The sequence below is a fragment of the Pseudomonas sp. Fl5BN2 genome (assembly GCF_009908205.1).
In the GTDB taxonomy this organism is placed as follows: Bacteria; Pseudomonadota; Gammaproteobacteria; order Pseudomonadales; family Pseudomonadaceae; genus Aquipseudomonas.
This window is the reverse complement of record NZ_JAAARL010000032.1, coordinates 1-54,495: the sequence shown is the minus strand read 5'-3', so window position 1 is coordinate 54,495 and position 54,495 is coordinate 1. Positions and strand designations below refer to the sequence as shown.

Genomic DNA, 54,495 nt, shown 5'->3' with positions numbered 1-54,495 from the left:
ATCCCGGCGTTGCTGATCAGGATGTCGACCTGGCCGAAACTCGCCAGAGCCTCATCGAAAAGGCGTTGGGTGGTCTGCGACTGACCGATGTCGCCGGCCACCAGCCGCAGGTTCGACGGATTGCCCAGGCGTGCGGCGGCTTGCTCCAGGCGTGCCAGGCTGCGCCCGTTGCCGAGCACATTGTCGCCACGCTTGAGATAGGCCTCGGCAATGGCGAAGCCCAGGCCGCTGGAGGCACCGGTGACGATGACGGTACGAGGTGTGTTCATGTGCTTGCTCCCGTTGATCGAGCCGGTGGCCCGTGATGTGGAGCGACTTTAAATAACAATCAATGATTGAAAAATAAGGCGCACAGCACTTCAATTGATACCCAATGTAATTAATGAGCACGCCATGAGCCGGCACTTCGACGATCTTCAACTGGGCAGCATCGAGCTGTTCTGCCTGGCCGCGGAAACCGCCAGCTTTACCGCTGCGGCCGCCGCGGCCGGGGTCACGCCGGCCGCGGTCAGCCGGGCCATCGGCCGCCTGGAGGAACGGCTCGGCGTACGCCTGTTCGTGCGTACCACCCGGCAGATGCGTCTCAGCGAGGCCGGCCGTGCCTACTACCAGGAATGTCGCCAGGCCCTGACCCAACTGGTGGAGGCCGAGCGCCAGGTCAGCGGCAACCAGAGCGTGGCCTCCGGCCTGTTGCGCATCAGCCTGCCGACGCCCTACGCCTATTTCCGCCTGATGCCCTGGCTGCCGCTGTTCCACCAGCACTATCCCCAGGTGCAGATCGACCTGCACGTGAGCAACCGCAATATCGATTTCGCCGAAGACGGCTACGACCTGGCGATTCGCGGTCGCGAAGCAGCGGATTCCAACCTGATTGCCCGGCGCCTGGAAGACGCCGAACTGGTGGTGGTGGCGACCCCCGACTACCTGAAACGCGTCGGCGTCCCGGACAACCTCGAGGCCCTGGCTGGGCACCAGTGCATCCAGTTCGCGCTGCCCAGCACCGGACGCAAGGTGCCCTGGGCCTTCCGGGTGAATGGCAAGCCAGTGGAGCTGGACACCTGCGGCAGCTTCACCTGCCTTGAAGATTTCCTGGCCACCGTGATGCTGGCCAAAAGCGGCGCCGGGTTGATGCAGGCTTATCGTTTCAGTGTGCAGAAGGAGCTGGACCGCGGCGAACTGGTGGAGGTGCTGCAGGCCTTCGGCGGCCGCACGCGGCCGTTCATCCTGCTCTACCCCGAGGCTCGACATGTGCCGCAGCGGGTGCGGGTGTTCATCGACTTTCTGTTGCAGCAGAGCCAGGGGACTTCTCGAGCACTGCAACCGCCTGCTTGAGCGGACCGTTCAAGCCACAGAGTCATTGCCCCTGCGGCTTGATACTTCAGCGAGACAACCTCAGCCCTCCAGTACCAGCAGGAACTGGCTGTAGCGATCGATGGCGTCCTTGGACAACTGCAGTCCGGTATCGCCCATGCGGGACATCCACTTGCCGTTGTCACCGCGCAGGGAAATCTGCCCGCTGGCGTTGTCGATGGCGTAGGTGAACTGGCAGTACTGATCGATGCTGTCCTTGGACAGCTCAAGCCCCGTCGCGCCCATCCGCGACATGAACTTGCCGGTGTCGCCCTGCAGTGCGAGTTTCTTGTCGCCGCCGATCTGTATCAGCACCACCTTGAACTTGCTGTACTGATCGATGGCCCCCTTGGAGAGTTCGAGGCCGGTGGCGCCCATCCGCGACATGTAGTTGCCCGAATCGCCGCGCAGCGAGATGACACTGCCGTTGTCGATATTGCGTTGTGGTATGACGATCATGATTGGCACTCCTTGTTGATTGGCTGTGTTCCTGGCTCCTGCGGGAGCTGCGGCGACCACCCGCCGGGCCTCCCGCAGGAAGGCTCGACGGCGCTGGACTGCCTGCCGCAGGCGCAGTGTAGTCAAGCCATTGGCCGCTCTCAGGACGTGGCAAAGACAACAGGACCAACGGTTGAGGTGGTGGTGGCGGGCTCAGATCAAAGCGCTATTCAAGGCCGAAAACAGGCCACTCTCGGCGATTAAAACCGGGGGCTTTCGAGCCTGCACAGGGTCGGCCATCGGGTGCCGGAACAGCATCCCGGGCGCAAGACCCGGGGCCGTTCGAAGGAAGGGGGTGACGCGACTCTTTCAGTCCTGCTTGTGACCCATGTACAGGTCGAAATTCTCGACATAGTCGGTGAGGTTCTCTTCCAGCATCAGGCGAAACTCCTCGACGAAATACTCCACCGCCTGCTGCTTGGCCGCGGCCAGCTCCTCGACATTGCGGCAACCGCAAGCGCTGACCCAGGCACTGAAGCGCGCGTTGGCGTACATCAGTGAGGCACTGGCCTTGCCCCGGCTGCTGTCGGCGATATGGGTGTTTGCCAATTCGATGATGGCGTCGGCACGGTTGTAGAAATCCTGATCCGTTTCATTGGCCACGGAGCGTTCCTCTTGCTGGCTGGGAAAATAAAGCGCCGGAGTATAAGAGGTTTGCGCCCGCAAGGCCGATGGTTTTCCACCAGCCGCCCGCAAGGCTCTCAGGCGGGGCTGCTAGATGCCAGCGGCAGGGCCCGTAGGTACTGCGCCAACAGCACTTCGCTGGGATGATGCGCGCGCACCACGCTGTTTTCCGCGGCTTGCAATGCTCGTTGCAGGTGGACTTCGCCCTGTTGCCGGTCACCCTGCAGGAAAGCCCGCAGGGCCTCGCAGCGCGGGCGCAGCCAAGGGGCAAACCAGTCAAGATCGCGGTCCGTCCAGTCGCCCCACAGGCAACTGGCATCCTGTTGCAGGCAGGCACGGGCAAAACCCAGCTCGATGCGCAGCAAAGTGATCAGGGTGCTCATCCCGGTCAGTGACTGCGCATGGGTTTGCAGCACCGCCTCCAGCTCCTGCTCCAGTTGCAGCGCCGCCTGCCAGTCACCCTGGTTCAACCGCGCAGCGAAGCGATAGTCGATGGCGAGCAAAGGCTGGGGCATCGGGCCTTGGGCCAGCAGGGCAATGTCGGCGGCCGGCAGCTGCTCGCCGGGTACCCCGGCCACGGTCAGCCCGAGCAGGCGCATCGGCGCCAGTTCATCACTCTGCTCGTTGCGCTGGCGCCACCAGGCAATCAGCAATGCCCCGTCACTGGCATGCCCACTCAGGGTCGGCAGCAGATTGGCCAAGCCCATGCTCAGGTTGACCACGGCAAACGCCAGGGCCACGGCAGCTACCAGGCCAGGGGTAAGCGCTACGAGCGCCAGGCACGCCAGGCTCACCAACAGATTGAGCAAGGGGCCCATCGCGACCATCCACAGCATCTGCCGGCGCATCGAACACAGGGGATTGATCACGGACAGCACCAAACCGCCCAGCCGGCGGCCCTTGAGCTGCGGCGACCAGCGCGCTTGCCAGCCTCGACGCTGTACCTGGACCTCCACGGCCGCGACCCGCATCAGCAGCACCGGCATCGCATTGAGCCTGGCGCCCAGGTAGTGGCCGCCTTCATGCACCACCACAGCCGCTATCACCAACCCAAAGGCCAGGATCATCGACAGAAATGGCTCCAGATCGGAGCGCAGGTGCAGGCCCAGAATCAGCGCCGCGCCCAACCAGCCCGCCAGGCCCAGGACCGCCTGCAAGCCGCGTATCAGGGTGTTCAGGGCGCCGAGCCCCTTGTTGCTGTGCATCACGGCCTTCCTTGGATGTACGACTGTTGGTGCGGGCGCGCAGACTGCCAGTTTCCACCCTTCTCGTTCAACCCGCTGGAGCAGATAAAGCTGTCGAGCCGCAGGTTCCGAGGAGCCCAGCGCTCAGCCCAGTGGCCGGCATTCGACCTGCAATAGCTTGTCGCCAAGGGACTGGCAGTCGATGCGCACCGGCAGGAAAGCCTCGATCACCGCGATATTGCTTTGCAGGTGCTCGGTCATGCGCACGGTGGTGAAGCGGCCTCCGCCGGCCAGGGCCATGGGCAACAGCAATTGGTCGGCCAGGTGCTCCGCCACCGCGGCATCGGAATCCAACCAGTCACGGGCCTGATCGATGGCCAGGTCCGCGACTTTCTCGGCCCGCAGGCTGTTCTGCCCGAAAGCGCTGAACAGCTCGGTCAGGTGCTCGAAGACAAACTCCAGCAGCAAGACATTGCCCGGGCCGTATTGCTCGTCCAACTGCACCGGGCTCAGGTGTTCCCAGGGCAGGTCCAGGCGGTTGCCGACCCGGCGCAACTCGCGTTCCGCCACATGCTCGGGCAGACCGGCACTGAGGGCCCAGGCCCGGCGTCCGAGCAGCGCACCGCGCTGCTCAAGGTGCAGAGGCTGCAGGGTCGAGGGCTGGATAAACGCCTCCAGCTCGCCGCCGCCGGCCGGGACGAATCCATGACGCAACAGTTGCAGCTCCACCCGCCCACCCATGCGCCGCAACTGCGGCAGCCAGGCCTGCTGGAGAAAGTCCACCGGTGGCGCCAGCGGGTTGTGGGTGCCGCCGCTGATACTGACGCGGCTCGGTTCAGGCGCGTGCAGCAAAGCCGGCAGCAAGGTCTGCAACACCAGGGTGCAGCTGCCGGCGGTACCGATGGCGAAGCGGTAGTCACCGCCACGAATCGGCCCCGGCTCGAAGGTCAGGGCCTGGGAGCCGAGCTCGACTCCCGAGGTGCTGGCGCCGCAGACCTCGGCCGCTGCCTGCACCGCCGTCAGGTGCTGACGCATCAGCCCCGGGCGGCTGCGCTTGGCCCGTATGTTGACGATCCGCAGGGTCTTGCCGGTGAGCATCGACAGGCTCAGGGCGCTGCGCAGTACCTGGCCGCCGCCGATGGCGCCGTCCAGTTCGATTACATCCTGTTTCATCACATTCCTTAGGCGTAGTGGTGGACGGTTGCTCTCAAGTAGTCGTCCAGCACCGCGTTGTCTTGATGGGTGCGCGCAAGCTTCGGCACCGGGAGTTCCAGCTCGGCGGCGATAAAGGCGTGCAGCGCCTGGCGCCGCGGTCCGTAAGCGGACTCGTCGGCACTGCGCTTGAGCGCCAGCAACTCATCCACTTCATCCAGCAGTGGCTGATCGTCGACCGTGCTCAGTAGATCAGCGAAGGTCATCGGCGGTCGGCCGCGACCTTGATCGATCCAGCGCACCGCCAATAAAGGTCGGAGCACGTAGAAGTATTTCTTGAGCCGCACGCTCTCGCCTTGCAGGTAACCGCGAAAGTTCTTCTTGGCCATCGACAGATAATGATTACGCGCCGCCGGCGGGCTGTAGAACGCTTGCGCCAACTCCCGCAGCCGCGCGGCCGCCGCGGGTTCACTGCGATACACCAGGGGTGAATCCAGCCATTCCAGCAGGGTCGGGTTGGACTTGCGCAACAGCCCGAGGGTCTTGCGCAACTCCCAGCCGCTGATGTCCAGTTCATCGTCCAGCGGGCGTTCGATCACGTCGCGCGCGGCATCCACCTGGATGAACCACTCGGGTTTTTCCACATAGACAAAGCGCACATCGTAGTCACTGTCGGTGGAGGCAAAGCCCCAGGCGCGGCTGCCCGACTCGCAGGCATACAGCACCGTTACATTGCGTTCGCGCTCGATGCGCGCCAATTCTTCCAGCACCCGTTCGCGCATGGCGCGACTCAGGGGGTGACGCTCTACCGCTTCCATTGTCAATATCCTGTTCAATCCGTGGCACTGGCCATCAATACCGCAAGAGTCCGGCGCTCGGGGTTCCAGATGCTCAAGCACCAGACGCCCCACCACTCCAGGCCCTCATCAAAATAATCGCTCCAGGGCGGTATTTCCGGGCCCACGCGGGCCTCGGTCACCCACTCCAGTTCCAGATTGCTCACCCAGTCGATCACCACCGGCCCGGCCTCGGGCTCCAGCCCCAGCAGCGCCAGCCATTGCTGGAAGATCGCCTCGGGGCACTCACCCTTCTCGGCAAACTGCGTGCCGTAAGGCGGATCGCTGAAGGCCGGGTACAACGCCAGGGAGTCGCCCGCAGGCTTGATCAGGGTCAACTGGCGAATTTGCTCGGCATCCAGTTCCCGGGGCTGGGCCCGCTCCACCTCCCAGCGCATCGGCTCACCGTCGCCGATATCGGCATGACACGGGTCTTCGCGCATTCGCCGTAAGGCATCGCGGCGCTCTTGCTGCAACTGCCGGTACAACACGCTCAGTGCCTGGCGATGCAGCTCGAGGTCCACACTGGCCTGTGGGGCCACGGCCAGCACGACGAATTCGAAGACGCAGAACGCCTCTTTCATCTGCCGGCGCAAGGCCTGACCCTGTTCATTCTCGATCGGTACCAGCAGGGCTGATTGCATGACAAATCTCTCCTTGCGTCACAACAGGCGCGTCAACGAGCCTGCAGGTAATTCACCGGTTTCTTCCAGGGCTTTCACCCGTTGCACCAAGGCCTCGCGCAGCGGCTTGGGGGTCACCGGATCGAACATTCCGTAGCGCGAATCGCACCAGCTCCCCAGGGCATCGCGCCAATAAGCGCGCTCATCCGTCGCCTGCCCCAGGCGCCACAGCAGGTATTCCAGTTGCCGCCAACTGGGCTTGAGGGCCAGCAGGGCCCAGCGCCGCGCCTTCGGCAGGTCATGCCAGTGCAGGTCCAGGCGCTGTTCCAGGGCTTCGTCGAACACCGCCCAGGACTGCTGGCGCAACAGGCCCAGGGCGCAGTCGAAGACCTTGTCCGAGGGGTCGTCCAGGGCCGTCAATTGCTCGGCCATGCCGCGCTCGCCAAGGCTTTGCAGGGCCAGCAGACGCACCTTGGGCGCCGGCGACAGCAGTGCCTGTCGCACCATGGCATCGCCCGCTGACTCCTGCAGTTCGTTGATCAGGCTGAGCAAGCCCAGCCAGCCACGCTTGTTCCGCGGTGCCGGTTGCTGCAACCGATCCAGCAGCACTTGCCGCGGGTCCAGCTGGTGACGCGGCGCTGCCCAATGGGCCAGGCAGCGCAAGGCTCCCGAAGGGTCGAGCAAGGCCTGGCGCAGATACTCCCGAGGGTCGGCCAGCAACGGCAACAGCAGCCGCAGGGCCTTGACCCGGACACTGGCGCCGCCATGGCGCATCACCTCTTCCAGCAACGGCAGCGACTGCTCTGGCGCCAGTTCCCCACAGGCATCCACGGCCATCTGCCGAACGCTGACCTCAGGGTGCCGCAAGGCCAGGGTCAGCAACGCCGCCCGGTCGGCCACACCTTCCAGCAACAGCTCGAAGACAAAGCGCGCGGCCTTGCCCCGACACGTGCCAAAGGCGCCTTCAACCTCAGCGCTCACCTGGGCCATCTGCAGCACCGAGCGGGCCCGTGCCAGGGTTGTGCCGTGGTCCGCCCGCTGCTTGCTCGCCAGGGCCAGCAGCGGCGCCAGGGTCTGCAACAGCAGCCCGGCATGTTCCGGCGCCAGGTAGGCCTCGACCGCCGCGGCCGCCTCCTGACGCACCTGGGGCACCCAGTCGTTGAGGCGTTCCAGCAAGGCCGCCAGGGCCTCGGCCGAAGGCTGCGCGGCCAGGCCGCGCACGGCGGCCTGACGCACGAAACCGTTGCCAAAGCGGCTCAGTTCCAGCCAGGCGCGGTGCCTGTCCAATGCTTCCATCACCTCCCGCACGCGGCGGGCTTCGTAGTCGCTCAGCTGGTAGTGCCAGCTGAGCGGGACCGGTATCAAGGCTTCCATGTCGTCCATTGTTCTACCCCTTTACGCACACCACCTGACGCAAGGTGTGCAGCACTTCCACCAGCTCGCGCTGGGCGTGCATGACTTGGTCGATGTCCTTGTAGGCCATCGGGATTTCATCGATCACTGCTTCATCCTTGCGGCATTCCACATGGGCCGTGGCGCGGATCTGGTCGGCCAGGGTAAAGGTGTTCTTGGCCTTGGTCCGGCTCATCACCCGCCCTGCGCCGTGGCTGCAGGAGCAGAACGCCTCTTCGTTACCCAACCCGCGAACGATGAAGCTCTTGGCCCCCATCGACCCCGGGATGATCCCCAGCTCGCCCTTCTTCGCCGACACCGCGCCCTTGCGGGTCACCAGCACCTCTTCACCGAAGTGGCGCTCTTTCTGCACGTAGTTGTGGTGGCAGTTCACCGCCTCCAGCGCCACTTCGAACGGCTTGCTGATCACCTTGCGGGTGGCCTGGATCACCAGTTGCATCATCAGCTCGCGGTTGTGCCGGGCAAAATCCTGGGCCCAGGCTACGGCTTCGACGTAATCATCGAAGTGCTGGCTGCCTTCCTCGAAGTAGGCCAGGTCACGGTCCGGCAGGTTGGCCAGGTGCTGACGCATATCCGCCTGGGCCAGGTGAATGAACAGGTTGCCGATGGCGTTACCTACGCCACGGGACCCGCTGTGCAGCATAAACCAGACCCGGTTGGCTTCATCCAGGCAGACCTCGATGAAGTGGTTCCCGCCACCCAGGGTTCCCAGGTGCTGGCGATTGTTGCTGTTGGCCAGCGCCGGGTACTTATCGGTGATCGCCTTGAACCGTGGCTGCAAGGCCGCCCAGGCCAGGTCGGTCTGCTGCGGTACATCGCCCCAGGCGCCCTTATCGCGACCGCTACGGGGTGAAGTACGACCATGGGGCACCGCCTGCTCGATGGCGCTGCGCAACCCGGCCAGGTTATCCGGCAGGTCCGAGGCGGTCAGCGAAGTGCGTGCGGCAATCATCCCGCAGCCGATATCCACCCCCACCGCCGCCGGAATGATCGCGCCCACGGTGGGGATCACGCTGCCGATGGTCGAACCCTTACCCAGGTGCACATCGGGCATCACTGCCAGGTGCTTGAAGATGAACGGCATCTTCGCGGTGTTCATCAATTGCTGGCGGGCTTCGCTTTCCACGGGTACGCCCTGGGTCCACATCTTGATCGGCTTGCCGTTGGCCACTTCCAGCAGTTGGTAGGTCTTGTGTTCCATATGCTTGACTCTTCTTCCTGTGGCCGGCGATCCGGCCTGATTCTGTTCCATACAGGTGCCTGGGGCGCCTGAGGTTATACGGTATGCCGGAGCGCTGTCCGGCATTCTACGGCGACAAAAAGTGGTGAAACATGCAGCGCGCTCTGCCACTGAGCTAGCCCCTTGCGGTTGGCGGGAATCGAACCCGCGACCACGCTGTCCTGTAGTTCCACCGGCATTCGCCGGGTCAATCAGTAATGGTTGCAGGCCAGGCCCGCGGGCAGCGACAAGGGAACAGGCACATTTGCTCTACCGACTGAGCTACAGCCTGGCGGCTGGCGGGGTTCGAACCCGCGACACGATGTAGTACCTGTGGCATTCGCTGCCAACCCGCTGACGCGGGGTAAAACGCTGCGACGACAAGGGTCGATGAAACAGTGCGTTCGTGTTCTGACCGTTGAACCACAGTGCCGCTTTCCAGCACCGGCGGGAGTCGAACCCGCACCTCGAACCTGAGATGTAGTTCCATCAGCATTCGTCGCAAAAACCGCTGAACAAAAAAGCTGGCACGACAAGAGGAGTGACTGATAGCCGGAATCGAACCGGCATAACCATGATGTACAGCCACTGGCATTCGTGCCCTCACGGGCCCTGACAAAATCTGCTGAGACGTCTTTGGATGTAGTCACAGCGGCATTCAGGGCCAATGATCAAGAAATCTTTGGCGTGCGCCGGGTCAGCGGCGCACGGTTTATCTCATTTATTGCCGATCAGGGCGCCAGCGCCTCGATCGCCTTCACCCAGTGCTGCGCACCGTAGTGGCCCGCGGTGAACTGCTCGATCACATCGAACACCGCGTCACTGAACCCCCCGACGTTGAGGATGTCCTCGCGGTCCGGCGCCTGGGTACTGGCCCCGGGCTGCATATCGATGCACACCAGCCGCGCCTGCGGGTTGATGGCCTTGATCCGCTCCCACTGACGCAGGGTTTCAGTCGCCCCATGGCGCCGCGCATCGATCCACGACTCGTTGTCCGAGACCAGGATCAAGGTGTCCACCTTGGCCCGGGTCATGGCCAGTTGCGCCAGGGGCGCCGAGCAGTTGGTGCCGCCACCACCGATGGCCGCCAGCTTCTGCGCATTGCTCATCACGCTGTCCCGAGGGTTGAGGCGGATATTCACCACCCCCCGCTCGAACGGCATGACCCGCGCCTCTGGCTGCTTGCGCAACACCGCTGCCGCCACCAGTGCCGCCACATCGATGCAACGCACCGCCGTGGTGGCGCCCTGGCGATAACCGGTGACCGGGCTGTGCATCGACCCCGAGACATCCGGGCACACCACCACCGCGCCTTGCAGCGTCGGCACGTTGGCCAGCGACAGCTCCAAGGCATCCTGCAACGCCTCGCGGACCTGCTGCGGCACCTCCTCTCCCGCCATGCGGTACGCCGCCAGCAACTGGTACGGGTAGACCCGGGCCTTGGCCACTTCGGCAGCATCCGCCAGCCGCGCCGCCACATACTCGGTGCAACCCGGCACCTGGAACGCGCCATGGCGGGCCAGGGTGTTGAGGTTCATGCGCAGCCCCTGCCAGCCCATGTTGCGCGCCTGCTCTGCCCATTGCTCGCGGCTCAGGGTTTCGTTGCCGAGCAACTGGAACGGCACCTGTGGCACTTGGCTGGTCGCACCGCTGCGAAAAGCCAGCAAGGCGCGGGTCAGCTCCGGCAGCGCCTGCACATCCACCGGCTTGCCGATCAACCAGGCAAAGAAGGCTTCGCGCCAGGCATCGCTTGGCTTGGGGTGAACCATCTTCACCACGTCCGCCAACGAGGGCTGGTTACCCACCGAGGCCTGCAACAACTGACGCTCGGTGGCGTTGTTCAACCAGTTCTGCACCAGGCGCTTGGGCTGCGAACCCAGGGACTTGCGGCCGGTCACCCCGCTGCGCAGGATCTGCACGAAGTTGCGCAGCATCTTGCCGTTGTCCACGACTTGGGCGAACAGCTCCGGCACCAGGGCCGAGCGTTGCGCCGTCAGCGCCGCCAGCAACAGCGCCGGCATGTCTTTCATATGGCCTTGCTGCCGAGCGTAACGGGCCGCCTGGGCGACAAAGCGGCTGTCGAGCTCGCTGACCAATTGCAGCACCGCATCCAGCTGACCTTCAGGCGAGGTGTAGAAGGTCGAGTTCAGGCAACCGGTCACGGCCAGCTGGGCCAGGCGGTGCTTGGCGTTGTAGGCATAAGCCGGCGCCTTGGAAGCATTCAGCGTGTCGCTGGCTGAAGCACTTGCCTGTTGGGTATTGAACAGCTGGATGTTGGCCATCTTGGCGTCTCGCTCTGTTGTCTTGTTCGTTGCCAGATACATTGCAGACGCTGTGCCAGGTTTTGTTTTTAGCTAAATATATTTTTCAACTTATTGATTTTAAAGGTTTTTAATTTTTAATCGGCTTTTAGAAAACCAACAGCGCGACAAACACTTCGATAATTTTATATCCTTGCTTATCGCTATTTATCTTCAGGTATAAACATGTCGAGCAAGCCCACGGTCGCCATCGGTTTTGTCGGTGCCACCCTCGATCGCGTCGGCAAGGGCGCCAACCGCTGGAGCCACTGGCGGCCCAGCGTCGGCCTGTGCCAGCAGCAGGACGTGCTGATCCACCGGCTGGAGCTGATCCACGGCATCGATGCCCGGGACATCAGCCTGGCCGGGCGCATCGCCGATGACGTGCGCCAGGTGTCGCCGGAGACCGAGGTGCGCCTGCACCCCATGGGCCTGAACAACCCCTGGGATTTCGAGGAGGTGTACGGCGCCCTGCACGACTTCACCAGCGCCTACCCGTTCGACACCGAGCGCGAGGACTACCTGGTACACATCACCACCGGCACCCACGTGGCGCAGATCTGCTGGTTCCTGCTGACCGAGGCACGCTACCTGCCGGCGCGGCTGATCCAGACTTCGCCGGCGCGGCGCCGTGACCCGGGGGAACACGCCACCGGCACCCATGCAATGATCGACCTCGACCTGTCGCGCTACGACCGCATCGCCTCGCGCTTCGCCCACAAGCGCCTGGAAGGCCTGGCCTTCCTCAAGTCGGGGATCGCCACCCGCAACCCGGCCTTCAACCGCTCCATCGAGCAGATCGAGCGCGTGGCCGTACGCTCCAAGGCGCCGATGCTGCTGATCGGCCCCACCGGCGCCGGCAAGTCGTTCCTGGCGCGGCGCATCTATGAACTCAAACGCAGCCGGCATCAGGTACAGGGGCGCTTTGTCGAGGTCAACTGCGCCACCCTGCGCGGCGACGGCGCCATGTCGGCGTTGTTCGGCCATATCAAGGGCGCCTTCACCGGCGCGCAGAATGCCCGGGACGGCCTGTTGCGGGCAGCGGACGGCGGCATGCTGTTCCTCGACGAGATCGGCGAGCTGGGACTGGACGAACAGGCAATGCTGCTCAAGGCCGTCGAGGAGAAACGCTTCTTCCCCATGGGCTCGGACAAGGAAGTGGACAGCGATTTCCTGATCATCGCCGGCACCCACCGCGACCTGCGCGGGCGGGTCGCCCAGGGCCTGTTCCGCGAAGACCTGTATGCCCGGATCAACCTCTGGACCTTCGACCTGCCGGGGCTCGCCGGGCGCCGTGAAGACATCGAGCCGAACATCGATTTCGAGCTGGAGCGCCATGCCCGCGAGCAAGGGCAACTGGTGCGTTTCAACCTGGAAGCCCGACGTCGTTACCTGGCCTTTGCCAGCTCCGGCGAAGCGGCGTGGCTGGGCAACTTTCGCGAACTGTCGGCGTCCATCACCCGCATGGCGACCCTGGCCGACAGCGGGCGCATCGACCAGGCCCAGGCCGAGGAAGAGATCCAGCGCCTGCGCCACGCCTGGGGCCTGGAGAACGAAGAGGACGAACTGCAGGCACTACTGGGCGACGAGGTGGAACTGGACCTGTTCGACCGCCTGCAGCTCAAGTCGGTGATTGCCGAATGCCGTCGCGCCGACAGCCTGTCGGATGCCGGGCGCCGGCTGTTCGGCGTGTCACGCCTGGGCAAGGCCAACCCCAACGACGCCGACCGCCTGCGCAAATACCTGGCGCGTTTCGGCCTGGACTGGAAGCAGATCACCCCCGGCGACTAATCCCGCGGTGCCGGCACCGCGAACACCCCGCTGGCCCGCGCCACCTCACGTTCGCCGACCCGCAGCAGCACCGTGGCAAAGGCCATCTGCCGACCGCGCTTGGCATGCTCCAGGCGCACCTCGATCCAATCCCCTACCTGCACCGCACCCAGGTAGTCGAGGGTCATGCTGGCAGTGATCAAGGGCAGCGGCGGATCGCTGGAAAACGCCATGGCATACCCCATGCCGATGTCCGCCAGGGTGGCGATGATGCCGCCATGCACCGTGCCCCGGCCGTTGGCATGCCGGGTGTCGGCACGCAGACCGAGGCACAGCTCGCGGCCACTGCCGCGACCATAGACCGGGCCGATCAGCTCCAGCAGCGGACTGCTGCGGGGCAAGGGACTGAAACCCTGGGGGATAGTCGCTTCACTCATGGTGTTTTCCTTGAAAAAGGTAGTCCGATGGGTAGTCACCAACGCCAGCCTCCAGAGCCCTCCAGCCAGCAGCTCGCAATGAGGCAACTAAACAGTGTCGGTCAAAACGTAGGGTTGCGGTTGATACACCAACAGGTCACCAGGCTGGCAGCTTAGATGGCGACAAATCGCTTCAAGGGTGCTGAGGCGCACCCCCTTGACCTTGCCTTGCTTCAACAAGGACAGATTTTGTTCGTTGATGCCAATCGCTGCTGCAAGGTCTTTTGATTTCACCTTTCGCTTCGCCAGCATCACATCCAACTCAATAATGATTGTCATGAAGTGACCTTACACAAAAGTTTGATTTTCAGAGTCGACTTCACTCGCATGCACCAAGATCCGGGCTATCACAGCAATGCATCCGGCAAGGAAAAGAGCGACGAAATCGGCAGGCGTGAAGCTGACGGTAAAAATATGCTCGCCGGGTGGCGCATGCAGGGTGACCAGAATGCTCAGTAGCGGCGTGCATATAAAACCTGAAACCACCCAAAGCACGACCCCGCGCCCCACTTTCCCCAAATGAACGGCAGCGCTACTGGAAAAATACTCGCCACGGGCATATCCCTGAAACAGGCGACGAAGGTGATTCAAGCCACTGGCCAAGGCAACCAAAGGCACACTGGAGACCAGAATCGCCCCTAATACTTGCCACCATGCAAGCATTTCAATTTTTACCGCAAGCTGGTTGAGCATCATTCCGCTTAGTGAAAATCCCACCCCCAATCCATCGCTTGACCCCAGTATCGGAAAGACCCACAGCGCGGCATTGAAAACCAGCATGCACGTAATGAACACCAGCGTTAGAACAGCCATACGCTGGCTAAATTGAGCGAGAGGGTTAAGGGACATCGGCTTGCCTCATGAATGATTGAGGCGCAGACAATACAAATAAAATTATCGTGTAGCAATAATTTTTATACGCAAATCACTAATTAATTTCTTATTAAGCCAATCTTCGTTGCAGAGCAACCTTAGACAGGGACGACGACCTTGTTGGCTGTGTTCATCAGCTGTGGGCCAGCCCTATCGGCTGGGTGACGATGCGCCTAAGCCGATTACGAACGGCCGCATCGCTGCGAGCGATCTTGCGCAACGAAGTGCCTGGGCAGTATTTGGCTTTCATGCACCACAACAAGATCGTAGCCACTCCGAGAAGAGCGCTAAGATGCGCGCCTGCGCCCTAGTCGCAGTTTCAAGCATTCAAGGAGCCCCCATGCAACATCAGGACGATCACCCTTCCATCCCACGCCGACTGGCCTTTGCCCTGCTGGGCGCCCTGGCCCTCAGCGCCTGCTCTCCCAGTGATCACAACAGCTCCGCGGTGGCCCTCGGTGGTGCCCAGGGCAAGGCCGGCGCCCTGCTGGCCTACGAGCATGAACTGCGCCTGTCGCTGCCGGCCGCACAGATCGGCCCGCGCCTGGAGCAAACCCGCGAAGCCTGTGAAAGCGCCAAGTTCGGCGCCTGCAACATCCTGCGCCTGGAACAGGGCCCCTACAGCGCCCAGGTGATCCTGCGCATTGCCCCCGAAGGGGTCGAGCCCATCGTCGGCCTGGCATCCGAAGGCGCCCAGGTCGGTGAACGCATCACCAGCGCCGAAGACCTGGCCGACGCCGTGGCCGATGTGCAGCGCCAGCAGCAACGGCTCAAGGGCCAGCAACAACGCCTGGATGAACTGGCGGCACGCAAGGACATCAGCGTCAGCGACCTGATTGCCCTGAGCAAGGAGCAGGCGGGAATCGAGAACGACCTGCAAGCCCTGGCCCAGACGGCTGCCGGACACCAGCGCCGCCTGGACACCAACCGCCTGACCCTGAACTTCCTGCCCAGTGACGGCGCAGAACGCGGTTCAAGCCTCAAGCGCGCCTTCAGCGACCTGCCGAACAACCTGGCCGACGGCACTGCCGCAGCCCTGGAGAAAGGCAGCCATGCCCTGCCCTTCTTGATCATGGCCTTCCCCCTGGCGCTGCTGTGGGTCTGGCTGTGGCGCAAGTTCGTGCGTCGCCCTGCGCCACGCAATCACTGACACCGGGCATGCCGGTGCCCTGCCTCTTGGGAGTGGACAAGGGCACTGGCAAACACCGTTCAGCCGGCCTGACGCTCAGCCTCGGCACGCCGTTTCAGGTACATGCGTGTAGCCACGGCTGGCGCGTCGCTGGCCACGGAGATTTCATAATGATGCTCATCCTGAGCATCCAGCGCGGCCTCCAGCGCCCCTAGCCCCTCGACATCCTCATTGAACGCCGCGAACAGCTGCTCATGCATGAACTGCCCCAGGGCCTGGTCGTGCCGGGCAAAGTCGCGCCCGTGGACAATGAAGTAGTGCAGGCTGCCGGTGGTTTCCGGGGTGAGGATATGCGCCGTGCGGATATTGAACTGTTCACGCTGCGCGGCCGGCAAGGCACTGTCGTAGAAGCTCACACTGACCTGGTGCAGGCCGGGCGAGAGGAACTCCGACGTGGCGATCCGCGCCGCCGTGGCGCATTGCCCAAGCCCTGTGGTCTGGCCCCATACCGGCGCCAGGGTGGTCGGCACCACCTCACGGATCAGGCGGTAATGCCCTTCCTTGAGATCGAGCTTGTAAGGCGCACTGGCATAGTCGGGAGTGCCAATGGTGTTGGCATGCAGGAAACTCAGGTGGGTCAGGTCCATGAGGTTTTCGTGCAAGCTGACATAGTTGCCCGGGTGGTGGAAATAACCACTGGTGCAGGCCCACTCCGCGGCGTCGATCCAGGCCAGCGGCGGAATCTGCGTGGTGTCGGCCCGTTCGGCGTCGCCCAGCCAGATCCACAGCAATGGCCCCTGGCTCAGCAACGGGTAGCGACGCACGCCGATACCGCGCGGGCAGGTCTTTTGCGACGGCACCTCGACCAGATCACCGGCCGCGTCATAACGAAAGCCGTGGTAGCCACAGACAATGCTGTCACCGTCCAGCTGACTGCGTGACAGTGGAAACGAACGGTGGGCGCAGCGATCCTCCAGCGCCACCGCGTCACCGGCCAGGGTGCGGAACAGCACCACCCGGCGATCCAGCAGGCGCCGAGCCAGCAAGTGGCGACCGACCTCATGAGTGAACGCCGCGACGTACCACTCGTTGTAGATAAAGGGCGTATCGCGATTGGCCATCGGCTCGTTGGCCTTGCGCGCATGGGTGATCAATTGCGGGGTAGGCAGGGACATGGCAGCTTCCTCTTCAAAGGACGGGTGGCAACGCGGCGGCTCACAGGTCCAGCTCCAGCGTGGCACTTGAAGTACGCGAGACGCAGACCATCAGGCTGCGGCCCGCGGCCTTTTCGGCATCGGAAAGAATCAGATCACGGTGCTCCGGCACCCCGGCGCACACGGTGGTTTCGCAGCTGCCGCAGATACCCGAGCGGCAGGCAAACGGCACCTGAATGCCGTGCGCCTCCAGGGTCTCGAGAATGCTCTGCGACGGCGGCACCCACAGGCTCAGACCCTGGCGCCGCAGCACCAGGTTGAACCCCTGCTCCCCTGCCACGCTCACTGGCGCAGCGCTGAAGCGTTCGAAATGCAGGCGTTCAGTCAAGGCCCCTGCCTGCGCCTGCAGCGCGTCGAGCAAAGAGGCAGGTCCGCAGCCATAGAGGTGCTCGCCGTCGCGCAAGGAGTTCAACAGTTGGCCGGGGTCCAGGCGTCCCCCGGGCTCATCGCTGAAGTGCCAGCTCACCCGCTCGCTGGCCAGTTCGCGCAGGACTTCATAAAACGCTGCGCGATGCTGATTGCGCGCGCAGTAGATCAGCCGCCAGTCCCTGCCTTGGGCCTGGCACCAGCGCGCCATGGAAAGGATCGGCGTAATGCCAATGCCAGCGGCCAGCAGACAGTAACGCTCAAGGTCCTGATCCAGCGCGAAACCATTACGTGGCGCACTGCAGGCCAGGGTGTCGCCTACCCGCAGTTGCTGGTGCAGATACCGCGAACCGCCTCGGGTATCCGGCGCCAGGCCGACCGCAAGCACATAGCGGTGACGCTCGGCTGGATCGTTGAGCAGCGAATAGTGACGCAGGCCGTGACCGTCCAGGAGGATTTCCAGATGGGCGCCAGCGGTAAAAGGCGGCAATGGCCGACCGTCGATGGCTGCCAACTCGATCTGCATCACGTCCCTGGCTTGAGCCGAGTACCCGGTGACGCGCAGGCGTAAAGGATGAAGGTTCATGGCAGTCCTGATCAGCGGGATAGGCGCCAGATTACGATCGCCTGCCACAAACCACTGTCCCCCACGAGGTGGACAGGCCACGGGATCGACTGCACACTGCCAGACACTCGTTAACAGGTTAACCATTGGTTGATCTTCCAGACCCAGAACAACAATAACCAGCCGTGATGCCATGATCAGCCCAAGCCCCCAGCAGGCTTCAGCCTTGCCAATGGAACTCGAGCATTTCAGCCAACTGGCCTGCACCCTGGGAACCCAGGCGTTTCCCAGCGCGCTGCTGAGCTGCCTCAGCCAATGGGCCAACTGCCAACATTTCTCCTTGCTGCGCATCAGCGACAACCGGGCGCAATTGCTCCTGGCCGGCACTCGGCACCACGACGCCGGCCTGGTGATGCGCTGTGGGCAGGCGTATGTCGAGCGCTACCATCGTCACGACCCATTGTTCGAATCACTTCGGCAGATGCCCGGGCAAATGGGCCATCTACGGGCCCAGGACATCCGCTTCACCCCTTACAGGGAAAGCATCTATCTACGCCACGGTATCAGCGAACGGCTGTCCAGCCTGTACCTCGACGAGCAAGACCGGCCAACCCTGTTCAACCTCTACCGGCACCATGACCAGGGCACTTTCAGCGATCACGAACTGCACATGTGCGAAGCCCTCAACCCCGCCCTGCTGCAATTGCTACGCAGCCACCTGGCCCTGAGCGAGCAGCTGCGAACCCGGGACCAGCGACACCGACTGCTCGCACACTGCCCCGGCCTGACGCCCCAGGAGATCGAGATCTGCACCCGCCTGCTGCTGGGCATGACGCATGCAGGTATCGCCGCCGACCTGGGGCTCAAGGAAAGCACGGTAAAGACCTATCGCAACCGGGCTTTCGAACGGCTCGGGATCAACTTTCGCAGCCAGCTGTTTGCCCTGTTCCTCGGCGGCTGACTGCGCCAGGCCAGTGGCGTAGAGCCAGGCCTGCTCATTGCCGCGGCATGAGCCAGAGGCCCTGGGCTTCCAGCGCCAGCAGCAGGCGTTCCAGGCCGATGCCGAAGCCGGCGCCCTGGCGATAAGCCCCCGCCCCCACCACTTGCTGCTGCGCCCCCAGGCTCGGACACCGCACCTCGAAACCTTCGCCATTGAGGTAATAGGTCAGACCGCGCTTGACCCCAAGATTGAGCTCATAGGCCAAGCCCAGAGAATCCAGAAAACCCACGCACAATGCGCGAGCGGACTCCAGCGCCTGCTCGGGATCGGGGCCGAGTATCTCCAGGCCCAATTGGGTGAATTCACGGTAGCGGCCCGCTTGCGGACGCTCGTAGCGGTAGCAGCGCGCCACGTAGAAAAAGCTCGCCTGCCGGCGCCCGGCCAGCAGTGCGTCGGCGCTTTCCTGAAACAGCGCCGTAGCTTCCGGAATCAGGCAGCAAGGGCGGCCGGCCTTGTCGTTGAAGGCCCACATCTGGCCAATCACTTCGCTGCCGCCGGCCTTGTCGATAAACGTGTCCAGGCCCCACAGCGCCGGGACTATGACTTCTTCAGCAGCCGCTTCGATGAAGCCAGCTCCGAAACCTTCCTTCAAGGATACGCAGGGCAGCGGCTTGTTCGCCGGTGATCATTCGGGTGCCACGGAGCATGGTCATGGGTATTTCCTCTGGGTATTTGACAGGCAATAAAAAAGGCGCCCTGCAGGGCGCCTTGGTGGTATCTCAACGGTCAGTGATTGCGGGAGCGGATCACTGACGGCTCGATGCGCATACGCGACCACGGCCCCTGGGATGAGGTCCGGTGATGATGGAGACGAGTACGGCAGCGGGAAAAAATCATCGCGCATCCTGACATGCCGTCGCGATCACTGACAAGCCCGGCGGCTCGCCGCGCCGAGCGGATCCACCCTGGCGCTCTCAACGCCATGCGGCAACAGCGCCTGGGCGAGGTGTTGCATGGGTTCTCAGAAACGCACCGGTAATCGAGCCGGATGCCTCCAGCATCGCCAGCGGCGTGCCTTCGAAGATCACTGCTCCGCCCTTGTGACCGGCACCCGGGCCCATTTCAATCAACCAGTCGGCATGGGCGATAACGTCCAGATTGTGTTCGACGACAATCACCGTATGACCCTTGTGCGTCAGCTCATCGAACAAGCCCAGCAGCCGGTCGACATCAGCCCTGTGCAGCCCGGTGGTGGGCTCGTCGAAAAGGTACAGGCTGCCATCGCCTTCCAGGCGCGAGGCCAGCTTCAGGCGCTGGCGCTCGCCCCCTGAAAGCGTGCTCAGGCGCTGCCCGAGAGCGACATAACCCAACCCCACCCGCACCAGGCGCCTCAAGAAGTCGATGATCTCGGTCTGCCCGATAAAGAACGCCATGGCCTCGGTCACGCAAACCCCCAGAACCTGCGCAATGTTCAGCCCCTGCCAAGTGACCGCACGCGCCGCTTGGCTGAAGCCGGTGCTGGCGCATGCCTCGCAGGGCGTCTCGACGCTGTCCATGAACGCCAGGTCGGTGTAGATCAAGCCCAGCCCTTTGCATGCCGGGCAGGCGCCCTGTGCATTGTTGCTGAACAAGCTGACGGGTTGGCCGCTGGTGCGGGCAAACAGCGCTCGAACGGCATCGAGCGCGCCGATGTAGCTCACCACTGACGAACGCCGAGTGCCACCCAGCGCGCCCTGGTCGATCAACACCGCGTCAGGGTAGTTGCGCGGCAGCAGACGGTTGACCAACGTGCTCTTGCCGGACCCGGCGACGCCGGTGACCACCGTCAACACCCCGGTGGGAATGGCCACACTGACGTTGTGCAGGTTGTGCAAAGACAGATCGCGCAACTGCAACTGGCCCGTCGCGGGCCGTGGCTCACAGTTGATGGTCGACACCCGCGACAAGCAGCGCCCCGTGAGGGTATCGGCCTGGCACAGCCCGGGGTAATCGCCCTGATACACCACCCGCCCGCCCTCGACGCCCGCACCCGGCCCGATGTCCACCACATGATCGGCAATCGCAATCACATCGGGGTCATGTTCGACCACCAGCACCGTATTGCCCTTGTCACGCAAGCCGCGCAACAGCGTGTTGAGTTGATGAACATCGCGCGGATGCAAGCCTACGCTGGGCTCATCGAAGATGTAGGCCATGTCGGTCAGGCTGCTGCCCAGGTGACGCACCATCTTCACCCGTTGCGACTCACCGCCTGACAGGCTCGCGGTTTCACGCGCCAGGCTGAGGTAATCCAGGCCGATGGCCGCCATCTGCTGCAGACGCTCGACGATGGCCAGCACCACCGTGGCAACGGGCGCGAGGCGAATGCCGAGAATGAATGACAGCAAGTCGCAGACCTCCATCGCACTGCAATCGGCAATCGACCGACCGTCGATCCGGCACGACAGGATTGTCGGATTCAGCCGGGCACCCCGGCAGTCCGGGCAGGCTTGCCGGGACATCACCCGCGCCAGCCCTTCTCGTTCGACCCGGGTCAAGCGACTGGGCTCACGATCCAGGTAGGCCCGGCGAAACCGCGGTACCACCCCCTGAAATCGCGCAGTCTCCGGCCACCCGGGCAATGGGCTGCCGAGCGCCAGATCGTCGGCGTAGAGCAAGGTTTGCCATTGCTCGTCGCTGTACTCCATCAGCGGCTGGTCGCAATCGAAAAGGCCGGACAAGGCATAGCGTTTCCAGCGGTAGGTGCCGGGGGCAAAGGTCGGAAAATCGATAGCCCCCTGATTCAACGACTTGCGGCGATCGAACAACTGCTCAAAGTCGAAGCGGTCGACCCTGCCCAAGCCCTGGCAGGTCGGGCACATGCCTTGCGGATGATTGAACGAGAAGACATTGGCATAACCGACGAAGGGCTGGCCCGCCCGGGCAAACAACAGCCGCAGCAAGGGCTGGATGTCGGTGACCGTGCCCACCGTCGAACGCGCATTGCCGCCCAGCGGCTTCTGGTCGACCACGATGGAGGCCGGCAGGTTGCGCAACGCATCGGCCTGCGGACGGCCGTAATGCGGCAGTCGATGGCGGACGAAGGCGCTGTGGCTTTCGTTGAGCTGGCGCTGCGACTCGGCGGCCAGGGTGTCAAACAGCAGGGATGATTTGCCCGAACCTGAGACCCCGGTAAACACCACAATGCACTGCTTGGGAATGCGCAAGCTGACACCTTGCAGGTTGTTTTCCCGCGCACCGACAATCTCCATATCCCGGTAACCCGCGTTGTTCCGGCTCATGGCCGGACCGCCTGGCCCTGCTCGCCCTGGGTTTCAAGCGCGCTGCAAGCCTTCTCGCACAACTCGGTGAAAATCGCCTGTTCGCCTTGGGTCAGTGCCGCCAGGACGCGCTGCGCGGCATCGTGTCGACCGCTGGCGGCACGCGCCAGGAAATCCCGGCCCGAATCGGTCAACAGCGTCAGCTGTTCACGACGATCGCCTCCCCCCTGTGCCTGGGTCACCAGCCCCAGGTCTTTAAGGACCCGCAAGGCTTTGGAGACCCCAGTGCGGGCCACGCCCAGGCGCTCGCCCAACTGCGACGGTGTCATGCGCCCTTGCAGGCGCAGCAGTTCGAGAATGTCGTACTGGCTCCAGCTCACCGCTTCAGGGGTGTAGCGTGCGCGTCGGGCCACCAGAACGCATTGCAATCTGGACAAGGCGTTTTCCAGCGGACCCGGTTCATCGAGGGGTGTCGGGGCAGTCATGGCAGAACGATCTCCCTGAATATGGCTGCATGATGGAAAGCAGATTCCACGTATTCAGGCAAAAAACTAGCAAATTGATTTCCATTTGGAAATCAATTTAACCACCCTGCGTCAGAACGACACTCTGGGGCAGGCCAACACCGCCCCACCCCACCTGTCGTAGCGATGCTCGGCAGGGATGATGCTCCATCGCCGTTTCAAGGCTGCGTGCCCGGATTACGTGCCATGCAGCGCTGATAGCGCTCGTCCACCCGCTTGGCGAACCAGGCCGTGGTCAATTGGCGGGTGATCTTCGGGCTCTTGAGTTCGATGCCGGGCAATTGCTCGCGTGGTACGGATTTGCCCGCCGCCCGGTCGGCCAGGGCGAACACCTGCCGGTACAGGTCCGTGTTTTCGAATTCAGGGCTGTCGCCCTTCTCCAGTTGCTCGCGAATGCTCGGGTTGCGCAGGCCCATCTGCTTGCCCAGGGTGCGCACCGCCAGCTCGGTGCTGCCGGGCAGGATCGAGTCGTAGCGGATCAGGTCGCCATCCAGTGCCAGCTTGATCCCGCTGACCCGGCTCACGGCACTCTGGAACGCCGCATTGCGGCTGGCGTACCAGCCGGCGTTGAAATCGGCGAAGCGATACAGCGGCTGCGGGTAGCTCACCGGGTAGCCGAGCAAATGGGCAATGCCGAAATACATCCCGCCACGGCGGCTGAAGACTTCATGGCGGATCGAGCCCTGGACCGGGTACGGATAATCCCCGGCGTGCTTCTCGGCAAACGCGATGCTGACCTGCATCGGCCCACCGGTGTGCACCGGATTGAAGCCGCCGAACAGGGTCTGGCCCATCGGCACCCGGCCGATGAAGTCGTCGAAGATCGCACTCAACTCCTTCTCGGTGCGGGCCTTGGCCAGACGCTGGCTGTAGGACTGGCCATCGCTGGCATGTACCTGCAAGGCGGCGCTCACCAGCAGCGCCGGCACATGCACCTTGGCCGCTCGACGGTCGATTTCCTCACGGGCGATGCGTCCCAGCCCCGGCACCACCGGGTCGACCTGGAAGCTCGACTCCTGCTCGGCCACCGCCAGCACCGCGCACAGATTGCTCGGGCTCGGCGCAAGCCCCTGGGCGCTGAACGCCACCTGGATATCCCGGGCCCAGCCCTGGCGGTCGGCCACCTGGGAGGGCAGCAGACGCAGGATTCGCGCCTGGGCCTGGTCCGGACTCAGCGCCGGTGGCTGGCTGCCCTGCTGGCTGGCGCAACCGGCCAGCAGCAACAGGCCCGAGAGACTGATGATAAGACGGCAGGAAATCATGATTCTCCGCAAGATGGTGGGGGGAGCAAGACCGGTAGCAGTAAAGCATCGACACTCAGGTTTCGACCGGAGATTGGCGACGCTGTTCCGTTGCGGCGGCAGCTGCGAGCGGCCGGACCAATACGGCGACCTCAAGGCCGATGGCGGCCTGGCAACAAGACCGGGAATCAACAGCCCGGGTAGCGACTACCGGGTCTTAAGCACGCCAAGATCGGTGTGGCTGGGCCTTTCTTGAAGCCGGGCTAGAATCCAACTATTCCACGGGCGCATCAGGGTGTACTTTGGTGACCCCGACCTTGGTGAGGCGTCCAGACCTGGATCAGGCTCGACGCTACCCCCGCAATGGAGTGATGCCCGGATGTTGACCCTGGACTTTCTGATCACCAGCCTGATCGTCGTGCTGATTCCCGGCAGCGGCGTGATCCTGACCATTTCCACCGCTCTGGTGGCCGGCAAGCGCGCCAGTCTGTTCACCGCCATCGGCTGTACCGCGGGGATTGTCCCGCACCTGCTGGCCTCGATCCTTGGCCTGTCGGCGATCCTGCACACCAGTGCGGTGGCGTTCCAGGGCCTGAAGTTCGCCGGGGTCGCCTACCTGCTGTACCTGGCCTACGCCACCTGGCGCGACCGCTCGGCCTTCGCCGTCGACAGCAACGCGGTCAGCCACGGCGCCGGCGCGCTGATGCTCAAGGCCTGCCTGCTGAACATTCTCAACCCCAAGCTGACGATCTTCTTCCTGGCCTTCCTGCCACAGTTCATCGCCCATGACGGCAGCGACCCGATCCCGCAGATGCTCCTGCTCAGCGGCGTATTCATGGCCATGACCTTCTTCGTGTTCGTGCTCTACGGCCTGCTGGCCAACCTGTTCCGCACTGCGGTGATCGAGTCGCCCAAGGTGCAGAACTGGTTGCGCCGCAGCTTTGCCGCAAGCTTCGCGGGATTGGGCCTGAACCTGGCCTTCGCCCAACGCTGACCCCGCGGCAGCCGCCGCCCGCAGCCAGATACATGACGTTGATCTCCTACCGAGGGCAAACACATGAACTGCAGCGACGTACTGATCATCGGCGCCGGCCCCACCGGCCTGGTGCTGGCGCTGTGGCTGCGCAAACAAGGGGTCAAGGTGCGGATCATCGACAAGACCGCCGGCCCCGGCACCACCTCCAGGGCCTTGGCGGTGCAAGCCCGGACCCTCGAACTGTATCGCCAGCTGGACCTGACCCAGGCCATTGTCGAGCGCGGCCACCATGTGCCGGCGGTGAATCTCTGGGTCAAGGGCGAGCGCGCCGCGCAACTGCCCTTCAATGCCATTGGCGAGGGCCTGACGCCCTACCCCTTCCTGCAGATCTTTCCCCAGGACGAACACGAGCAACTGCTGGTCGAACGCCTGGAGCAACTGGGCACCCGGGTGGAACGCAATACCGAGCTGCTGGCCTTCACCGACCATGGCAACCTGGTCAGCGCCCGGCTGCGTGGCCCAAGCGGGCGCGAGGAACAGTGCCAGGCGTTTTACCTGGCCGGTTGCGACGGCGCCCGCTCGACCGTGCGCAAGACCCTGGGCACCGGCTTTCCCGGGGGCACCTATCAGCAGGTGTTCTACGTCGCCGACGTCGACGCCAGCGGCCCAGCCCTGGATGGCCAGCTGCACGTGGACCTGGACGAGGCGGACTTCCTCGCGGTCTTTCCGCTGGCCCACAGCGGCCGCGCACGGCTGATCGGCACGGTGCGCGACGAACGTGCCGAGCATCCGGAAAACCTGCGTTTCGAGGATGTCAGCCAGCGCGCCATGCGCCAGCTCAAGGTTGAAGTCAGCCAGGTCAACTGGTTCTCGGCCTACCGCGTGCATCACCGGGTCGCCGAGCATTTTCGCCAGGGCCGGGTATTCCTGCTGGGGGATGCGGCCCACGTGCACAGCCCTGCCGGCGGCCAGGGCATGAACACCGGGATCGGCGACGCCATCAACCTGGCCTGGAAACTCACCGCGGTGCTGGCGCGCAAGGCCGAGGACAGCCTGCTGGACAGCTACGCCAGCGAACGCATGGAGTTTGCCCGGCGCCTGGTCTCCACCACCGACCGGGTATTCAGCTTCGCCACCGCCGAAGGCCCGGTGGCCTATCTGCTGCGCACGCGCCTGGCGCCGCTGCTGATTCCGAAGATCACCGCCTTCGACAGCGCCCGGGAATTCCTCTTTCGCACGGTGTCGCAGATCACCCTCAACTACCGTGGCATGCCCCTCAGCGGCGGCAGCGCCGGGCACGTGCATGGTGGCGACCGCCTGCCCTGGGTGCATGAGGGCGAGCACGACAATTTTGCCAGCCTCGATCACCTGGGCTGGCAGGTGCATGTGTACGGCGTCACCAGCGACGCCGTGCGTGACTGGTGCAGCCAGCACCAAGTGCCGTTGCGGATCTTCGACTGGCGCCCGGCCCATGGCGAGGCCGGGCTGGTGCGCAACGCTTTCTACCTGCTGCGCCCGGACACCTATGTGGCCCTGGCCGAACGCTCGGCCGACCCCAGGGTGCTGCAGCGCTACTTCACCGAGCGCGACCTGCGGCCCTGATCAAGCCTCCCGGAAGCGATGTCGGGGACTGCCGGGTCACCACCGCACAACCACGAACAGTGCCGGCGTCATTCAGCGGGCCGCGGGTGTCGACCTGGGCGCGGTAGTTGCCCCAACTGCCGGCGGACCTAGACAGCTCGGTGTGGGGCGTGGTCGCGCTTGCCCCCCGGGGAGTAGAAGTACTTGCCGCCCATGGGCGAGTCGCAGGCGGTGACGCCCGGGGTCTTTTCCATCACCTGTTCGATGGTGTTGAGGTTCTGGTCATCGAGCATCTTGCGGGTGATCACGGTCACCGACTGCGGGGTTTCCTTGAGCGAGTGCTGGCCCTTGCCAAGGGTCACCGCACCGGTAGTGTAGGACCCGGAATACTCGGTGCTGGCGCACAGCGCCTGGCCCTACGTCATGCCCAGTGCCACCAGGCCGCTGTCTTGAGGTACAGGCCGCCAGAGCTCCCCAGAGCCCGACCTTGATTGCCTGCGCCAACCTCGACTTGTGTACATCAGCCACGCGTTGCCTTCCCCGCTCTCGAAAATGCATCCACTGGGGGATGAGCCGCACCAGGCTGGGCAAAAGTGCAAAGGCCGAGAAAAGTTTTTCCGCTGTCGAGGTCAGCCCAGGCGGCGGTCAGAAACCCGCACCCAATAGCGCGTGTAACGGTTGATGCGCTGCGCGAAACCGCTTTCCAGCGCGGCCAGGGCGCGGTCGATATCGTCGCAGGGAAAAGCCCCGGAGACCTTCTGCCCGGCAATCCGCGGATCGCACTGCAGCACCCGCACAAAGGTGTTCCGGGCGAGGTCCGCGGCATCGAAAGTATTGCCCAGGCGCCGCCGCAGCCAGCCTTGCTGGCCAGCCATGGTGAGCGCAATACAGGTCGCTGACGGCGCAGCGCAGAGATAAATCGTCGGCGGGCATGACAGCAAGGATTCATATTTGATAATGAATCGCGTTGTCATGTAGGAACGAAAGTCTTGGCAATAGCCACGAACGCCGGATGGCGCTCGTGGAATCCGGTACCGGGGCTCAGATCCCGGCCAGGGCCAGGTCCATGGCGAAGTAGGTGAAGATCAGGTCGGCGCCGGCGCGCTTGATCGAACCCAGGCTTTCACGCACCACCCGCTGCTCGTCGATGGCGCCGGCCTGGGCGCCGAACTTGATCATCGCGTACTCGCCGCTGACCTGATACGCCGCCACCGGCAGGCGCGAGGCCTCGCGGATATCGCGGATGATGTCGAGGTAAGCCCCGGCTGGCTTGACCATCAGCGAATCGGCGCCTTCCTGCTCGTCGAGCAACGACTCGCGCACCGCTTCGCGGCGGTTCATCGGGTTCATCTGGTAGCTCTTGCGGTCGCCCTTCAAGGCACTGCCGCCAGCTTCACGGAACGGGCCATAAAGCGCCGAAGCGAACTTGGTGGAATAGGCCATGATCGGCGTCTGGGTGAACCCGGCCGCATCCAGGGCCTTGCGGATGGCCTGGACCTGACCGTCCATGGCCGCCGATGGCGCGATCACATCGGCGCCGGCGTGGGCCGCAGCCACCGCCTGCTTGCCGAGATTGATCAGGGTCTGGTCGTTGTCCACTTCATGGCCATGCATCACGCCACAGTGGCCGTGTGCGGTGTATTCGCAGAAACAGGTGTCGGACATCACGATCATCTCCGGCACGGCGTCCTTGGCGATGCGTGACATGCGCGACACCAGGCCCTGTTCCTTCCAGGTATCGCTGCCGTCGCTGTCCAGGTGGTGGGACACACCGAAGGTCATCACCGACTTGATCCCGGCCCGGGCGTAGCGCTCGATCTCGCCGGCCAGCTTCGACTCGGGAATGCGCATCACCCCTGGCATGCTCTTGATCGGCACGAAATCGTCGATTTCCTCCTCGACAAAAATCGGCAGCACCAGGTCGTTGAGGGTGAACTCGGTTTCCTGGAACAGGCTGCGCAATTGTTCGGAGCGACGCAGGCGACGAGGACGGGCTTCGGGGAACTGGCTGGACATGATTTTTCCTAAAGGCTGAACGCGGGAGACCACGGACAAGGTCGAAAAAAGGTGGAAAGCTTATGCCCCTGGCCGCCGTGGTACAAACCCGCGAAGCTCAAGAGAGCCTTGCCGATCGGTTAACAATCGCCGAAAAGCCCCGTGTTTGCGCGGTTTGAGCCGTTCGACCGGGCGGGCCTGCGACCATCTGACGCAAGAGGAGCAGCGGCACGTGTTGAGCGGCAAGCGGCAAGTCAAAGCCCTGCGGCTGATAATCTTGCAGCCGCTCTGCGCAAGGGCTCGGCGCTGGGCCGGCTCGGCGCACTACTCCGCTTCATTGCCCTGCAGATTGAGGGTGTAGTCCTTGAGAGGCGTCTTGAAGTAGGCAATGCCTTCGTCGTTGACCTTGCCCCTGAGCACTATTTTCTTAATCGTGTCGGCAATTTCATCAGCGTCATTTTCGCCACGGATAGTCGCCTCGATGCATTCGCCAGGCCGGAAGCCCACCGTTCGAACAATCAGATTGAGGTCGACATAATGGTCAGCCTCGCGCCCCACAACGCGACGATTCTCCAGGCCCTGGGTCCAATATATTTCAACCACTTTGCCGGGTGACGGCTTGACCGGCAGGTTGCACGTGGCATCCACGGCTACTGCCTGATCGCCTGGCGTGGCCGCTACGCTCGCAGATGCTGCGGATTCGCGGTCCGGCGTCTTTCCAGGCAAGGTCGCGGGGCTGGGTTGCTGTTTGACAGGCGCGGTTTGTGCGATGCAAAGCAGTGGATCGAAAGCCAGCAAGCCAACCAGACCCGCCCGCAACATGAAGCCCTTCCACTTTCCCCGCACAGGCGACAGTGCTTCTGGCGGCTGATGGTTTGCTGGCCAGTGCGACTGGGCCAAGGCGATCGAGCCCTTCCAGGACCCGCCCTGAACCCTGCCGGCCAGGAGCGGTGCGTGCTTGTGCTTGCCTGTGCCTGCAAAATCGCCAGGGTTCAGCGGGATCATGGCTGTCTCGGATCAGTGGACGAGGGTGTATCCCCGCGCGGTTGATGAGTGGTTTGGAGATGCCTCAGACGTCCCTCAATGCAGGTTCGCGCCGAGCCGCCGATCCAGACGTCGTCGCCGACCTGTTCCACTTCTATCCGCCCTGCCCGGCCCATGCTCAGGCCCTGGCTGACGCTGTAGCGAGCCGGCGCCAGACCGGCGCCCAGCAGCCATTGGGCGATGCCGGCATTCAGGCTGCCGGTGGCGGGGTCTTCGGGCATGCCGTCGCCGGCGATAAAGGCCCGCACTTCGAACTGCGCGTCGGTGGCGTCGCGCACTGGATCGCAGGGGGCAATGACCCCTACCGCCAGACCGGTGAGTTGCGGGTAGTCCGGTTGCAGGTCGAGTACCTGCCGGCGTTCGGCGAGCATTACCGCCAGCCAGCCGGCGCCGTTGTCGACCCATTGGGCGGCGATTATGTCGCCAGCGGCCAGGCCCAACCCCAGGCGCACTTGTTCCAGCAGGTCGGGCTCTACCGGGCCAGCGCGCAGCAGAGGCGGTGCCAGGAAGGCCAGTTGATCGCCCTGGCGACGAATGCGCACCAGGCCCACTTCGCACTCCTGGATGATTTCATCGCCCCGGGGCACGCCGCCGGATTCCAGCCAGGCATGGCAACTGCCCAGGGTCGGGTGGCCAGCGAAGGGCAGCTCCTGGGTGGTGGTGAAGATCCGTAGGCGGTAGTCGGCGCGGGGATCCTGGGGTTTGAGGAGGAAGGTGGTCTCGCTGAGGTTGGTCCAGCTGGCGAAGGTTGCCATCTGTTCATCGGCAAGTTCGTCGGCGCCGAATACTACGGCCACGGGGTTGCCCTTGAAAGGCTTGGCGCTGAAGACATCGACCTGTTTGAAGTCCAGGGAGTTCATGGTTTGTCCTGTCGGGGGGCGGATAGAGCGGGCTGGCGCACCAGCGCGTAGCGGTCATAAAACCTGAGGTCCAGGTCTCGCTGAAGGAATGGGGTTGTGGCCATTGGGGGGGCGTACCCCCCGATCGCTCAAGAAGCCTTGGGAATCTCCAACCCACGAATCACCGCCGGCCGCGCTACAAACTTCGCCAATACCCGCTGCACCTCAGGGAAGCTATCAATCCCCACCAACTCACCTGCCTCATAAAACCCGATCAAATTGCGAATCCACGGAAAGGTCGCAATATCGGCAATGGTATAGCGCTCACCCATGATCCATTCCCGCCCCTGCAGATGCTTGTCCAGCACCCCCAGCAGCCGCTTGGCTTCGTTCACATAGCGCTCCAGGGGCCGCTTGTCTTCATACTCCCTGCCTGCGAATTTATTGAAGAACCCGACCTGACCGAACATCGGCCCGATACCGCCCATCTGGAACATCAGCCACTGAATGGTTTCATAACGGGCCGCCGACTCCTGGGCCAGCAGTTGCCCGCTCTTGTCCGCCAGATAGATCAGGATCGCCCCCGATTCGAACAACGCCAGCGGTTGGTCGCCCGGGCCATGAGGATCGAGAATCGCCGGGATCTTGTTGTTCGGGCTCACCGAAAGAAACGCCGGGGTCATCTGATCCTGAGTCTCGAAACTCACCCGATGCGCCTCATAAGGCAGGCCGATCTCTTCGAGCATGATCGACACCTTGACCCCGTTGGGGGTCGGCAACGAGTACAGCTGAATCCAATCAGGGAACTGCGCAGGCCATTTCTGGGTGACGGCAAAGGCGGAAAGATCGGTCATGACAGGCTTCCAGTGACAGTCAAAGGGGCTGCGTTTCTCGCAAGCAACGCGTCGGGGATTATCCGTCGGGTTTTCTTAAATCGGCAACATGCAGCGGTTAGTCTGAGCACGCATCGAACCAAACGCCGTTCAGGGACTCAGAGGCATTGCCTTCGCAGGCGGTGATGACAGGGAAAATAACGGTTTGTCAGCCCTCACCCTTGCGCTGAAGAATCCCAGCCATGACTCTGTCCAGCCGCCTCAAGAACCGTAACTACCTGCTGCTCCCGGCCCTGTTGCTGGGCAGTGGGCTGTGCCTGTCCCTGGAATCCAGCGTCAGCCGCGCGCAGCCGGCGGACGGCACCCAGACCCTGGTGTTCCTGCGCCACGCGGAAAAACCTGCCGGCGGCCTGGGCCAGCTCAACTGCCAGGGCCTGAACCGGGCCATCGACCTGGCTTCGCTGCTGCCGGAAAAATTCGGCAAGGCGCACTACGTGTTCGCCGCCGACCCGACGCGCAATGTCGAGGAAGGTGAACTGGACAATTCCTACAGCTATATCCGCCCGCTGATGACCATCAGCCCCAGCGCCATCAAGCTCGGCCTGCCGGTGAATATCGACTTCGCCGCCAACGACACCAGCGACCTGGCGGACGAGCTGCTGCATGACCGCTACCACAACTCGATCATCTACACCGCCTGGTCCCACGGCTACCTGCCGGAGTTGATCAACAAGGTCGCCGAAGAGGCGGTCGGCGAGACGCGCCCGATCACCGAAGACTGGGCGTCCAACGACTACGACTCGCTGTTTGTACTGACCCTGACCTGGCGCAATGGCAAGGCCAGCCTGCACAGTCAGAGCTACAAGCAGGGCCTGGACAACGGCGAGCAGAGCTGCCCGAGCTGAGCAAGCACCCGCGAAACCTTGGCTCGCCCTCAGCCAAGCGCCTGACCACGATTATCGGTTCAGCGCGTCAAGCGTCGCTGCGCTAAAATCCGCGCTTATTGTCTTTGCGCGGAATCCCCTTCATGTCCAATCTCGCCTCCACCCGCCCGGCCCAGGGCTGGTCGCTCTGGTGGAAACCCCTGCTGTTCCTGCTGATCGCCGGCATCGGCCTGTACTACGTGAAGTGGTCGCCCTACTACCTCAAGGCCTTTGTCGCCGCGGACAACCACAGCATCGGTGCGTCGATTCTCAACGATCAGCAAAGCTCGCCCTGGAGCGCCGCCCTGGCCTACTCCCAGGTGTACTTCATGGCGATCTGGAAAGCGGCGGTGCTGGCGGTGATCCTCGGTTCCCTGCTGCAAGTGCTGATCCCTCGCGACTGGCTGCTGCGGCTGTTCGGCCGCGCCGGTTTCGGCTCGACCCTGCGCGGCGGCCTGTTCGCCCTGCCAGGCATGATGTGTTCCTGCTGCGCCGCGCCAGTGGCCGCCGGCCTGCGCCGGCAGAATGTTTCCGTGGGCGCGGCCCTGGCCTTCTGGATCGCCAACCCGGTGCTCAACCCCGCAACCCTGGTGTTCATGGGTTTTGTCCTCGGCTGGGGGTTTTCCGCCCTGCGCCTGGTGGCGGGCATTGTCCTGGTGCTCGGTGTATCGCTGATCGCGCAGCGGATTGCCGGCCCGGAAAAACTCCCGGAAGCCGCGGTCGACGCCGTGGTCGAAGCCAGCAACGTCGACCAGCAGCCGTTCCTGGTCCGCTGGGGCAAGACCCTGTGGCAGCTGTTCTGGAGCACCATCCCGATCTACATCGTGGCCGTACTGATCCTCGGCGCGGCGCGGGTCTGGCTGTTCCCGCACATCGACGGCGCGATGGGCAACAGCCTGCTGTGGCTAGTCCCCCTGGCGATTGCCGGGACCCTGTTCGTGATCCCCACCGCTGCCGAAATCCCCATCGTCCAGACCATGATGACCCTCGGCCTGGGCACCGGCCCGGCGGTGGCGCTGCTGATGACCCTGCCGAGCATCAGCCTGCCGTCGCTGCTGATGCTGCGTAAGGACTTCAACGCCCGAGTGCTGATCACCGTCGCCGTGCTGACCATGTTGGTCGGGATCATCTGCGGCCTGATTGGCGCGGTGTTGCTGTAGAAACCTGGTTGGCGAAGCTTGTAAGTGACTCACATTGACACCCCCTGAAGCATGCGACTACATTTAGTCGCAAAAAAAAGAGGGTGCCGTGTCCAAGAACGATAAGCTTCTCGCCAAGTTACTCAACGACCGGGGAACCTTTTCCTGGCAGGAACTGGTCACTCTGCTAAAGCGCCTGGGCTACACGCCGTTGGAGGGCTCGGGCAGCCGGGTAAAATTCGACAATGGCGATCCAGGCGCAATGATCAACTTGCACAAGCCGCACCCCGGTAATGAGCTGAAGGCCTACATACGCCGCCAAGTGATCGAGCAACTGAAATCGGGAGGTCTCATACCGTGAACAACCTACTGCAGCACAAGGGCTATTACGGCTCTATCGAAGTCAGTACCGAGGACAATTGCCTCTTTGGCAAACTTCAGTTCATACGGGCCCTGGTTAGCTATGAAGGGCAGACCGTGGCTGAACTCGAAGCGGCCTTCAAAGAGGCAGTAGACGACTATCTGGATACCTGTGAGCAATCGGGTACTGCCCCCGAAATCCCTTGCAAAGGCTCGTTCAACGTTCGGGTAGGTCACGACCTTCATCTAGCGGCTGCAGTGGCCGCCACCCGGCAGAATGTATCGTTGAACGATCTGACCCGTCAGGCCCTGAACGAATACCTGCAACATCACGGCTGATTGTTGTCTCATGGAGGCCAAGGCGCTCATTGAATGCTGGCCTCAAATGGAAATTTCCACACGCCCCGCCGCATCGTCTTGAAACACATTGGTCAGAGAATGCCATTCCCGAAACCAGAGTTTTCGCTTTGTTTTGTAAGGGTTGTCCGAGAGAATCGCCAACGCCTTTGAGCGGCTTGTGCCCTTGGTTTTCGTCAGGCAGTCTCCCTGGGCCGCTGCACCATCAGCGGCTCGGATGTGGAAGTCCGGACATGAAGAACGTGCAACTTGCCTCATAGGAACACCTGTATTTCTCAATACGGGTGACCTCGCTCTATGGCAGCTGTACGTGGGGCACTCTCGAGTGCGCCGGATCCTTCAGTCCCGGTCTTCCACACCTACGTACAGCTGCCACCCTCTCAATGTGGAAGTGAGTTCTGGCAGTTCTTTAACGACTGGAGGACCCAACTCATGAAAAAGCTCGTCCCCGATCCACCCCGCCCGCTACGCGACCCCGAACTGGATCGCGCCAACGCCAGCCTGCTCAGCGCTCTGCAACCTACCCAGCCACGCCCGTTCGGCCTGCGCGACGCCCAGGGCAATACCCTGTTCGCCGTGCAACCCGGGGTCAACGCCGAAGACGCCCTGCTGCACGTGGCCTTGCTGTTCAAGTGCGCCGAAGAGGTCTCCGATGAAGTCACCGAACGCGCCAGCGGCATCGAGCGTGGCCTGATCGGGTCGATGGTGCATTCCGTGGAAATGGCCCGGGCCGTGGTCGAAGCCCTGCTCGACCGCCGACGCCCGGCACGCTGACGGCACCCGGAACCGCACGCTCACGTCCGCTGAGCGCGCGGTTCACTAATGACTACCGAGATTGCGGCGGGCGATTGCGCAGGTAATCGAGCACCGCCGCATGATCGCCGATGAACTCGATCCGCGCGCCCTTGCTCTCGCGCTGGAAGGCATACATCGGGTCGTAGTACTCACCGAGCAAGCCTTCGATCCAGGCCCGATGCAGTTCCACATCGCCGCTGCGGGCCTGCTCGGCCAGGGCGGCTTCCATCAGCAGGAACAGCCGTTGATGCCGCTCGCCCCCCAAGCGCTTGTGGATCCGGTTGAGGCTCTCCAGCAACCGCTCGGCAAACTGGGCGAAACCCTGCTCGCCGTGCAGTTCGACAAATTCCGCGCTGAGGTTGACCACGTAGTCGCCGAGGATGCGCTGCACCCGACTCTCAAGGCTGTCTTCCAGCCAGACCATGGGGAAACCCTGCATGCCCTGGTGCAACGACAACGGCAAGGCGCAGCTGCCGATCATGCGGTTCTCGTCTTCGAGGACGAAGCTCTGCAGCCCGCGATCGCGCTTCTTCAGCAGGTCCACCGCCAGGCGGTTTTCAAAATCGATATTGCTCGGCTGCCCGGTAGCGCGACGGCCAAAGCTGGAACCGCGATGGTTGGCGTGGCCTTCCAGATCCACGGCGTGCTCCAGCTGCCCCAGCACCTCGGTCTTGCCGGTGCCGGTCATGCCCCCCAGCAGCACGAAATCGCACTGCTGCAAGGCCTGCTCGATGGTCTCCAGCAGGAAGGTGCGCATGGCCTTGTAGCCACCGCCGACCCGCGGGTAGTCGATGCCCGCGTCCTTGAGCCACTGCTGGGCAATCTGCGAACGCATGCCGCCGCGAAAGCAGTAGAGCAAGCCGTCGGGATGAGCCTTGGCAAAGTCGGCCCAGGCCTGTACCCGCTGAGCCTTGACCTCCCCGGACACCAACTGGTGGCCGAGGACAATGGCCGCTTGCTGGCCCTGCTGCTTGTAGCAGGTGCCGACCCGCTGGCGCTCCTGGTCGGTCATCAGCGGCAGGTTGAGCACCCCGGGAAAGGCGCCCTTGGCAAATTCGATCGGCGCGCGGGTGTCCATCATCGGCCGGTCGTTGAGGAAGATGTCGCGGTAATCGGTGTGGTCCTGGGACATCAGAACACCTCGACCGCGTAACTCTGTCGCTCTACCAGCTCGCCGATAGGCGCCAGGCTAAGACCCAGTTCCGCCGCCAGGGCAAGGAACTCGGCATTGCCTTCCGGGGTGACGGCCACCAGCAGGCCGCCACTGGTTTGCGGGTCGCAGAGCACGCGCTTGTGCAACTCCTGCAGGCGGCCGATTTTCTCCGCATAGCTGCTGTAGTTGCGCAAGGTGCCACCGGGCACGCAGCCCTGCTCCAGGTAGTACTCGACCCCCGGCAGGCGCGGCACCCGGTCATAGTGGATCTGCGCGGTGAGGCCACTGCCATCGGCCATTTCCACCAGGTGCCCGAGCAGGCCGAAACCGGTGACGTCAGTCATCGCGGTCACGCCTTCGAGCTTGCCGAAGCGGCTGCCGGGCTTGTTCAGGGTGCACATCCAGTCGCGGGCCAGGCCAATATCGGCGTCGCGCAACTTGCCCTTTTTCTCGGCGGTGGTGAGCACGCCGATCCCCAGGGGCTTGGTCAGGTACAGCAGGCAACCGGCGGTGGCGGTGTCGTTGCGCTTCATGAAGCGTTTTTCCACCAGCCCGGTCACCGCCAGGCCGAAGATCGGCTCCGGCGCATCGATCGAGTGACCGCCGGCCAGGGGAATGCCCGCCGCGTCGCACACCGCACGGCCGCCGCGGATCACTTCGCGGGCGATTTCCGGGGCCAGCACATTCACCGGCCAGCCGAGAATGGCGATGGCCATCAGCGGGTCGCCGCCCATGGCGTAGATGTCGCTGATGGCGTTGGTGGCGGCGATCCGGCCGAAGTCGAAGGGGTCGTCGACGATGGGCATGAAGAAGTCGGTGGTGGAGACCACGCCGCGCTCTTCGTCGATGGCGTAGACCGCCGCATCATCACGCGAAGCGTTGCCAACCCAGAGCTTGGGGTCGAGGTTCTGTGCCCCGCTGCCGGCCAGGATCACCTCCAGCACCTGGGGTGAAATCTTGCAGCCGCAGCCGGCTCCGTGGCTGTACTGGGTCAGGCGAATCGGCTCGCTCATGGGGCACCTCGTCAAGTCTGGGATCGGGATTCTAGCAGAGCGTTCAGGCACCCGGCCGGAGCGTGCCCTGATGGAACAGCATTTGCCAGCGCCCGTCATGCCGACGCCACAGCGAACTGCGCCAGGCGCTGCTGGCCGCCCGCCCGCCAGCTGCGGCGTTATGGCACAGGTAAGTCACCTGGGTCAGATCGGCCGCCAGGCGCTGCACCTCGAACTCGCTGATGCTGCGCTCGATGAAGTCTTGCTGCACCAGGCTGTCCAGCACCTGAGCCTTGTTCCAACGCCCGCCACTGACGCCGAATTCGAGAAAGTCATCAGCCAGCAAGGCATCCAGCGCCTGGCGATCGGCGCGGACTTCGGCCTGTTGCAAACGGGTTTCCAGCGCCAACAGCAGTTGCTGCCATTCCATGCACGCTCCTCCAGGGATCAATCCGCCAGTGCACTCTAACAGTGCTCCACTGGCCTGCAGTCTGCGGTCATTACGCAGGTTTGCGGATACTCCAAGCACCTTGCCAGCCGTTTCCAGCGGTTTTTTCAATTTTTCATTTCAACTTGGTACGCCATATGCAAACGTTTGCGAGCTGTAATTTTGTGGGTGTTCGCCGCCTTCTGCCGAAGGATCGAACACCAGGGACTTCACACTGCAAGAACAGGGACTTTCCATGCACAACCCTCTACGACGCCATGCGTCCTGCCGCGCCTTGGCCGTTTCGATGTTGCTGGCCGGCGTTACGGGACTACCCAGCGCCTTCGCCCAGCCCTCCGCCGCCGCGGACGACTCGGCCCAGGGCGAAAGCCTGAGCAGCGATGTGCAACCGGCCAAGCCCGGTGCCTACCTCTCCGACTGGTACAACCAGGATTTGATGCTGATCGGCAGCAAGGACATCAGCTTCGGTCCGCGCCCGGCCGACGACATCTACCTGGAGTACGAATACTTCGGGCGCAAGGGCCCCTTCGAGCTGTACGGCTACATCGACCTGCCGAAGATCCTCGACATCGGCAACAGCCACGACAAGGGCATCTGGGACCACGGCTCGCCGCTGTTCATGGAGCACGAACCGCGGATCTCCATCGACTACCTGGCCGGCCGCAGCCTGGCCATCGGCCCGATCAAGGAATGGTACGTGGCCTTCGACTGGATCTACGACCACGGCAGTCGCACCGCCAACCGTGCCAACACCCTGTACAGCGGCCTCGGTACCGACATCGACACCCATTCGCGGGTCAACCTGTCGGCCAACTTCTACGGCCGCTACCAGTGGGAGAACTATGGCGCCAGCAACGAGTATTCCTGGGACGGCTACCGCGCCCAGTTGAAGTACATCGTGCCCATCGACCGCTTCAGCAATGGTGCATCGCTGACCTACATCGGCTTCACCAACTTCGATTTCGGTTCCGACCTGCACAAGGACAACCCGGCGCGTACCGCCAATGCCACGGTGGCCACCAACGTGCTGCTGTATTCCTTCACCCACCTGCGCTTCACCCTGGTGGGCCGCTACTTCCACAACGGCGGCAACTGGGAAGACGGTAGCGTGCTGAATTTCGGCGACGGCGAGTTCCGTGCCCGTTCCAATGGCTGGGGTTATTACGCGGGGGTCGGGTATCAGTTTTGACGCCGGCATCAACCACAGGCCGTTCGCGACGAGTTGCAAGATTGATCAGGCAGGATAAGCGCCGAATATCGGCAGTCATGGAGGTTTTATGCGTTTGATTCAAGATTGTTCATGGGCCATCGGGCTGGCGCTCGCGGGGGGATTGGCCAGCACGGCCGGGGCCACAGAGGCGCCGATCAAGCCCAAGGTGGTGCTGATCAGCATGTTTGCGCCAGAGGCGCAACACTGGATCGAGCGGCTGCACCTGAAGCGCGAAATCCGCGTGCCGGGGCTGGCGGCGGAGTATCCGAGCATTCGCTGCAATGACCAGGATGTCTGTCTGTTGACCACCGGCATGGGCCAGACCAATGCCGCGGCATCGACCCTGGCACTGGCCCTGTCGCCGAAGTTCGACCTGCGCCAGAGTTATTTCCTGATTGCCGGGATCGCCGGCATCAGTCCGCACCAGGGCACCATCGGCACTGCCGCCTGGGCCCATTACCTGGTGGAGTTCGGCACCCAGTGGGAAATCGACTCCCGGGACGCGCCCAAGGCCTGGCCCACCGGTTACCTGGGGATAAACACCAAGGGCCCGAATGAAAAACCACCGCTGGACTACAAGACCGAAGTCTTCGAGCTGAACCCCAAGCTCCAGGCCAAGGCCTTCGCCCTGAGCCATCAGGTGACCTTGAGCGAGAGCAAGGAATCGGCGGCCTGGCGCCTGAAGTATCCCCAGGCCCCGGCCAACCAGCCGCCGGTGGTGACCCGCTGCGACACCCTGGCCGGCAACACCTGGTTCTCCGGCACGCGCCTGAGCGAACGGGCCGAGGTCTGGACCCGCCTGCTGACGGACGACAAGGGCGTGTACTGCACCACTCAACAGGAAGACAACTCCACCTACGAAGCCTTGCTGCGGGCCAGCCGCGAAGGCCTGGTGGACATCCAGCGCCTGGCGGTGCTGCGGGCCGGCTCCGACTTCGACCGTCCGGCACCGGGGGCCAGTGAAGTGGACAACCTGCTCAAGTACGCCGACCAGGGCGGCTTTGTCCCGGCCTTGGAGAACCTGTACCGGGCGGGCAATCCGCTGGTGCAGGACATCCTCAACAACTGGTCGACCTGGGAACAGGGTGTGCCCGACGCCTGACCTCCTCCCGTAGGAGCCGGCTTGCCGGCGAAGGCGGTCTCAAGGCCCTCTTCGCCAGCAAGCTGGCTCCTACCAAAGGCATAAAGCGCGGCGCATTCCCCGTAGGAGCCGGCTTGCCGGCGAAAGCGATCTCAAGGGCCCCTTCGCCAGCAAGCTGATCCCCAACCAAAGGCATAAAGCGCGGCGCATTCCCCGTAGGAGCCGGCTTGCCGGCGAAAGCGATCTCAAGGGCCCCTTCGCCAGCAAGCTGGCTCCTACCAAAGGCATAAAGCGCGGCGCACCTCCCCGTAGGAGCCGGCTTGCCGGCGAAAGCGATCTCAAGGGCCCCTTCGCCACCAAGCTGATCCCCAACCAAAGGCATAAAGCGCGGCGCACCTCCCCGTAGGAGCCGGCTTGCCGGCGAAGGCGATCTCAAGGGCCCCTTCGCCAGCAAGCTGATCCCCAACCAAAGGCATAAAGCGCGGCGCACATCCCCGTAGGAGCCGGCTTGCCGGCGAAGGCGGTCTCAAGGCCCCCTTCGCCAGCAAGCTGATCCCCCAACCAAAGGCATAAAGCGCGGCGCACCTCCCCGTAGGAGCCGGCTTGCCGGCGAAGGCGGTCTCAAGGCCGGCCCATTCGATAACCACAGAGCGCGGGCTCAGGGGATGAGGATGACTTTCTCGCCGCGCCCCTGGTTCACTTCGGCATAGCGCTCCAACCCTTGCTCCAGCGGCGACTCGTACAAGCCTTCCGGCAACGGCAGCAAGCCCTCGTCGAAATAGCGGCCGAACTGCTCCAGCATTGCCGCGCACGCCTCGACGCCGTACAGCAGCGAATTGATCCCCACCACCGAGCCCCCCTTGCGATACAGGGCCAGGGCCGGCAGTTGCACATGCCCGTCCACCGGCGCGGCAATGATGGCGATGCGACCGAAGGTGGCCAAGGCCGGCACCGCTGCCGGCAGCCAGAAGCCGGTGGTGTCGAAGATCACTTCAGCGCCGTCGACGTAATGTTCCGCAACCTGGGCCGCCAAGGCCTCGGGCTGGGCCAGTTGCAGGCTCGGATAACCCTGGACCTGCAGCGTCTGGACCTGCTGCGGACGCCGTGCCGCCGCCAGCACCCGGGCGCCACGCACCTTGGCCAGGGCCAGCGCCGCGCTGGCCACTGCGCCGCCGCCAATCACCAGCAAGCGCGTCCCCGCCACCACGCCGCTGCGCTCCAGGGCATCCCAGGCAGTGGTGTAGGGCACGCCGAGGCTGGCGGCCTGGGCAAAGCTCAGGTGCCTGGGTTTATGGGCCACGCCCTTGGCCGACAGGACTACGTATTGGGCATGGCTGCCGTCGGCGAAAAAACCCAGCTCCTTGCCGGTGCCCCAGACTTCCTGGCCAAGCAGCTCGGCCGGCCCCTGCTCCACCACTCCGGCGAAGTCCCGGCCGGGAATCCGTGGCAGCGTGGTGTAGGGAAAACGTCCAAGGACATTCTTCACGTCGCTGGGATTGAGACCCGCAGCCTTGATCCGTACCAGTACCTGATCGGCACCCGGCACCGGGGTCGGGACCTCCACCCATTGCAAGGAAGCAAGGTCGCCAGTGGCGGAAAATTGCAATGCGTTCATCGTCGTCTCCATCGGATAGAAGTCAGGATTCAAGACAGCCAATGGGCCAGCAGGTGCCGCCCCAAGGGCCACAGTTGTTCACCGCCGAGCATGCCCAGCAGGCCCACCAGGGCAATCGCCGGTGGTGCTGGCGAACGCACTTGCAAGGCACCGTAAAGCAGCCCGACCAGCAGGCCGGCCGCCAGGGAAATCAGGTAGTTCATGCTGCACTCCAGAACGCGGGGGGTCAGGCTGATGCGTCGCCTCGACAGCGCGACCTGCAGCCGCTGCGGTGTTGTGGTGTCTGGAGCAAAGTCTAGGCAGCAGCCGTCGCCGGCATCGGCCAAGTGCTTCAGGATTTCGGCCAAAACCGCGGCGCAAGGCGCTCAGGCGTGAAGTTCAGCGCCAGCGTAGTGAGAAGGCGCGATGCCCAGCTCGCGACGGAACATGTCACTGAAGCTGCTGGGGGAATACCCCAGCTCACGAGCAATGCGGCTTACCGGCACGCCCTGGATCAGTTCCGCGGCCGCCGTGGCCAGCTGCACCTGGCGCCGCCAATCGGCAAAGCCCAGGCCCAGTTGTTCCTTGAACAGCCGCGCCAGGGTGCGCACGCTGGCTCCCGCCGCATCGGCATGCTGTTCGAAGGTGATCTCCACCGAGGGCGCAGCCATCACCGCCTGGCACAGGTTGACCAGGCGCCGGTCGGAAGCGTCCGGCAAGGCGATCTTCAGCTGTGAGCGCCGAGCCCGGCGCAGCTCCAGCAGGGCCAGGCCCACCAAGGCCTCATAGTAGTCCGGCTGCTGGGCATCGGGAGCATCCACCAGGCGCACGATCAGCTCCCGCAGCAGGCTGTCCACCTGCAGCACCTGGACACTGGCGTCCAGGGTCGCCGCCAGGGACGGGCGCAGGTAGATGTTGCGCATCTGCAGGTCGCTGACCACGCGAATCCCGTGGACCACCCCCGGTGGCAGCCACACCGCGCGCTGCGGTGGCACCACCAGGGCTTCATGGGGCGTCTCGACCCACATCACCCCGCTCATGGCATACAGCAACTGGCCCCAGGCGTGCTCGTGGGGCTCGATGAACAGCCCCCGCGGATAAGTGCGTGCCAGGGGCTGCACCGGGATCGCGGTGTCACTGAGGTCGGGAGGGGCAGCTAGGGCCATGGCAAGGTCGCGGCAGGTCGGCGGGCACTTATGGTAACCAGCCATCGCGAGGGTCGCCAGCAGCGCGGCGAGGGCGGCGGCACATCCACATGAAGTGCTCCACCCAGCCGGCAAACCCGTTTGGCAAACATGCCCGGGGCGTCATGACCGCCTGTAGCCTGGTCGGATAATCCGAGTGAATTTTTCCGCGCGCCAAGGATCATTCAAGGATCACAGGGAGGAATAACGGCTTTATGAACAATGCAAAACTCTTCGTCATCGAGTACACCCTGCACGGCGTGCCCAAGTCCTTCATCATCCGCCAGGAAAAAATGGACAATGCCGAAGCTTGGCACTGGGCCAGTTGCGACGCCGGGGTCGGTCGCATCGCACGCTTCGGCCGGGAACGGGTGAAGAAGACCAGCAAGCCTGCGGCAGAGAACTTGGGTATCGAAAATGTCACCTGGCGACCTTCGGCCTAGGCGCCGGGTGAAACCCTGTGGCGGCTGGGGAGGCACGTACCACCCTCGGTGACCCGAATGCGGGTGAAGCCGGCTGGCCCCACCCGCCTTGGGTGCTCAGCCGTGGGCACCCTTGGCGCACTTGCAGCCTTGGGTGGAAGCGCACGGCTCGCCATGGGCGTGATGATCGGCACACCCCTGACAGCAGTAGTGCTTGCCGTGACGGACAACCGCATGAGGCCCCAGCTTGCAGGTGCAGGCCGGGCAGGCACAGGTTTCATTGGACATGGCATGACTCCTTATTCATGAGGCTCGAGGCCGCGAACCCTGCCGACACTGCAGGCCGTCACTCGGCTCGAGTCCTCACAGGTTAGGCCAGCCCTTCCCCCGGCCCTGGCACAGGCGACTGATGGTCGCGCGCACCTCATCGGCGCCAGCCCCTCACTCCCAGCCGTGCAGGCGCAGGGTCGCCCGCACCAGGCGCTGCTCTTCGTCTTCGATGTCCTTGAGGTTCTGCGCGATACCCTGGATATGCGCCACTGCCGCCTTGCGCGCCTGTTCCGGCAGGCGCCCGGTGACGGCGTTGTACAGCCGTGTGTGCTGGCGGTCGATCTGGCGCTTCGGCGCCGGGCGGTGATAGAGGTTGTTGACCGAGGCGAACACCGAATTGAGCAGCAGGTCGGTGAGCGAGCCCAAAGTCTGCACCAGCACCGGATTGTGCGAAGCCTCACAGATGGCCAGGTGGAAGGCATGGTCCAGCCGCGCCAGGGCGGCGGGTTCCAGGGCCTGCTCGTGGGCATCCAGCAGCGCCTGGTAGCTGCGGCCGATCAGCACGAAGTCCGCGTCGGTGCCGCGCAGCGCCGCCAACCGCGCCGACTCGCCTTCTAGCAGGCTGCGCACCTCCAGCAAGTCGTAGAGGGTGCGCGGCTGGGAGCTGAACAGGTGCAGCAGCGGTGAGTCCGCGGCCGGCGCCGACAACTGCGCCACCTGGGAGCCGCGACCGTGCACGGTGTCGATAATGCCCCGGGCCCGTAACAGTTTCAGGCCTTCGCGCAGCGCTGTGCGCGACACCCCGAGCTTGGCGGTCAAGCGCCGCTCGGAGGGCAGCAACTGGCCGGTCTTGAACACCCCGTCGACGATCAGCCGCTCGATCCGTGCGCAAACCACGTCCGCTACCTGGGGCCGGCGAGTCGATTGTGGGTCCTGCATGGCGCCTCCCACTGGTATGACCAGTCATGTCCTGATGACCAACCCCGTCCAACCGGGCCGCCAAGATGCTGAAAATTCGCAAGTTATCGAAAGGCCTTGGCCTCAGTCAAAAAACAAAGTGGTTCGACCACTGCACACACCCGTGGACACTAAAGCCCTACGGGCCAATGATGCAAGGCAGCCGTAATGCTCTCGCGACCTGATAAAAACAACCCAAGGTCCTTAGCCAGCCATGACCATTCTCTATGACGAAGCACTCGACGGCGCCCTGCCCGACGTCGACAAACATGCCCTGATCCGCGCCCTGCGCCAGCACCTGCCGGACCTGGAGCTGCTGGCTCAGGAACAACAGCTCAAGCCTTACGAATGTGATGGCCTCAGTGCCTACCGCACCACCCCGATGCTGGTGGCCTTGCCGCACCGCCTGGACCAGGTCCGGCGCCTGCTGCAGATCTGCCATGAACACCGGGTGCCGGTGGTGGCCCGAGGCGCTGGCACGGGTTTGTCCGGCGGCGCCCTGCCACTGGAGAAAGGCTTGCTGCTGGTGATGGCGCGCTTCAAGGAGATCCTCCATATCGATCCCGCCGCGCGCTGCGCCCGGGTCCAGCCGGGGGTGCGCAACCTGGCGATCTCCCAGGCGGTGGCGCCTTTGGGCCTGTACTACGCCCCCGACCCATCGTCACAGATCGCCTGCTCCATCGGCGGCAATGTCGCGGAAAACGCCGGCGGCGTGCACTGCCTGAAATACGGCCTGACCGTGCACAACCTGCTCAAGGTCGAAATGCTCACGGTCGAGGGCGAAGCCATGACCCTGGGCAGCGAGGCCCTGGACTCGCCAGGGTTCGACCTGCTGGCGCTGTTCACCGGTTCCGAGGGCTTGCTGGGGGTGATCACCGAGGTCACGGTCAAGCTGCTGCCCAAGCCGCAGGTGGCCAAGGTGCTGCTGGCGGCCTTCGACTCGGTGGAAGCCGCCGGCCGCGCGGTGGCCGCGATCATCGCCGCGGGGATCATTCCCGGTGGCCTGGAGATGATGGACAACCTGGCGATCCGCGCCGCCGAGGACTTCATCCACGCCGGCTACCCGGTGGACGCCGAGGCCATCCTGCTGTGCGAACTCGATGGCGTCGAAGCCGACGTTCACGACGACTGCGAGCGGGTCCGCCAAGTGCTGGAACAGGCCGGTGCCACAGAGGTCCGCCAGGCCAGGGACGAAGCCGAGCGGGTGCGTTTCTGGGCCGGGCGCAAGAACGCCTTTCCGGCGGTGGGCCGGCTGTCGCCGGACTATTACTGCATGGACGGCACCATTCCCCGGCGCCAGTTGCCAGGCGTATTGCGTGGCATCGCCAGCCTCGCCGCCGAGTACCAACTGCGGGTGGCCAACGTGTTCCATGCCGGCGACGGCAACATGCACCCGCTGATCCTGTTCGATGCCAACCAGCCCGGCGAGCTGCAACGGGCCGAGGCCCTGGGCGGCAAGATCCTCGAACTGTGCGTGGCAGTGGGCGGCAGCATCACCGGCGAGCACGGCGTGGGCCGAGAAAAGATCAACCAGATGTGCGCCCAGTTCGACCGCCACGAACTGACCCTGTTTCACGCGGTCAAGGCGGCCTTCGACCCCGGCGGCCTGCTCAACCCCGGGAAGAACATCCCGACCCTGCACCGCTGCGCCGAATTCGGTGCCATGCACATCCATCACGGGCAACTGCCCTTCCCCGAACTGGAGCGATTCTGATGAGCGCGGCCACGGATTTCGACGCCAGCGCGGCGTTGCTGGAGCAGGTTCGCCAGGCATTGGCAAACGGCACCCCGCTGCGCATCCAGGGTTCCAACAGCAAGGCCTTTCTGGGACGCGACAGCGCCGGGGAGATCCTCGATACCCGCAGCCATCGTGGGATCGTCAGTTACGACCCCACGGAGCTAGTGATCACGGCCCGGGCCGGCACGCCACTGAGCGAATTGCACGCCACCCTGGACGCCGCCGGGCAGATGCTGCCCTGCGAGCCGCCGTCTTTTGGCGATGGCGCGACCCTGGGTGGCATGCTCGCCAGTGGCCTGTCCGGCCCCCGTCGGCCCTGGGCCGGCGCGGTACGCGACTATGTGCTCGGCACCCGGCTCATCAGCGGCAGCGGCCAGCTCCTGCGCTTTGGCGGCGAGGTGATGAAAAACGTCGCCGGCTACGACCTGTCGCGGCTGATGGCCGGCAGCTACGGCTGCCTGGGAGTGATCACCGAAGTTTCCCTGAAGGTCCTGCCCAAACCCCGGCAATGCCTGAGCCTGAGCCTGGAAATGGACCGGCAGAAGGCCCTGACGCAGCTCGCTGAGTGGGGCCAGCAACCCTTGCCGATCAGCGCCGCCTGCCACGACGGCGAGCGCCTGCACCTGCGCCTGGAAGGCGGTGAAGGCTCGGTGACCGCGGCCCATGACCGGCTCGGTGGCGACCCCCTGGATTCAGGTTACTGGAGCCAGCTCAATGAACAGCAGCTGGCCTTCTTCGATCCTGGCCTGCCGCTCTGGCGCCTGTCGCTGCCCCACAACACAGCGCTGCTGGGGTTGCCCGGCACACAGCTGCTGGACTGGGGCGGCGCCCAGCGCTGGCTTCGCTGCGATGCCCCCGCCGAGCACATCCGCAGCGCCGCCAGCGCGGTCGGCGGGCATGCCAGCTGCTACAGCCACGGCCTGCTGGACAGCCCGTTCCAGCCCCTGGCGCCGACCTTGCTGCACTACCACCAGCGCCTCAAGGCGCAGCTGGACCCGCAAGGGATCTTCAACCCTGGCCGACTCTACGCGGAGCTCTGACCCATGCAGACCACCCTCAGCCCAGAGGCGCGCGCACTACCCCGGGCCGCAGAAGCCGAGCGCATCCTGCGCAGCTGCGTGCACTGCGGTTTCTGCAACGCCACCTGCCCCACCTACCAGTTGCTGGGCGATGAACTGGACGGCCCGCGCGGCCGCATCTACCAGATCAAGCAGGTGCTCGAAGGCGCGCCAGCGACGATCGAGACCCAGCAGCACCTGGACCGCTGCCTGTCGTGCCGCAACTGCGAGACCACCTGCCCGTCCGGGGTCGATTACCACAACCTGCTGGACATCGGTCGCGCGGTGCTCGACCAGGCGTTGCCACGCCCCCTGGGCCAGCGCTTGCTGCGCACGGCCCTGCGCTCGCTGACGGCCAATCCGTCGCTGTTCAAGGCCCTGATCAACAGCGGCAGCCGCCTGCGCCCGCTGCTGCCCCACGCCGTGCAGGACAAGCTGCCGCGCCAGTTACCCCAGGCCAAGGCGCGCCCCGCGCCGCGGCATGCACGCCGGGTGCTGCTGCTCGAAGGTTGCGTGCAACCGGGCCTGTCGCCCAATACCAACGCTGCCACAGCCCGGGTCCTGGATCGCCTGGGCATCAGCGTGCAGCCCGTGAGCGAGGCCGGTTGCTGTGGCGCCGTGGACTATCACCTCGACGCCCAGCACGCCGGCCTGCAGCGCGCCCGGCGCAACATCGACGCCTGGTGGCCACAACTGCAGCAAGGCTGCGAGGCTATCGTCCAGACCGCCAGCGGTTGCGGGGCCTTCATCAAGGATTACCAGCAACTGCTGGCCAACGACCCGGCTTACGCGGCCAAGGCGCAGCACGTCAGCGCCCTGGCCCGGGACCTGGTGGAAGTGCTGCGCGATGAACCCGTGGAGCAACTGCAGGCCCGCAGTGGACAGCGCCTGGCCTTTCATTGCCCCTGTACCTTGCAGCACGCGCAGAAGCTCGGCGGCGAGGTTGAGAGGCTACTGGAACGCCTGGGTTTCAATCTCACCGCGGTGCCCGACAGCCACCTGTGCTGCGGTTCGGCGGGCACCTACTCACTGACTCAACCGACCCTGGCCCGGCAACTGCGCGACGACAAACTGCGCGCCCTGGAGAGTGGCCAGCCGGACGTGATTGCCACCGCCAACATCGGTTGCCAGACCCACCTCGACGGCGCTGGACGCACCCCGGTGCGCCACTGGATCGAAGTACTGGAAGCCGCCCTGCCCTGATCCTCAATCCCTGGAGCATGCCATGCAGCACAAAGCCGTACTGGGTCAACACGAAGTCCAGCGCATCCTCATCACCGCCCGCGCCGAGGCCCAACGCAACCAGTGGGCGGTGAGCATTGCCGTGGTCGACGACGGCGGCCACCCCCTGGCCCTGGAGCGCCTCGACGGTTGTGCACCGATCAGCGCCTACATCGCTACCGAGAAAGCCCGCACTGCAGCCCTGGGCCGGCGCGAATCCAAGGCTTATGAAGACATGGTCAATGGTGGGCGCAGCGCCTTTCTCTCGGCGCCGCTGCTGACCTCCCTGGAAGGTGGCGTACCGATCCGCGTAGGCGGCCAGGTGGTCGGCGCGGTGGGGGTTTCCGGGGTCAAGTCCGGCGAAGACGCGCAAGTGGCGCTGGCCGCCGCCACATGCCTGGACAGCGACTGAAGCCTGCTCAGGCGCGGCGCACACTGCTGCGATACATGAACAGCAGCGCCAGCGCCAGGCACAGCATCGCCAGCAGGCGGCTGCCGGACAGCTCGATGGCCGGGTTGCCGAACCAGCCGAAGTGGTCGATCAGCATGCCCATGCCCAACTGCCCGAGAATCACCGCCACCGTGGCCACTGCAGTGCCGACCCGAGGCACCGCGCCCACCATCACCAGCATGTAGACCACGCCGAACAGCGCGCCAGTCAGCTGCCATTTCGGCGCCTGCAACAGGCTCATGGCCTGGGGCGGCTGGAAAAACACGATCAGCAGCCCGGTGATCAGGGCACCCACGGCAAAGGTCAGCAGGCTGCTGCGCAACACACCGACGCTTTCCCCCAAGCGGCCATTGATCGCCGCCTGCACACTCAGCACCGCACCAGCGGCCACCACCACAACCAGCAATAGCAACAGATTCATCTTCAACCTCGGGCAATCAGGATCAGGGCCAGCACAATCAGCGCCAGGGCCAGCCAGCGCTCGGCATTGACCGGTTTGCGGGTGCTGCCGAACCAGCCGAAATGGTCGATCAGCACGCTTTTGCCCACCTGCCCGGAGAGGATCGCGATCATGCTCATGGCGATGCCGATATGGGGCGTGGCCAAGGTCAGCACCACCACGTAGATCGGCCCCAGCACCCCGCCCAGCAACTGCCAGCGCGGCAACTGGCTGAAGGCTGGGCCCGGCTGCGGGCCGCTGAACAACAGCAGCAGCAACAGCAGCGCCGTGCCCACGCCGAAGATGCTCAGGGTCGCCCACAGATGCCCGACCTGGGTGCCCAGCGGGCCCAACAAACCGGCTTCCACTGACAAGCCCATGCCCGCCAGGATCACCAGCGGCAACAGCATCAGGCGCCGCCAGCCGGCAGCGGGTACAGCGCTCGCCGGCGGGTTCGGCAGCGCTACTTCTATAGCTTCAGAGGACATGCAACACCTGCTCGACATCAAGGAATGGCCGGCATTATCGATTGCACGAGCTTTGCGATAAATGTGAGCATACCGACAACACTTTTGCGCAAAACGCACAACAGGATCGCCCCATGCACGGCTTCAACGATCTCGGCTTCAAGGCCCTGCGCCTGTTTATCGCGGTGCTCGACCAGGGCAGCTTCTCCGCCGTGGCGCGCCGCGAGGGGCTGGCGCCCTCCTCCATCTCACGGCAGATCCAGCTGATGGAACAAGCCCTGGGCCAGCAGTTGCTCTACCGCCATACCCGCGCCGTCAGCCCCACCGAGGCCGGGCGCCTGCTGGGGCACCATGCGCGGCGGGTGCTGGCGCAGTGGGAGGAAGCCGAGCAAGCGCTGCAAGAGCAGCAGGACGAACCGGCCGGGCTGGTGCGGATCAACGCCCCGGTGGTCTTTGGCCAACTGCACCTGTCACCCTGGCTCGGCGAACTGCACGGGCGCTACCCGAAGCTGCAACTGGATATCCAGCAGACCGACAGCTACATCGACCCCCTGCAGGACGGCACCGACCTGCTGTTTCGCATTGGCACCCTGGAAGACTCCTCGATGCAGGCGCGCCTGCTGGCTCCCCAGCGCTACCGAGTGGCGGCCAGCTCGGCCTACCTGGCCCGGCACGGCACCCCGCAACACCCGGAGCAGCTGCACCAGCACCAATGCCTTGCCTACAAGGGCGAGACCGGCCAGCAGCGCTGGTTCTTCCGCCAAGGCCGGGAAGACTGGACGCCCTACAGCGTCAAGGGCCCGCTGACCGGCAACCACGCCGACACCCTGACCCAGGCCGCCGAACAGGGCCTGGGGCTGGTGATGTTCCCTTCCTGGCTGATTGGCGAAGCCCTGCACCAGGGCCGGCTGGTGGCGCTGTTCGAAGACTTCGACGTGGCCACCAGCCTGGAACCGCAACAGATTGCCGCCCTCTGGCCCGGCAGCCGGCGACTCTCGGTGAAAGTGCGCACGGTGATCGACTTCTTCGTCGAGAAGTTCGGCCCGGAGCCGTACTGGGAACGCCGCCCCGCGCCCACACCCGCCCCGTAGGCGCTGGCTGGCCAGCGTAGGCGCCAGCAAGACTGGCACAAGGCGCAGCGGCCCCTTCGCCGGCAAGCCGGCTCCTACAGGGCCAGTTGCAGGATCAGCCAGGCGTTGGCCGCGCTGATGATGGCGAACAGGCTCCAGGCCAGGACCCGGGTCGGCCAGCGGTTGACGAATTCGCCCATCAGGCGCCGGTCGTTGGTCATGCGGATCAGCGGGTACAGAGCGAACGGCAGTTGCAGGCTGAGTACCACCTGGCTCAGGACCAGCAGTTGGCCGACGGCGCCATCGCCCAGCAGCCAGACGCCGATGAACGCCGGGATCAGCGCCAGGCCCCGGGTGATCAGGCGCCGCTGCCAGCAGGGAATCCGCAGGTCGAGGTAACCCTCCATGATCACCTGGCCAGCAATGGTGCCGGTGAAGGTCGAGCTCTGCCCCGAGGCCAGCAGGGCAACGCCGAACAGCACGCTGGCCAGGGCGCCGCCCACCAGCGGGTCCAGCAGGTGGTAGGCATCCTGGATCTCCACCACGTCGCTGTGCCCGGTGTTGTGGAAGGCCGCGGCGGCGAGGATCAGGATTGCCGCATTGACCAGCAGCGCCAGGGACAGCGAGCCGATGGTGTCGATCCGCGCCAGCTTGATCGCATCGGCGCGGCTGGCCAGGTCCTGGCCGACCAAGCGGGTCTGCACGATGGAGGTGTGCAGGTAAAGGTTATGCGGCATCACCGTGGCGCCAAGGATGCCGATCGCCAGGTAGAGTGGCGCAGCATCGCTGATGGCCGAGAGCGACGGCGTAAAGCCCCGGGCCACGTCCGGCCAGTAGGGTTTGATCAGCCACAGCTCGATGAAGAAGCACACGCCGATGGTCGCCACCAGCGCTAGCATGATCGCTTCCAGCCGGCGAAAACCGCGGTTCTGCAAGGCCAGCACCAGCAGCGTGTCGAAGGCGGTGATGACGATCCCGGTGCTCAGGGACACCCCCAGCAACAGGTGGAAGGCCAGGGCGCAACCGAGCACTTCCGCCAGGTCAGTGGCGATGATCGAGACCTCCGCCAGCAGCCACTGGGTGCGCGCTGAACGGGTGCTGTAGCGCTCGCGACAGAGCTGGGCCAGGTCGCGGCCGGTGGCAATTCCCAGGCGAGAACACAGGCATTGCACGGCCATCCCGGCCAGGCTCGCCAGCAGCACCACAAACAGCAGGTTGTAGCCGTAGCGTGAACCGGCCTCGATCGCCGTGGCCCAGTTGCCGGGGTCCATGTAGCCGATGGAAATCAACAGCCCGGGCCCAGCGAAACGCAGCAGGCGCTTGAACAGCGAGGCGCCGGGATCGACGGACACGGAGCCCGCCACTTCCGGCGGGCAGAAGGGTGCGGTGGCTATTTTCGGCAGGCTGAATTTCACACGTGCTTCCAGGACGAATGGGCGCAAGGGCCCAGCTTAAAGGTTTCAGCGAAAGCACCCAAGCCTGAATTTTTTCCACCAGGGCGCGTATGCTGCGCAACTACAACGCCCGCAGCAGCGTGCTGCCGGGCATCGTTTCCTTATCCAAGGTTGCCCTGTGAACAGCACTGCGAAGCCCCCGGCAGACGATACGCTGCCGCCTTTCCTGCAACCCGGTGACCGGGTGCTGTTGTTCGACGGGGTGTGCAAGCTGTGCAATGCCTCGGTGCGTTTTGTCATCCGCCACGACCGCCAGCGACGGATCAAGCTGGCCTCGGTGCAATCGCCCCAAGGCCAGGCACTGCTGGCCAGGTTCGGCCTGTCCACCGAGCAGTTCGACAGCGTGGTGCTGATCGAAGGCCAGCACCTGTCCCAGCGTTCCACGGCGTTTATCCGCCTGATGGCCCTGCTCCCCGCCCCCTGGTGCTGGTTGCGCCTGTTGCAGTGGATTCCGCAGCCGCTGCGGGACTGGGGCTACGACCGCATCGCGCGCAACCGCTACCGGCTGTTTGGCCGCTATGACATGTGCCTGCTGCCCAGTCCCGATCACCGCGGGCGCTTTCTCGACGACCCGTCCTGACACCCGAGGGGGCCCGGATCAATCGGGCTGGCGGCGGAAGAACAAGGTCACCTGCCCCAGTTCGACACCCAGCTTGGTCATGTAGGAACGATTGGCCAGGGTGTTCTCATCCAGCAGGTACATCCAGTCGTCGAAGTGCACTTGGTAGGTCTTGCCGTCCACCGGCAGGTTGAGCACGTAACGCCAGTGCAGGGTATTGCCGGAGACTTCCCCCAGGGCCTCGCCGACCACATCGTCGGCGGTGCCACGCCACAGGCCCGGGCCCGCCGGGCGCAAGGTCCAGACCCGGACTTGCCGGCTGCCGTCGCTGTAGGTGAAGGCCTCGTGCATGATGAATGCCTCACCTTCGCTGCGGCTGTCGATCTGCACATGGAAGCGCTTGAGCACCTCGCCGGAGCGTTTCTGGAACAAACCCCAGGCTTGCACCCGGCCACTGAAGAACTGGCGCAGTTCGAGCTGCGGGTTTTCGTTGCGGTACTGCTTGACGTCCTGGCCGCTGCACGCGGCCAGCAGCAGGCACAACACCAGCAAGCCATTCTTGAGCATCGATGATCTCCTGTGCCGCAGCCGTTACTGGCCCAGCAGTTGGGTACGCAATTGCGGATTGCGCGTGCGCGGGTCGAGCCAGATGGCGAAGAACGCCCGGGCGAAAGCCTCATCGTTGACCGTGTGCTGCAAGCGCTGGTCGACAAAGAACTGCACGCCGCGACCGGGCAAGAACACGCCGATGATCTTCCGGCCCGGCTCGACATCGACAAAGGCCTGCTGCATCTGCGCCTGCCAATCCTTGAGCTGGGCCGCGCTGACGTTTGCGCCGGACAGGCGCTGGATTTCATCGAGGCTGGTCTGCACCAGGTCGTCGCGACTGATGTTGCGCTGGTAGGTCAGTTCCAGGGCAAAGGGGCTGTCGGCCGCCAGTGGCTTGGCGGTGCCCCAGAGCCGCGCGCTATAGACCTTGAAACCAAACCAGCTGAACTCCCCGCTGCCCAGCACTTGGGCGTTGGGCAGCGCCTGTTGCCAGCCGGCGCTGGCGGTGGCGCTGAACAGCACCAGCAGCCACATCCAGCGAACCGCCGTCAGCCGCGCTGTGTGATTCATTCAGGGATACCTGCGCAGCAGCGGAGCAAACACCGGGCTGGCGGGTTCGGGTCTTTACCGAGGCTCTGGAGCAGCCGGTGGCAATGCCCGGAGAGAGGATCGTGCATGGCGCGGGTCTCCAACAGGCTGGCGCGGCAGACAGAGGCCTGCCGGCGCCAGGAATTGGCGGACCCAAGGTGGCCGATTACTCAACTGACCCAGCCCCTGTTCAACTTGGGCTTGACCTCAGGTCCAAAAGGGCGGGAGCGGTGGCCGCTAACCAAGCAACGTCCTGGTCAGGTTGAACACCACCCCACATAAAAAACCTATACGAATAATTTATTTTTGTACAACTAACTGCCGAAAAAAAATCCTTCCCTGTGAAAAAAAACTTATACAAAAACCATTCAGCTGCCCTGTCCAGGTACAAGAAAAAGCCAGACTGAAATTCATCTTCCAGCCCTGGATTGCCCCTAGATACGCGCCAACGGTGCATTTGGATGCTAGCGTGGCGCACCGTTCATCCGCCGAGTGCGCCCATGCTGCTGTTGAAACTGCTGACGGTTCCAGGATTCCTGCTGTTGATCTCCCTGGCGAGCAAACGCTGGGGCCCCAATGTCGCGGGCTGGCTGGCCGGGTTTCCGGTGGTGGTGGGACCGATCCTGCTGTTTCTTGCCCTGGAACAAGGCCCGCTGTTCGCCACCCATGCGGCGGTGGCGGCCTTGTCTGCGTTGTTCGCCATGGTCGCCTTCAGCGTCGCCTACTGCCATGCCGCGCAAACCCTGGCCTGGCCCGGCGCCTTGAGCATCGCCTGCCTGGTCTGGGTGCTGCTGGCGGCGGTCATCGCCCAGTTCCCGGCGTCCCTGGGCTTCTCCCTGCTCTGCGCCGCCAGCGCCCTGTTGCTGGCACCCCGGGCGTTTCCCCGGGTAGGCACCCTGCCCACCAGCTCCGCCGCCAAGCCCGACAAACTGCCATACCGCATGCTCGCCGGTGCCCTGCTGACCCTGGCCGTGACCCTGCTGGCCAGTACCGTTGGCGAACGCTGGAGCGGCATGCTCGCGGTGTTCCCGGTGCTCGGCAGCGTGCTGGCGGTGTTCTCCCATCGCAGTCACGGGGTGGCCTTCACCACCGTCTTGCTGCGCGCCCTGACCACCGGCCTGTATTCCTTCGCGGCGTTCTGCCTGGTGCTGGCGCTGGCCCTGCCGAGGATGGGGCTGGGGGCTTTTATGC

At 64.1% G+C, this 54,495-nt stretch carries 57 protein-coding genes, 1 tRNA gene and 3 pseudogenes (1 of these 61 only partly in view); 21 read left to right on the top strand and 40 right to left on the bottom strand.

The window, feature by feature from the left end:
- A protein-coding gene (locus tag GV819_RS30385) for an SDR family NAD(P)-dependent oxidoreductase (RefSeq protein WP_161759721.1) crosses the window boundary here: on the bottom strand, window positions 1–269 show its 5' end (the start). 472 nt of this gene lie to the left of the window's left edge; only the first 269 of its 741 coding nucleotides appear in the window; the start codon lies at window positions 267–269; its stop codon lies off the left edge, out of view.
- Window positions 270–393: 124 nt separating this feature from the next.
- Here GV819_RS30385 and GV819_RS30380 point away from each other — a divergent pair, with 124 nt between their 5' ends.
- Entirely contained in the window at window positions 394–1,332 is a 939-nt protein-coding gene (locus GV819_RS30380; protein WP_161759720.1) for a LysR family transcriptional regulator, read from the top strand.
- Window positions 1,333–1,392: 60 nt separating this feature from the next.
- Here GV819_RS30380 and GV819_RS30375 read toward each other — a convergent pair whose 3' ends face one another.
- The 10 genes from GV819_RS30375 to GV819_RS30330 form a co-directional block, all read right to left on the bottom strand.
- Window positions 1,393–1,809 carry a fascin domain-containing protein gene (locus GV819_RS30375; RefSeq protein WP_161759719.1) on the bottom strand — a complete coding sequence of 139 codons (417 nt, stop codon included), beginning with the start codon at window positions 1,807–1,809 and terminating at the stop codon, window positions 1,393–1,395.
- Window positions 1,810–2,157: 348 nt separating this feature from the next.
- Window positions 2,158–2,451 carry a DUF3144 domain-containing protein gene (locus GV819_RS30370; protein ID WP_161759718.1) on the bottom strand — a complete coding sequence of 98 codons (294 nt, stop codon included), beginning with the start codon at window positions 2,449–2,451 and terminating at the stop codon, window positions 2,158–2,160.
- Between the two features lie 98 nt (window positions 2,452–2,549).
- Window positions 2,550–3,677, bottom strand: coding sequence for a M50 family metallopeptidase (locus GV819_RS30365; protein ID WP_161759717.1), 1,128 nt, complete (start codon window positions 3,675–3,677; stop codon window positions 2,550–2,552).
- Between the two features lie 123 nt (window positions 3,678–3,800).
- Window positions 3,801–4,829 carry an RNA 3'-terminal phosphate cyclase gene (gene rtcA, locus GV819_RS30360; RefSeq protein ID WP_161759716.1) on the bottom strand — a complete coding sequence of 343 codons (1,029 nt, stop codon included), beginning with the start codon at window positions 4,827–4,829 and terminating at the stop codon, window positions 3,801–3,803.
- An 8-nt stretch (window positions 4,830–4,837) separates the two neighbouring features.
- Window positions 4,838–5,626, bottom strand: a complete 789-nt coding sequence (locus GV819_RS30355) for a nucleotidyltransferase domain-containing protein (protein ID WP_161759715.1) — start codon at window positions 5,624–5,626, stop codon at window positions 4,838–4,840.
- Between the two features lie 14 nt (window positions 5,627–5,640).
- Window positions 5,641–6,288: a hypothetical protein gene (locus tag GV819_RS30350; protein ID WP_256667666.1), complete on the bottom strand. Its 648-nt coding sequence runs from the start codon at window positions 6,286–6,288 to the stop codon at window positions 5,641–5,643.
- 18 nt (window positions 6,289–6,306) lie between these two features.
- Window positions 6,307–7,650, bottom strand: coding sequence for a PBS lyase (locus GV819_RS30345; RefSeq protein WP_161759714.1), 1,344 nt, complete (start codon window positions 7,648–7,650; stop codon window positions 6,307–6,309).
- A 4-nt stretch (window positions 7,651–7,654) separates the two neighbouring features.
- The gene (locus GV819_RS30340) at window positions 7,655–8,881 is read right to left on the bottom strand and encodes an RtcB family protein (RefSeq protein ID WP_161759713.1); all 1,227 of its coding nucleotides are present in this window, start codon (window positions 8,879–8,881) and stop codon (window positions 7,655–7,657) included.
- Window positions 8,882–9,190: 309 nt separating this feature from the next.
- Window positions 9,191–9,334: transfer RNA gene (locus GV819_RS30335), tRNA-OTHER, on the bottom strand.
- Window positions 9,335–9,630: 296 nt separating this feature from the next.
- On the bottom strand, window positions 9,631–11,181 hold the full coding sequence (locus GV819_RS30330; protein WP_161759712.1) for an RNA-binding protein: 1,551 nt from the start codon (window positions 11,179–11,181) through the stop codon (window positions 9,631–9,633).
- Between the two features lie 204 nt (window positions 11,182–11,385).
- Between GV819_RS30330 and rtcR the strand changes: the two genes are divergently transcribed.
- Window positions 11,386–12,990, top strand: a complete 1,605-nt coding sequence (gene rtcR / locus GV819_RS30325) for an RNA repair transcriptional activator RtcR (protein WP_161759711.1) — start codon at window positions 11,386–11,388, stop codon at window positions 12,988–12,990.
- On the opposite strand, the gene GV819_RS30320 is transcribed toward rtcR, so the two are convergent.
- The 3 genes from GV819_RS30320 to GV819_RS30310 form a co-directional block, all read right to left on the bottom strand.
- Entirely contained in the window at window positions 12,987–13,406 is a 420-nt protein-coding gene (locus GV819_RS30320; RefSeq protein ID WP_161759710.1) for a PaaI family thioesterase, read from the bottom strand. The two genes, rtcR and GV819_RS30320, sit on opposite strands and share 4 nt — an antisense overlap.
- 87 nt (window positions 13,407–13,493) lie before the next feature.
- Window positions 13,494–13,724 (bottom strand): helix-turn-helix domain-containing protein, encoded by a 231-nt coding sequence (locus GV819_RS30315; RefSeq protein WP_161759709.1) that lies wholly within the window; start codon window positions 13,722–13,724, stop codon window positions 13,494–13,496.
- Between the two features lie 9 nt (window positions 13,725–13,733).
- Window positions 13,734–14,294 carry a DUF2975 domain-containing protein gene (locus tag GV819_RS30310; protein WP_161759708.1) on the bottom strand — a complete coding sequence of 187 codons (561 nt, stop codon included), beginning with the start codon at window positions 14,292–14,294 and terminating at the stop codon, window positions 13,734–13,736.
- Between the two features lie 364 nt (window positions 14,295–14,658).
- Here GV819_RS30310 and GV819_RS30305 point away from each other — a divergent pair, with 364 nt between their 5' ends.
- Window positions 14,659–15,468: a DUF4349 domain-containing protein gene (locus tag GV819_RS30305; RefSeq protein WP_161759707.1), complete on the top strand. Its 810-nt coding sequence runs from the start codon at window positions 14,659–14,661 to the stop codon at window positions 15,466–15,468.
- Between the two features lie 59 nt (window positions 15,469–15,527).
- Here the strand turns inward: GV819_RS30305 and GV819_RS30300 are convergent, their stop codons facing one another.
- Together GV819_RS30300 and GV819_RS30295 are read right to left on the bottom strand one after the other, a co-directional pair.
- Window positions 15,528–16,622 carry an aromatic ring-hydroxylating dioxygenase subunit alpha gene (locus GV819_RS30300; RefSeq protein WP_161759706.1) on the bottom strand — a complete coding sequence of 365 codons (1,095 nt, stop codon included), beginning with the start codon at window positions 16,620–16,622 and terminating at the stop codon, window positions 15,528–15,530.
- Between the two features lie 40 nt (window positions 16,623–16,662).
- Window positions 16,663–17,613: a PDR/VanB family oxidoreductase gene (locus GV819_RS30295; RefSeq protein ID WP_161759705.1), complete on the bottom strand. Its 951-nt coding sequence runs from the start codon at window positions 17,611–17,613 to the stop codon at window positions 16,663–16,665.
- Between the two features lie 172 nt (window positions 17,614–17,785).
- On the opposite strand from GV819_RS30295, the gene GV819_RS30290 reads away from it, so the two are divergent.
- Window positions 17,786–18,553 carry a helix-turn-helix domain-containing protein gene (locus tag GV819_RS30290; protein WP_161759704.1) on the top strand — a complete coding sequence of 256 codons (768 nt, stop codon included), beginning with the start codon at window positions 17,786–17,788 and terminating at the stop codon, window positions 18,551–18,553.
- A gap of 34 nt (window positions 18,554–18,587) precedes the next feature.
- Here GV819_RS30290 and GV819_RS30285 read toward each other — a convergent pair whose 3' ends face one another.
- The 4 genes from GV819_RS30285 to GV819_RS30270 all read right to left on the bottom strand — a co-directional run bounded on the left by GV819_RS30285 (window position 18,588) and on the right by GV819_RS30270 (window position 23,578).
- Entirely contained in the window at window positions 18,588–19,184 is a 597-nt protein-coding gene (locus GV819_RS30285) for an ATP phosphoribosyltransferase regulatory subunit (RefSeq protein WP_161759703.1), read from the bottom strand.
- A gap of 322 nt (window positions 19,185–19,506) precedes the next feature.
- On the bottom strand, window positions 19,507–21,813 hold the full coding sequence (locus tag GV819_RS30280) for an ATP-binding cassette domain-containing protein (RefSeq protein ID WP_161759702.1): 2,307 nt from the start codon (window positions 21,811–21,813) through the stop codon (window positions 19,507–19,509).
- Window positions 21,810–22,277 carry a MarR family winged helix-turn-helix transcriptional regulator gene (locus tag GV819_RS30275; RefSeq protein ID WP_161759701.1) on the bottom strand — a complete coding sequence of 156 codons (468 nt, stop codon included), beginning with the start codon at window positions 22,275–22,277 and terminating at the stop codon, window positions 21,810–21,812. The genes GV819_RS30280 and GV819_RS30275 overlap by 4 nt, the downstream gene beginning before the upstream one ends.
- A gap of 197 nt (window positions 22,278–22,474) precedes the next feature.
- Window positions 22,475–23,578 (bottom strand): DUF1615 domain-containing protein, encoded by a 1,104-nt coding sequence (locus GV819_RS30270; protein ID WP_161759700.1) that lies wholly within the window; start codon window positions 23,576–23,578, stop codon window positions 22,475–22,477.
- A 358-nt stretch (window positions 23,579–23,936) separates the two neighbouring features.
- Between GV819_RS30270 and GV819_RS30265 the strand changes: the two genes are divergently transcribed.
- Together GV819_RS30265 and GV819_RS30260 are read left to right on the top strand one after the other, a co-directional pair.
- Complete coding sequence (locus GV819_RS30265; RefSeq protein WP_161759699.1) at window positions 23,937–24,551, top strand: LysE family translocator; 615 nt, start codon at window positions 23,937–23,939, stop codon at window positions 24,549–24,551.
- A gap of 63 nt (window positions 24,552–24,614) precedes the next feature.
- A complete protein-coding gene (locus GV819_RS30260; RefSeq protein WP_161759698.1) occupies window positions 24,615–26,135 on the top strand; it encodes an FAD-dependent oxidoreductase in 1,521 nt (506 codons plus the stop codon).
- Between the two features lie 25 nt (window positions 26,136–26,160).
- Here the strand turns inward: GV819_RS30260 and GV819_RS30255 are convergent.
- From GV819_RS30255 to GV819_RS30230, 7 genes and pseudogenes are all read right to left on the bottom strand, one after another.
- A pseudogene (locus GV819_RS30255) lies at window positions 26,161–26,527 on the bottom strand (TonB-dependent receptor plug domain-containing protein); the annotation flags it as partial.
- Window positions 26,528–26,743: 216 nt separating this feature from the next.
- Window positions 26,744–26,905: pseudogene (locus GV819_RS33380) on the bottom strand (iron dicitrate transport regulator FecR); the annotation flags it as partial.
- Window positions 26,897–27,047 (bottom strand): annotated as a pseudogene (locus tag GV819_RS33900) (sigma-70 family RNA polymerase sigma factor); the annotation flags it as partial. The pseudogenes GV819_RS33900 and GV819_RS33380, both read right to left, overlap by 9 nt.
- Window positions 27,048–27,155: 108 nt before the next feature.
- Complete coding sequence (gene hemB, locus GV819_RS30245) at window positions 27,156–28,130, bottom strand: porphobilinogen synthase (protein WP_161759697.1); 975 nt, start codon at window positions 28,128–28,130, stop codon at window positions 27,156–27,158.
- Between the two features lie 303 nt (window positions 28,131–28,433).
- Window positions 28,434–29,114, bottom strand: coding sequence for a hypothetical protein (locus tag GV819_RS30240; protein ID WP_256667663.1), 681 nt, complete (start codon window positions 29,112–29,114; stop codon window positions 28,434–28,436).
- Window positions 29,111–30,013 carry a PhzF family phenazine biosynthesis protein gene (locus tag GV819_RS30235; protein WP_161759696.1) on the bottom strand — a complete coding sequence of 301 codons (903 nt, stop codon included), beginning with the start codon at window positions 30,011–30,013 and terminating at the stop codon, window positions 29,111–29,113. Before GV819_RS30235 ends, GV819_RS30240 begins: the two co-directional genes overlap by 4 nt.
- A 128-nt stretch (window positions 30,014–30,141) precedes the next feature.
- On the bottom strand, window positions 30,142–30,846 hold the full coding sequence (locus GV819_RS30230; RefSeq protein ID WP_161759695.1) for a glutathione binding-like protein: 705 nt from the start codon (window positions 30,844–30,846) through the stop codon (window positions 30,142–30,144).
- A 221-nt stretch (window positions 30,847–31,067) separates the two neighbouring features.
- Here GV819_RS30230 and GV819_RS30225 point away from each other — a divergent pair, with 221 nt between their 5' ends.
- The 5 genes from GV819_RS30225 (at window position 31,068) to GV819_RS30205 (ending at window position 34,378) form a co-directional block, all read left to right on the top strand.
- Window positions 31,068–31,730, top strand: coding sequence for a histidine phosphatase family protein (locus tag GV819_RS30225; protein WP_161759694.1), 663 nt, complete (start codon window positions 31,068–31,070; stop codon window positions 31,728–31,730).
- 122 nt (window positions 31,731–31,852) lie between these two features.
- Window positions 31,853–32,908 carry a permease gene (locus GV819_RS30220; RefSeq protein WP_161759693.1) on the top strand — a complete coding sequence of 352 codons (1,056 nt, stop codon included), beginning with the start codon at window positions 31,853–31,855 and terminating at the stop codon, window positions 32,906–32,908.
- Between the two features lie 88 nt (window positions 32,909–32,996).
- The gene (locus GV819_RS30215; RefSeq protein WP_019094202.1) at window positions 32,997–33,248 is read left to right on the top strand and encodes a type II toxin-antitoxin system HicA family toxin; all 252 of its coding nucleotides are present in this window, start codon (window positions 32,997–32,999) and stop codon (window positions 33,246–33,248) included.
- Window positions 33,245–33,586 (top strand): type II toxin-antitoxin system HicB family antitoxin, encoded by a 342-nt coding sequence (locus GV819_RS30210; protein ID WP_072451388.1) that lies wholly within the window; start codon window positions 33,245–33,247, stop codon window positions 33,584–33,586. Before GV819_RS30215 ends, GV819_RS30210 begins: the two co-directional genes overlap by 4 nt.
- Before the next feature lie 450 nt (window positions 33,587–34,036).
- Window positions 34,037–34,378 carry a hypothetical protein gene (locus tag GV819_RS30205; RefSeq protein ID WP_161759692.1) on the top strand — a complete coding sequence of 114 codons (342 nt, stop codon included), beginning with the start codon at window positions 34,037–34,039 and terminating at the stop codon, window positions 34,376–34,378.
- A gap of 52 nt (window positions 34,379–34,430) precedes the next feature.
- On the opposite strand, the gene mnmH is transcribed toward GV819_RS30205, so the two are convergent.
- The 3 genes from mnmH to GV819_RS30190 are packed head-to-tail and all read right to left on the bottom strand — an operon-like array spanning window position 34,431 to window position 36,974.
- The gene (mnmH, locus tag GV819_RS30200; RefSeq protein WP_161759691.1) at window positions 34,431–35,531 is read right to left on the bottom strand and encodes a tRNA 2-selenouridine(34) synthase MnmH; all 1,101 of its coding nucleotides are present in this window, start codon (window positions 35,529–35,531) and stop codon (window positions 34,431–34,433) included.
- Entirely contained in the window at window positions 35,531–36,565 is a 1,035-nt protein-coding gene (gene selD, locus GV819_RS30195) for a selenide, water dikinase SelD (RefSeq protein ID WP_161759690.1), read from the bottom strand. Before selD ends, mnmH begins: the two co-directional genes overlap by 1 nt.
- Window positions 36,566–36,608: 43 nt before the next feature.
- Window positions 36,609–36,974, bottom strand: coding sequence for a DUF4440 domain-containing protein (locus GV819_RS30190; RefSeq protein ID WP_161759689.1), 366 nt, complete (start codon window positions 36,972–36,974; stop codon window positions 36,609–36,611).
- Window positions 36,975–37,227: 253 nt separating this feature from the next.
- Between GV819_RS30190 and GV819_RS30185 the strand changes: the two genes are divergently transcribed.
- The gene (locus GV819_RS30185) at window positions 37,228–38,181 is read left to right on the top strand and encodes a nucleoside-specific channel-forming protein Tsx (protein WP_161759688.1); all 954 of its coding nucleotides are present in this window, start codon (window positions 37,228–37,230) and stop codon (window positions 38,179–38,181) included.
- Between the two features lie 88 nt (window positions 38,182–38,269).
- Window positions 38,270–39,304, top strand: coding sequence for a purine-nucleoside phosphorylase (locus GV819_RS30180; RefSeq protein WP_161759687.1), 1,035 nt, complete (start codon window positions 38,270–38,272; stop codon window positions 39,302–39,304).
- 637 nt (window positions 39,305–39,941) lie between these two features.
- On the opposite strand, the gene GV819_RS30175 is transcribed toward GV819_RS30180, so the two are convergent.
- The 3 genes from GV819_RS30175 to GV819_RS30165 all read right to left on the bottom strand — a co-directional run bounded on the left by GV819_RS30175 (window position 39,942) and on the right by GV819_RS30165 (window position 42,043).
- On the bottom strand, window positions 39,942–40,898 hold the full coding sequence (locus GV819_RS30175; RefSeq protein ID WP_161759686.1) for a quinone oxidoreductase family protein: 957 nt from the start codon (window positions 40,896–40,898) through the stop codon (window positions 39,942–39,944).
- Window positions 40,899–40,927: 29 nt separating this feature from the next.
- Complete coding sequence (locus GV819_RS30170; protein ID WP_161759685.1) at window positions 40,928–41,101, bottom strand: DUF1427 family protein; 174 nt, start codon at window positions 41,099–41,101, stop codon at window positions 40,928–40,930.
- A 162-nt stretch (window positions 41,102–41,263) separates the two neighbouring features.
- On the bottom strand, window positions 41,264–42,043 hold the full coding sequence (locus tag GV819_RS30165) for an AraC family transcriptional regulator (protein WP_161759684.1): 780 nt from the start codon (window positions 42,041–42,043) through the stop codon (window positions 41,264–41,266).
- Between the two features lie 233 nt (window positions 42,044–42,276).
- On the opposite strand from GV819_RS30165, the gene GV819_RS30160 reads away from it, so the two are divergent.
- On the top strand, window positions 42,277–42,504 hold the full coding sequence (locus tag GV819_RS30160) for a DUF6555 family protein (protein WP_161759683.1): 228 nt from the start codon (window positions 42,277–42,279) through the stop codon (window positions 42,502–42,504).
- A 96-nt stretch (window positions 42,505–42,600) separates the two neighbouring features.
- Here the strand turns inward: GV819_RS30160 and GV819_RS30155 are convergent, their stop codons facing one another.
- Window positions 42,601–42,771, bottom strand: a complete 171-nt coding sequence (locus GV819_RS30155; RefSeq protein WP_161759682.1) for a metallothionein — start codon at window positions 42,769–42,771, stop codon at window positions 42,601–42,603.
- Window positions 42,772–42,924: 153 nt separating this feature from the next.
- Entirely contained in the window at window positions 42,925–43,692 is a 768-nt protein-coding gene (glcC, locus tag GV819_RS30150) for a transcriptional regulator GlcC (protein WP_161759681.1), read from the bottom strand.
- Window positions 43,693–43,924: 232 nt separating this feature from the next.
- Between glcC and glcD the strand changes: the two genes are divergently transcribed.
- The 4 genes from glcD to GV819_RS30130 are packed head-to-tail and all read left to right on the top strand — an operon-like array spanning window position 43,925 to window position 48,139.
- Window positions 43,925–45,424, top strand: coding sequence for a glycolate oxidase subunit GlcD (gene glcD / locus GV819_RS30145; RefSeq protein ID WP_161759680.1), 1,500 nt, complete (start codon window positions 43,925–43,927; stop codon window positions 45,422–45,424).
- Window positions 45,424–46,488, top strand: a complete 1,065-nt coding sequence (glcE, locus tag GV819_RS30140; protein WP_161759679.1) for a glycolate oxidase subunit GlcE — start codon at window positions 45,424–45,426, stop codon at window positions 46,486–46,488. Before glcD ends, glcE begins: the two co-directional genes overlap by 1 nt.
- A 3-nt stretch (window positions 46,489–46,491) precedes the next feature.
- A complete protein-coding gene (gene glcF / locus GV819_RS30135; RefSeq protein ID WP_161759678.1) occupies window positions 46,492–47,709 on the top strand; it encodes a glycolate oxidase subunit GlcF in 1,218 nt (405 codons plus the stop codon).
- 22 nt (window positions 47,710–47,731) lie between these two features.
- On the top strand, window positions 47,732–48,139 hold the full coding sequence (locus GV819_RS30130) for a heme-binding protein (protein ID WP_161759677.1): 408 nt from the start codon (window positions 47,732–47,734) through the stop codon (window positions 48,137–48,139).
- A gap of 7 nt (window positions 48,140–48,146) precedes the next feature.
- On the opposite strand, the gene GV819_RS30125 is transcribed toward GV819_RS30130, so the two are convergent.
- Window positions 48,147–48,599, bottom strand: coding sequence for a DMT family transporter (locus GV819_RS30125; protein ID WP_161759676.1), 453 nt, complete (start codon window positions 48,597–48,599; stop codon window positions 48,147–48,149).
- Window positions 48,600–48,601: 2 nt separating this feature from the next.
- Complete coding sequence (locus GV819_RS30120) at window positions 48,602–49,105, bottom strand: DMT family transporter (protein ID WP_161759675.1); 504 nt, start codon at window positions 49,103–49,105, stop codon at window positions 48,602–48,604.
- 113 nt (window positions 49,106–49,218) lie between these two features.
- On the opposite strand from GV819_RS30120, the gene GV819_RS30115 reads away from it, so the two are divergent.
- Window positions 49,219–50,175 (top strand): LysR family transcriptional regulator, encoded by a 957-nt coding sequence (locus GV819_RS30115; protein WP_161759674.1) that lies wholly within the window; start codon window positions 49,219–49,221, stop codon window positions 50,173–50,175.
- 74 nt (window positions 50,176–50,249) lie between these two features.
- Here GV819_RS30115 and GV819_RS30110 read toward each other — a convergent pair whose 3' ends face one another.
- Window positions 50,250–51,569 (bottom strand): Nramp family divalent metal transporter, encoded by a 1,320-nt coding sequence (locus tag GV819_RS30110; RefSeq protein ID WP_161759673.1) that lies wholly within the window; start codon window positions 51,567–51,569, stop codon window positions 50,250–50,252.
- Window positions 51,570–51,726: 157 nt separating this feature from the next.
- Here GV819_RS30110 and GV819_RS30105 point away from each other — a divergent pair, with 157 nt between their 5' ends.
- Entirely contained in the window at window positions 51,727–52,188 is a 462-nt protein-coding gene (locus GV819_RS30105; protein ID WP_161759672.1) for a thiol-disulfide oxidoreductase DCC family protein, read from the top strand.
- Between the two features lie 18 nt (window positions 52,189–52,206).
- On the opposite strand, the gene GV819_RS30100 is transcribed toward GV819_RS30105, so the two are convergent.
- On the bottom strand, window positions 52,207–52,734 hold the full coding sequence (locus tag GV819_RS30100) for a DUF3833 domain-containing protein (RefSeq protein ID WP_161759671.1): 528 nt from the start codon (window positions 52,732–52,734) through the stop codon (window positions 52,207–52,209).
- 24 nt (window positions 52,735–52,758) lie between these two features.
- The gene (locus GV819_RS30095; RefSeq protein ID WP_178126133.1) at window positions 52,759–53,268 is read right to left on the bottom strand and encodes a chalcone isomerase family protein; all 510 of its coding nucleotides are present in this window, start codon (window positions 53,266–53,268) and stop codon (window positions 52,759–52,761) included.
- 536 nt (window positions 53,269–53,804) lie between these two features.
- Here GV819_RS30095 and GV819_RS30090 point away from each other — a divergent pair.
- Window positions 53,805–54,495: hypothetical protein (locus GV819_RS30090; protein WP_161759669.1), on the top strand; the 691-nt coding region annotated here is incomplete at its 3' end.

What these genes read in the sequence shown, in the direction of transcription:
- GV819_RS30380 (WP_161759720.1), top strand. Translation starts at nt 394, where the DNA reads ATGAGCCGGCACTTCGACGATCTTCAACTGGGCAGCATCGAGCTGTTC.
- GV819_RS30375 (WP_161759719.1), bottom strand. Translation starts at nt 1,809, where the DNA reads ATGATCGTCATACCACAACGCAATATCGACAACGGCAGTGTCATCTCG.
- GV819_RS30365 (WP_161759717.1), bottom strand. Translation starts at nt 3,677, where the DNA reads ATGCACAGCAACAAGGGGCTCGGCGCCCTGAACACCCTGATACGCGGC.
- rtcA (WP_161759716.1), bottom strand. Translation starts at nt 4,829, where the DNA reads ATGAAACAGGATGTAATCGAACTGGACGGCGCCATCGGCGGCGGCCAG.
- GV819_RS30355 (WP_161759715.1), bottom strand. Translation starts at nt 5,626, where the DNA reads ATGGAAGCGGTAGAGCGTCACCCCCTGAGTCGCGCCATGCGCGAACGG.
- GV819_RS30350 (WP_256667666.1), bottom strand. Translation starts at nt 6,288, where the DNA reads ATGCAATCAGCCCTGCTGGTACCGATCGAGAATGAACAGGGTCAGGCC.
- GV819_RS30345 (WP_161759714.1), bottom strand. Translation starts at nt 7,650, where the DNA reads ATGGACGACATGGAAGCCTTGATACCGGTCCCGCTCAGCTGGCACTAC.
- GV819_RS30340 (WP_161759713.1), bottom strand. Translation starts at nt 8,881, where the DNA reads ATGGAACACAAGACCTACCAACTGCTGGAAGTGGCCAACGGCAAGCCG.
- GV819_RS30330 (WP_161759712.1), bottom strand. Translation starts at nt 11,181, where the DNA reads ATGGCCAACATCCAGCTGTTCAATACCCAACAGGCAAGTGCTTCAGCC.
- rtcR (WP_161759711.1), top strand. Translation starts at nt 11,386, where the DNA reads ATGTCGAGCAAGCCCACGGTCGCCATCGGTTTTGTCGGTGCCACCCTC.
- GV819_RS30320 (WP_161759710.1), bottom strand. Translation starts at nt 13,406, where the DNA reads ATGAGTGAAGCGACTATCCCCCAGGGTTTCAGTCCCTTGCCCCGCAGC.
- GV819_RS30315 (WP_161759709.1), bottom strand. Translation starts at nt 13,724, where the DNA reads ATGACAATCATTATTGAGTTGGATGTGATGCTGGCGAAGCGAAAGGTG.
- GV819_RS30310 (WP_161759708.1), bottom strand. Translation starts at nt 14,294, where the DNA reads ATGTCCCTTAACCCTCTCGCTCAATTTAGCCAGCGTATGGCTGTTCTA.
- GV819_RS30305 (WP_161759707.1), top strand. Translation starts at nt 14,659, where the DNA reads ATGCAACATCAGGACGATCACCCTTCCATCCCACGCCGACTGGCCTTT.
- GV819_RS30300 (WP_161759706.1), bottom strand. Translation starts at nt 16,622, where the DNA reads ATGTCCCTGCCTACCCCGCAATTGATCACCCATGCGCGCAAGGCCAAC.
- GV819_RS30295 (WP_161759705.1), bottom strand. Translation starts at nt 17,613, where the DNA reads ATGAACCTTCATCCTTTACGCCTGCGCGTCACCGGGTACTCGGCTCAA.
- GV819_RS30290 (WP_161759704.1), top strand. Translation starts at nt 17,786, where the DNA reads ATGATCAGCCCAAGCCCCCAGCAGGCTTCAGCCTTGCCAATGGAACTC.
- GV819_RS30280 (WP_161759702.1), bottom strand. Translation starts at nt 21,813, where the DNA reads ATGAGCCGGAACAACGCGGGTTACCGGGATATGGAGATTGTCGGTGCG.
- GV819_RS30275 (WP_161759701.1), bottom strand. Translation starts at nt 22,277, where the DNA reads ATGACTGCCCCGACACCCCTCGATGAACCGGGTCCGCTGGAAAACGCC.
- GV819_RS30270 (WP_161759700.1), bottom strand. Translation starts at nt 23,578, where the DNA reads ATGATTTCCTGCCGTCTTATCATCAGTCTCTCGGGCCTGTTGCTGCTG.
- GV819_RS30265 (WP_161759699.1), top strand. Translation starts at nt 23,937, where the DNA reads ATGTTGACCCTGGACTTTCTGATCACCAGCCTGATCGTCGTGCTGATT.
- GV819_RS30260 (WP_161759698.1), top strand. Translation starts at nt 24,615, where the DNA reads ATGAACTGCAGCGACGTACTGATCATCGGCGCCGGCCCCACCGGCCTG.
- hemB (WP_161759697.1), bottom strand. Translation starts at nt 28,130, where the DNA reads ATGTCCAGCCAGTTCCCCGAAGCCCGTCCTCGTCGCCTGCGTCGCTCC.
- GV819_RS30240 (WP_256667663.1), bottom strand. Translation starts at nt 29,114, where the DNA reads ATGATCCCGCTGAACCCTGGCGATTTTGCAGGCACAGGCAAGCACAAG.
- GV819_RS30235 (WP_161759696.1), bottom strand. Translation starts at nt 30,013, where the DNA reads ATGAACTCCCTGGACTTCAAACAGGTCGATGTCTTCAGCGCCAAGCCT.
- GV819_RS30230 (WP_161759695.1), bottom strand. Translation starts at nt 30,846, where the DNA reads ATGACCGATCTTTCCGCCTTTGCCGTCACCCAGAAATGGCCTGCGCAG.
- GV819_RS30225 (WP_161759694.1), top strand. Translation starts at nt 31,068, where the DNA reads ATGACTCTGTCCAGCCGCCTCAAGAACCGTAACTACCTGCTGCTCCCG.
- GV819_RS30220 (WP_161759693.1), top strand. Translation starts at nt 31,853, where the DNA reads ATGTCCAATCTCGCCTCCACCCGCCCGGCCCAGGGCTGGTCGCTCTGG.
- GV819_RS30205 (WP_161759692.1), top strand. Translation starts at nt 34,037, where the DNA reads ATGAAAAAGCTCGTCCCCGATCCACCCCGCCCGCTACGCGACCCCGAA.
- mnmH (WP_161759691.1), bottom strand. Translation starts at nt 35,531, where the DNA reads ATGTCCCAGGACCACACCGATTACCGCGACATCTTCCTCAACGACCGG.
- selD (WP_161759690.1), bottom strand. Translation starts at nt 36,565, where the DNA reads ATGAGCGAGCCGATTCGCCTGACCCAGTACAGCCACGGAGCCGGCTGC.
- GV819_RS30190 (WP_161759689.1), bottom strand. Translation starts at nt 36,974, where the DNA reads ATGGAATGGCAGCAACTGCTGTTGGCGCTGGAAACCCGTTTGCAACAG.
- GV819_RS30185 (WP_161759688.1), top strand. Translation starts at nt 37,228, where the DNA reads ATGCACAACCCTCTACGACGCCATGCGTCCTGCCGCGCCTTGGCCGTT.
- GV819_RS30180 (WP_161759687.1), top strand. Translation starts at nt 38,270, where the DNA reads ATGCGTTTGATTCAAGATTGTTCATGGGCCATCGGGCTGGCGCTCGCG.
- GV819_RS30175 (WP_161759686.1), bottom strand. Translation starts at nt 40,898, where the DNA reads ATGAACGCATTGCAATTTTCCGCCACTGGCGACCTTGCTTCCTTGCAA.
- GV819_RS30170 (WP_161759685.1), bottom strand. Translation starts at nt 41,101, where the DNA reads ATGAACTACCTGATTTCCCTGGCGGCCGGCCTGCTGGTCGGGCTGCTT.
- GV819_RS30165 (WP_161759684.1), bottom strand. Translation starts at nt 42,043, where the DNA reads ATGGCCCTAGCTGCCCCTCCCGACCTCAGTGACACCGCGATCCCGGTG.
- GV819_RS30160 (WP_161759683.1), top strand. Translation starts at nt 42,277, where the DNA reads ATGAACAATGCAAAACTCTTCGTCATCGAGTACACCCTGCACGGCGTG.
- GV819_RS30155 (WP_161759682.1), bottom strand. Translation starts at nt 42,771, where the DNA reads ATGTCCAATGAAACCTGTGCCTGCCCGGCCTGCACCTGCAAGCTGGGG.
- glcC (WP_161759681.1), bottom strand. Translation starts at nt 43,692, where the DNA reads ATGCAGGACCCACAATCGACTCGCCGGCCCCAGGTAGCGGACGTGGTT.
- glcD (WP_161759680.1), top strand. Translation starts at nt 43,925, where the DNA reads ATGACCATTCTCTATGACGAAGCACTCGACGGCGCCCTGCCCGACGTC.
- glcE (WP_161759679.1), top strand. Translation starts at nt 45,424, where the DNA reads ATGAGCGCGGCCACGGATTTCGACGCCAGCGCGGCGTTGCTGGAGCAG.
- glcF (WP_161759678.1), top strand. Translation starts at nt 46,492, where the DNA reads ATGCAGACCACCCTCAGCCCAGAGGCGCGCGCACTACCCCGGGCCGCA.
- GV819_RS30130 (WP_161759677.1), top strand. Translation starts at nt 47,732, where the DNA reads ATGCAGCACAAAGCCGTACTGGGTCAACACGAAGTCCAGCGCATCCTC.
- GV819_RS30125 (WP_161759676.1), bottom strand. Translation starts at nt 48,599, where the DNA reads ATGAATCTGTTGCTATTGCTGGTTGTGGTGGTGGCCGCTGGTGCGGTG.
- GV819_RS30120 (WP_161759675.1), bottom strand. Translation starts at nt 49,105, where the DNA reads ATGTCCTCTGAAGCTATAGAAGTAGCGCTGCCGAACCCGCCGGCGAGC.
- GV819_RS30115 (WP_161759674.1), top strand. Translation starts at nt 49,219, where the DNA reads ATGCACGGCTTCAACGATCTCGGCTTCAAGGCCCTGCGCCTGTTTATC.
- GV819_RS30100 (WP_161759671.1), bottom strand. Translation starts at nt 52,734, where the DNA reads ATGCTCAAGAATGGCTTGCTGGTGTTGTGCCTGCTGCTGGCCGCGTGC.